We start from the raw sequence: 57,671 nt of genomic DNA, 5'->3' as shown, positions 1-57,671 counted from the left end.
CCAAAATATCGTCATTCAAGCCGTAGTGCGGGTTATGTAGCGCAGTTCCACCACACTCTCCAATACCATTACCAACGAGAATGTAACACCCTTGAATGACAAAGGGGCGCAAACGTGTTGACCATACCGGCAGAATGTCAGACAAGAACTACTGACGCGTTGACGGACAGAAATGAGTTAGAACCTCAATTTAATTCGATAATTATCGCATTGCCCTAAATATAGAAAACCAGCGATATCCCTTCAATTTCTTTCTTGTAAGACTATTCAGTATCACCTTTATTTCACAATATCTCTTGAAAACTTTAGTACATTGTACGTAAACTAGTACAGCGTACTAATATACGTACAATGTACGACTCTAGGGGGACGACTTGGTAAAAACAAACATTAGAAACTCACTCTCTCAGAAGCGCATACTTCAAGTTGCGGTGAAGTATGCCGACAAACACGGAATTGACAGTCTCAACATGCGTGAGTTGGCAAAGCTACTGAATACAGGGCCGATGTCTATCTATCACTATTTTTCGAACAAAGAAGAGTTACTCGATGAAATGGTGGAGTGGGTTGCAGCTAAGATACCTAAACCAAACCCTAGAGATCCCTGGAGGAAGGCTATCACTGACATTGCTATTGCAGCGCACCATATTTTGATGAAGCATGCGTGGGTGAATAGTATCTGGTCAACGCAAAAGCTAGGGCCAAATAAACTTATGTTCATGGAGTCGATCCTAAGGGTGCTCAGAGAAGGTGGCTTTTCAGTGCCTCTAGCGTGTGATGCCTATCATGCCATCGTCATTCATATTGAAGGCTTCACACTTCACGCTGTCGGGTTCCCAGTTAAAGCCAAAGATGCTCAGTCCGTTGCCTCTGCTTTTCTTGAATCTGTTGAAGAGCCTGAGTTGATTCCCTATTTTATTGAGCACGTACAGCACCATGTTGGTCAACAAAGCTGTGGCGATCAGTTTGGGGCGACACTCGATATGCTTCTTGATGGGTTTGAAGCGCGATTCAATCACTCATAGAACTCACTTTATCGCCAGTTCCACATCAAAGATTGATTAACAACTAACAATAAGTTCACTATATGAAAATACTACTATTGGGTGCGAATGGAAGAACAGGTCGGGAAATACTTGATCGTGCTTTGCTGGCTGGAGATTCAGTCACAGCGTTAGTTCGCTCCGAAGATAAACTGGCCGATATCGCCCATTCGCAGCTAAGTGTTCACGTGGGAGACGTTTGTGACTCAAATGATCTAAAAAAAATCATCGTAGGACATGACTTCGTTATTTCTACCTTAGGGCCACGACTCCCCACCAAAGCGGCCTGTACCGTCTACTCTGAGTCTGCTAAAGCTATAGTAGACGCTATGCAGGACTGCGGAGTGAATCGACTTTTAGTAACTTCTACTGCGTTGCTTTTTCCCACAAACAAATGGCTTGATCGAATCTTGCGCTTTGTTGCTAGGCATAATGTTCGGAATGCAAACCTTATGGAAGAGACGATCCGATCTTCTGGCCTTGAATGGACCATTGCACGAGTGGGTTTTCTAAATGACAAAGCCTCGATAGATTACCGACAAGCAGAAGGTTCATTACCTGAGGGAGGAAGAGCGATATCCCGAGCAGCATTGGCTAATTTTCTCTTATCTGAAGCAAAGCAATCTGTTCATGTTCATAACGTAGTCGGTATCTCTAATAAATAGATCAGGCAAGATAGTCCTTTCAGCGTGTCTATTCGCAGTACCATACATATTGCATAGGCCAAATGATGGTCTTAAAATCACAACGCACGCTTCTTCCTGAAAGCCCCAAAATGCCACCTCTGAAACGGTGGTATTTTATTTGGGATATAAAAAAGTATGGCAAGCTCAGTGACAAGATGTAACACCGAGTAATTACGTTGACACGCGAAGGAGCACAAACGTCATGTTGTAGAGGCAATTCGGATAACCTCAGCTACTGTAAGCCTCAAATCGCCGACAAAGTCATGGCGAATTGGATTCATCCAATACTTACAGAGCCTTAAATTTTTCGACCATACCCTTATCAATCTCCTTGATTAGATTAGGTGACAAGCCTAGGTGTTTGGCCTCATGACTAAACGAGCGTGTTGTTTCAAATATTTCCTCTGCCATCACCATGATCGCTTTCTTTGAAGACAACCCCGACTGAGCGGCTAGCTGGTCCATTGCGCTCTTTGGCGTCCGACCATTACCGCCAAATGCCGTCATATGCTCTTTGTAAGGGTTGGGGCTGTAAACGATGTCGTAGAACGGCGATAGCGTCCAATTATCGGCGTCACTGGCCAGAAAACTGAAGTTCTTACTGTGATCATCTTGGTTAACCGTTAGGTAGTTAAACATACAGCGCTTAATGAGCTTCTGAGACTCTGTGATGCTACACATGATGCGCGTAGCTTTAACTAAATCCACATAGTCCAAAGAAGGCTCTCGAAACGGCGCATCTAACAACCCACACGCAGAAATCATATGGATTCGCCCCCCCTGCTCTGTGCAATCAAATCGCTCCTGCTCTAGCCAAAACCGTCCATGACCCGCATCGATTAAATGGAAGTCAGGAACCTCTATGCCGACATTGCGGGCCATCTGCATGTAGCAATATTCGACGAGTGATTCAGAGTGCTTCAAGTCAAATTTTTCAGATGTCAGCTTTACGATAAGCTTTGTTCCCAGTGCGTCATCCAATGTTGAATATTGCCCATTCGCTAGACGCGTGACGTTCATTTTGGGTCTCGCGCCGCCCGACCCACCCGTATTCATCAAATGCTCAAGCAAAGCAGACTCTGTGCCTTCAAATTCTTCAATTGCGGCTCGCCCAAGGGTAATGATATCAATCGACTCCTTGGACTCATCCAATAAGTCCAATTCAGGCTCATAGCTCAACGCCCCCATGCATCTGTCACCGAGGTAAGCCAAACGCTCTAAGGCTGTCACTTCCTTTGGGTTATGACCGTTCTGTCTAAATACACGATCCATAAGATAAAGGCCCCAACCATCAGGGAGACTGTCCCCAAACACCCCATGAATGCCGTAATGCGGCTCTTTTGGTGCAACTTGCAGGCTTGTATCTGGCTTTAAGTTAAACGGAGCCAGAGAGGTGGAGTGCCCGCTTAAATACGCCTCATCAAATTGAAAGAAGCTTTGCTTACTGTTTTCAACAAGCTTGCCAACGAGTACCTTCTCACCTGTGCTAAGCGTTCGTTTTACGGTTAGGGCTGCCTTAAGCATGGCGAAGTACATCCTCAATTGATTTAAATTCCGGCTTAGACGACTTTGTCAGTTCTTTTACTTTTTTCAAGTCACCGACAGTCTCATACAGCATGAGGAACTGGCGCAATGAGATGTTGCCAGTTGACTCAAACTTTCTGATCGTCGCGTAAGGCACGCCAGAGAGGTCAGCCATTTTCTGAACACTGAGTTTATCGTTTTTCCGAGCAGACTTGATAAACTCTTTGAGTTCCATCTGCACATCATAAGCGGTATAAAGAGATAACATACACGCCTCTTAAATTGCTACTATAGTATTAATTTTATCACAAAAAACGGATTAATTGCTATTATTATGGCAATTTAAAGAGACGACCAATGGTTTCTTCATTGACACCTTTACAAGAATCGTCGCTGCGTCAGGCTAATATTGATACTATAGTAACAAATATATGAGAAATAGAGCCAGGTTTGTTATCATAGTAGCAGAAAATAAAACTGACGTTCTTCAGATATGGGCGTTCCCTGCACAAGAAGCAATCAATAACCAACCACAGACAAGATGATTGGGAGACGTCACGTTGGTCATCCGTCGGTGTGGCGCAGTTCAAGGGGCAAACAAGAGTGTGAATCAGTCACCGACTGCGACATAGAGCAGAGCTGTTGCAAATTCCTGCCGATTATCGAGGCGCCCTACCGAGCTCATGTTACTAGGGCTTCATGCATCTGCTCGTTGTTTCACCAGGGCATACCTTGCTTGACATTTTGGTCAACCAAAGAGCGGTAGTGGCATTAGATTGGATGGGGGAAAACAGGCTATCCATGCGCATCAAACGTCTACTCTAACGCCGCTTGGAACAAAAACGAGCTGGCGCAGAACTGGCACACGCATTCGGAGCGATTAGTTGTTCACAACGACTGCCAAAACGCTTTAACTATCAACCCCAAATTCGAAGTAGGTGCGCGATTTCTGGCTGACTCTAGCCATCGGGACAATATTTCTCCAAAAAAAACGGCGAGGCTTCGTGCCTCGCCGTTTGTGAATGCTGACCTTCTTTACGACAGTTTGAACGTTGCCACCTTGTCAGTCAGTTCTTGTGCTTGCCGTTTCAGCTTGATTGATTCTTGAGAGCTGTCTTGGGTATTAATAACAAGCTCATCAGCGACATCTTTGATAGAGACAATGTTTTGCGTGATCTCACCAGTGACGTGTGTCTGCTCTTCAGCTGCTGTCGCAATTTGCGTTGCCATATCACTGATCAACGAAACCGCTTCATGAATTTCGCCCAACGCCTTCGTTGCTTGGTCAGCATCTGAGACCGACGTGGTGGCCAAGTTAGAACTGCTATCCATTAAGCTTACCGCGCGCGTTGTAGTTTGTTGGAGCGTATCAATCGTTGCCTTGATCTCTTCGGTAGAGGCATGAGTGCGCTGTGATAGGACGCGAACTTCATCCGCCACCACGGCAAAACCGCGACCTTGCTCACCCGCACGTGCAGCTTCAATGGCCGCGTTGAGAGCCAGCAGGTTCGTTTGCTCTGCAATGCCTTGAATGGTTGAGAGGACCATTGAAATCTCTTGCGCGTGGCGATCCAACTCGCTAATAACGGAGCTCGCTTCTGAAAGCTCAGTGGCTAGGTTGTTAATGGATCCCTTAGTATGTTGAACTAAAGACTGTCCATCGTTCGTGCTCACCGTTGACCCCTGAGCTGCGTGGGCAGTTTGCTCTGCGTGAGAGGCGATTTCTCGCGTAGCACTTGCTAACTCCGTCACCGCGGTTGCGACCATCGTGATCTCTTGCTGTTGTTGATGGATCTCTGACACCGCGCTGTTCGAACGCTGCGTGTTGTTGTCGGACTGTTCATTGATGAGGTGCGCTTGCTCACGAATATGACCGATCAATTGTTGCAGGCTGCCCACAAAGATATTGAAATTGTGCGCCAAATGACCTACCTCGTCACCACTTTCCACTTCAATACGCTGAGTCAGGTCACCACTACCATTGGCTATCTGTTCTAATGCTTGAGACACGTTATTTAACGGTCTAAATAGGATGCTACACAATAGGTTGAACAGAAGAGTACACACCACCACAACAATAGCAGTTGCTAACACTTGCCCCCATACCGCATCAAACAAAGGCGCGACCAAGGAACCGTAGTTGATAATGGTCACTGTTGTGAGTGCTGTCCCATCAATTTGCTGAGCATACAGAACATACTCTTCCCCACCGATTAAAATCGACTCATCGTGACCACTACGTGCAGCGTTTTGAATCGTGTTAAAATCCAAACCTAGCTGACTAACGGATTGGTTGAGAAGCTTAGTATCCTTATGAGTAAAGATATTACCTTTCTCATTGGCAATGAACATGTAACCGTCACCCGGAAGGATCACTTTGTCCATGCTGTTTAGAATATCAGTGATCTCAACATCCGCCCCCAGTACCACTTGTTGACCATGTAGCGTGAGCGCCTTACCCAGTGAGACCACGTTGGCGCCAGTCGCGGCGGCAACGGTTGGGTTATCCATAAAGACTTTGCTAGGGTCTGCGACAGCATTGATGTACCAGCCCCACTGACGCGGATCATCATTCCCCGGTGGGAGCACAACACCATTCGCATTGTCTTGACTGCCATCTGGGTAGGCTAAGAATACATTGTCAAACGCCGCCGAGTGACGGACCTGTTGGAGATGCGTAACAATGGCGGCCTTATCGACATCTTGAGAAAGTGAAGTCAAGGCTCGCTCTTTTGATAGTAACCAGTCCGTTACGTATTGATTGTAAGAGGCTGTTGTACTCTCAAGGCGCTGTTCAACCTCTGCATCCATACGACTTAGGGAAGCGTTAAATGAAAGCGCTTCGACCAATAATCCCCCGATGATAATGGCCGCACTCGCTGATATCGCGAGTTTGTTTTTAAGTGATAGTTTCTTAAACATTGAAAACCTTATTATTGTGTCGTGTTCAGTTCTAAATGGAGCAAACGATAAAGTGGCGCAGATACAATTTCTCATCGTGAGTTAAATCATAATCGAAGTCTAGTTATTCAAAGTTGCAGAACTCAAATATTCACCACGACGTCACTAAATGCAGTCCAATTCATAGAATATATATGTTGTGCTATCGTAAAACCACCAATGGCCTTCACTCTACCTCCATGACAATTTTATCGATACGAGGCGTTGACTAAGTCTGCGCATGATCACTCATATGGTTAACCATTTTCATCCAGTTATATGCTCTGATACACGCAGCTGTATCTCCTTCTCGTTCTCAAATTTTTTCTTTAAAAATTATTTAATTAGCTAGCGAAACCCCTATCTGTGTATTTTACTTAAGAAAGTGCAACCAAGATTCACGGATGAAAAGATGGCTAACAAAAATAACGTCAAAATCAATAATAAAAATACACAAATAAAGAACAAGCAAAGTGATGAGAGAAAACAAAAGAAACTCAGACTGCATTCGCATCTCAAGGTTAACATTCCCCTTTTTCAATCTCTGATGTTGATCTTGCCATCACTGGCTAAGCGCGTAGACGCTTCTGAGGGTTCAGACAATCTTAGCGATGAAAAAGAACTAGCAACGACAAGCAGTATCACAAACAAAAACATCGTTGATCACCATGCAAAGACCACCTCTTTTGAGGCGACTCATCAAAGTAATCCAACAAATGAAAACCACACAAGCGCTCATTCAGATGTAAATCAGGCTCTCCATGAGACAAGCACTCATTTAGTCCCTTCCCATCACTTATCGACGCTTTCTCATCCACAAGTTCACTATATTCCGTCGGTCTCTATACCAACCATTTCAGCGGGAAGTAACGGTCAGCCAACTCATTCAAACACGCCCCCTACGCCAACTTTACCGGTTACCTTTATTCCAGAAGTAATAAAGGGGACATACGGAGAACTGCATGTCGATGTAAATGGACAATACACATTTGTATTAAACCCCAAATCGCCTCAATACATTCTGTTGAATCAGCACCAACAAGGGACTGATCATTTTGTGTTACATCTATCCAACGGCTCGAGCATCATTGTTCAAATACCGGTTACAGGTCAGCAAGACACGCCAAGTATTTCCGGAGACTTAACCGGCGTCGTCACCGAAGATCACAACATTGATTCACAAGGTTTGTTGCACGCAAATGGCAAAATTGATGTCATAGACCCAGATCAAGGCGAGAGTTCAGTGAAGCCTGATGTCATCCCTGGGACCTATGGGGTATTAACCATTGATGCTGACGGTCACTGGCAATATCAAGTTAATAACTCTCTTTCGAATGTTCAAGCGTTAACCGGGGCCACTTCACTGCATGAAAGTTTCACGATTTACACTAAAGACGGCACACCGCAAACAATCGATATGACGATCGGTGGCAACGATGACAATGCGGTCATTACCGGAGTAGACGCAGGCTCGGTCATAGAAGATCTAACAACACAAGTACAAGGCCAGCTTGCGGTAGCAGACCCAGACCTTGGAGAAGACCATTTTCAAGCTTCTCAGGTTAACAGCCATCTGGGCACATTTACCATCGCCAAAGACGGATCATGGACTTACGTTTTAGATAACACGAACCCAACCGTGCAAGCCTTGGGTAAAGGCTCGACGGCTACTGATACGATTGCCGTTCATTCGGCAGATGGTACGCCGCATCAAATCACAGTCACCATTAACGGCACCAATGACCGCCCTACTATCTCAGGTACCTCAAGTGGCGCAATCATCGAACAGGGCTTAAACACGGCAGGAAAACCAGATGCAACAGGCTCTCTAACAGCAACCGATTTAGATAAGTCCGACACCATTACGTGGGCAATCAACCAACCTCAAGGCCAATGGGGAACACTGTCTATCGATCCCCATGGTCATTGGCACTATCAGCTCGATAATTCAACCGGTAGTGCGGCGGATAAGCTCGCGGCTGGCGAGCATCAATCAGAATCCTTTTGGATCACCGCCACCGATTCAGCTGGAGCGACAGTCCCTCATAAAATTGTTATCGATGTGCAAGGTAGCAACGACAAACCAATCGTCAGTGCGTGGACTCAGCTCCCTGCGGGAATAGAAGATCAACCTGTAACCATAAAAGCTTCTGATTTACTAACGCACGCAAGCGATGTTGATAGTAGCGATGTGTTGCATGTGACGAATCTGCAAGCCACTCACGGACATCTGGTCGACAACAAAGACGGCACTTATACCTTCACGCCAGACAAAGATTTCAATGGTGAAATTCGACTCACCTATGATGTAGTTGACGGCCACGGTGGTAGCGTCAGTACTCAGGCTAAGTTCGATCTTACCGCCGCTCCCGATAACGCGATGATTACCGACGCACAAACCAATGCAGACTTAAGGGGAGTGACTGAAGATAGTGGGTATATAGACACCCACTATCAATTGCATTACGACGGCAAATTAAACATCCAAGATCCTGATGCGGGAGAGGCTCAGTTTGACCCGAATATTGGTCCGCAAACCTATCAAGGTATTGGCTACGACACCAAGCTCGGTGGGCACATACTGCTCATGCGCGACGGTCACTATACCTATACGCTCGACAACCGCAATATACAGAACTTAGCGCAAGGGGAAGTTAAACACGATTCAGCCGTTATACGCTCAGCAGATGGCACAACGCATACGATAGAGCTTACGGTTCATGGTACCAACGATGCCCCAACCATCAATGCACAGTCGCACTCTGTGACTGAAGGTGGAAGCGTGCTAAATGGACAAATGGTTGGCCACGATATTGATACAGGCGCAACACTCACGTATTCCATAGCTAACCCCGTTGATGGACTGACTTTTAATGTGGATGGTAGTTACAGTTTCGATCCATCGAATGCAAGCTATAACCACCTTCCTCAAGGTAAGTCTCATACTCTAACCATTCCTGTCACCGTTACGGATGAACATGGTGCAACCTCGACACAAAATCTAGAGATTGTCGTCACTGGCACCAATGACGCCGCCAAGGTATCAGGTGTCGATACGGGCAGCGTGCACGAAAACCAAGCTGGTCAGGATATGTCACCTGACTATGCGCAACCTGGTATGTCTAAAATCAGTCATGATGGACTTATGACAAGCGGTCAGTTATCCATTATCGACCCTGATTCTGGTGAAGCAGGATTTAATACTCAGGGCGGACTTTACTCTTATCATGGTCAGTATGGACACCTGTTACTTCGCGAGGACGGTCACTGGGACTATAAAGTTGCCGCAGGTCAGACTGACTGGCTAAGACAGGGCGCGAGCACCACCGTGGGAACAACCATAGACAAGTTAGGCGCGGGGGAAACGCTGACTGACACCATTACCATTCAAACCAAAGATGGCACCAGTCACGACATAATAATCACCATTCACGGTGACAACGATGCGCCTTATGTTTCTGGCGAAGTACAACTAAACTCTGGCAAAGAAGACCTGCCACAGATCATCACTCAGGCAGAGCTACTCGCTAACAGTATTGATGTTGATCACAACGATATCGGTCAATTAAATGTGGCTAACCTCTACGCAAATCATGGTTCTATTCTGGACAACAAAGACGGAACTTATACTTTCACCCCAGATAGAGACTACAACGGAAAAGTACACTTCACCTACGATGTGAAAGACGCGCATGGAGGTACCACCCACACTGGCGCAAGTACCACCCTCGTAGCGACCCCAGATAAAGCCATTATCTCTGAAGTAACCACAGGAAGTGTTATTGAGGATGGACCACATGCAACGCACAACAACGGCACCACGACTGAATTAGCTAACGGCCAACTTCAAGTCATCGACCCAGACAGCGGCGAAGATAAGTTCCAATACAGTCAATTTGGTGAGACTCGTCTTCACGATCCATTTGGTGGCATGCTTCGAATTGATAGCGCGGGTAATTGGGGATATAGCGTCGACAACGCGGCGCTTCAACATCTAGCGCAAGGGCAAGTTGAAACGGTTACCTATCGAGTACACAGCTTCGATGGTACTGCCTACGACTTAAATATTGATGTCGTCGGAACCAACGACACACCGACAGTTACCAAGGTAGTTCTAAGCAACGGCACGGAAGATACACACTATCAAATGCAGGCGAGTCAGTTCGGATTCACCGACGTCGATACAGGCGATACGCTGCACTCTATCGCGATCACTGATCTACCACCAGCGACTCAAGGTAAGTTTGTACTCGATGGACACGACATCACCGCAGGTCAGAGCATCACAGCCGCCGATATCACTAAGCTTCAGTTTGTCCCTACCCCAAACTTTAACGGTGATGTTCAATTCAAATTCACGGTGAATGATGGACATGTCGATTCACAAGAAGCAACCAACACTCTGCATATTGACGCCGTTAGCGATGCTGCGCAGTTCACTGGCCGCGATACGGGAGATGTTCATGAAGGACATACCTATACAGCGCCAGACGGTTCTATGTCTGGCGGCTACGTCGATGATCGTTCACCAGATCACATGCATGGAAACATCGGTAAAATATGGAACGATGAAATACACACTGATGGCCACTTGAACATCGTTGATCCAGACTCTGGTGAAAGCCATGCTCAAACGGGCACTTACCAAGGTACACACGGACATGTGATTCTCCAGAGTAACGGAGATTGGAGCTACTACGCTTCCATAGGTCAAGACGCGACGGGTAGAAAAATTGATCATCTGGGTCAAGGGGAATCAATAACAGATACCGTCACCATCAAATCGGCTGATGGTACCACTCACGACATTCATATCACCATTCATGGCGACAATGACCGCCCGTACTGCTCTTCAGAAGTTCAGCTCAACAGCGGAAAAGAAGATCTCGCACAAACCATCACCACAACTGAGTTGCTTGCAAATACTGTCGATGTGGATACTAACGATGCCGGGCACCTCTCTATCGCAAATCTGCATGCGGATCACGGCACTCTCGTCGACAACAAAGATGGTACATTTACCTTCACTCCAGACTATAATTTCAACGGTAAAGTGCATTTCACTTATGACGTCAAAGATGCTCATGGTGGCGTTACTCACACTGGCGCGTCTACCACGCTGTTACCGAGCAATGATGCTGCCACACTGCAGCCGACACTCGCCTCCAACTTTGTCACTGAAGAGCATCTAAAATCGGGGACAAGCACCAATGAGTTATGGTCAGGTTGGAAAAACCTCGATATTCAGGATATTGACTCGCCATCGGAAGCAAAAGTTACTCAAATAGAGGTCAATGGCGTTAAGCATACGGTACCAGCAAACTTCGCGATGAATCTTGCAGGTGTCCACGGTACCTTCAACTTCACTCATTCAACCGATGGCCACAACAAATGGAGCTACAGTGCGGATAATAGTCACGCTGAAGTTCAATCACTGAGTCATGGCGATTCACTGACTGATACGATCACTCTAATCACCGCAGATGGCACACGAATCCCGCTGACAGCCAAAATCTTAGGTACCGATGATCATGTGATCATCGATACGCCTGACGCATTAACGGCGGCATTAGGAACGGCCGTTGAGGACAAGGTAACCACTATTTCAGGCACCCTACTCGCGCACGATTCCGACAGTAAAGATTACGTCACCTTTACCGCAGGTAACTCTGTTGGCGCTTACGGTACGCTTCATGTGGATAGCAATGGGCAATGGCATTATGACCTAGACCACTCAAAGGCGAATACGCTACAACAAGGTGAGACCAAGGCAGAAGGTTTTGATATCACAGCGATATCGACTGACGGATCAACCGCAACTAAACATATTGAAGTGCTCGTTCAAGGGAGTAATGACAAAGCAACGATATCAGTCACCTCAAAACCTGATGTGTATGAAGATCGCTCTTCAACGCCTGTCGAGATCATATCAGGTAAACTGAGTGCCCTCGATCCTGACCACGACCAATCAGCCTTCTCAACGGATGTGGGCAAACGCCATGATCCATTTAACAGTGGCGTGCACGGTGGTCTTCACATTTCCAAAGATGGTTCTTGGACTTATACCGTTAACAACAGCCAAATTCAGCAATTGGCTGCTGGGCAAGAGGAGCATGTCCAATACAATGTGCATACTGTTGGCGGTGATTATCATGTCATCGATATTAAGATCGTAGGAACCAACGATATACCAACCGTATCGGCAACCACTCTTGTCCATGGCACGGAAGATACACACTATCAAATGCAGGTGAGTCAATTCGGTTTCACTGATGTCGACACTGGCGATACGCTGCACTCAATCGCGATCACTGACCTGCCGCCAGCGACTCAAGGTAAGTTTGTACTCGATGGAAACGATATCACTGCTGGTCAAAGTATCGCGACTGCCGATATCGCCAAACTCCAGTTTGTCCCAGCCACTGACTTTAATGGTGATGTTCAATTTAAATTCACGGTTAATGACGGACATGCTAGCTCTGCAGAAGCAACTAACACATTACATATCGACGCGGTTGGAGATGCTGCAACCATATCAGGTGTAGACACAGGTAGTGTCACCGAAGATAGAAATGTCCACCCTTCAGTACAAGGCAACTACTCTAATAAATTAGAAGCTCAGGGACACCTTACGGCCATCGACCCAGATGCGGGAGAATCAGGCTTTGATTACCACACGCTGATCAGCGCTCCCTCACACCCTAACTGGGCACCCTACCAGTCCGCACTTGGTGGTGAGTTAGAGATAGATCAACAAGGAAGATGGCACTATTACATCGACAACCGTAAGCCAGAAGTTCAAAGTCTAGGTGCAGGTGAAACGCTCACGGATACCGTCACTATCCAATCTAAAGATGGTACGCCACATGTGATTACTCTCACTATTAATGGCACCAATGATGACCCCGTTTTATCGGTAGCCCAAACCACTCCAACAACGGGCACGCTGACCGAAACTGATGTTGACGCGAACGACACTCATACCTTCTCTGTCGTCAATTCAACAGGTCAATTCGGTTCGCTATCGGTCGACCCAGATTCAGGCGCGTATGTGTATACAGCCAACGGTTCGGTTGCTGGGATGAGTTACAATGCGGCGACACACACATATCACGGCACCGATGTGTTTGAAGTCAAAGTGGCTGACAATCACGGTGGTGAGTCGTCAAAGTTCATCACCTTTGATGCCAACGGTCATGTTTCAGTTGTGCCAGGGCAATCACCGACGATTTCAACCTCTGTGCCTTCCAACCCACTGGTAACAAGCACGCAACCAAGTTTACCAGCAGGGACAAACACTCCGCCAAATAATGCAGTCACCGTCGATTTAGCGGCGTCTAGTGATACTGGTACTTCCGATACCGATAACCTCACGAAAGACAGCACACCGACAATCACCGGGCACACGGATATTCCTTACTCACAAGTCACCATCTATGATGGCTCTACACCTATTGGGCATGCGATGTCTGATGGCTCGGGACAATATAGTGTGGCGGTGAGCAGCTTATCGAATGGCGATCATAATCTTTCTGCCAAAGCCTTAGCGCCTTCTTCAGTTTTACCAGCAACATCATCCATTCTTTCATTGCATGTTGATACTGTAGTGGCACCGCTTCAAGTCTCATTAACCCACGATACAGGAAACAATTCATCTGATTTGATTACTAGCGATGGTTCATTGACTATCACTGGACAAGAGACAGGCGCAACCGTTGAATACTCGACCGACAACGGAAACACATGGACATCGAGTTTCACCCCGCAACAAGGCTCAAATACGGTTAGCGTGAGACAAACCGACGTTGCAGGAAATGTATCCGCGAGCAGTTCGTTAACCTTCACTCTAGATAATACCGCCACAGCACCAAGCGTTTCCCTTACCTCAGATTCAGGGCGTTCCTCTTCAGATAATATGACTAACGTTGGAGATCTGAGCATTGGCGGCATCGAGCAAGGCGCAACAGTAGAATATTCCACCGACAATGGTGTGCATTGGCGTACTCAGTTCACTCCAAATGAGGGTGTTAATAACGTTCAAGTGAGACAGACTGATGTGGCGGGTAACGTATCTCCTTCTACATCGCTCACCTACACCTTAGACACTCAAACCGACATACGAGTGAATTCCGCTCAGGTCGACCAACATGGTCAAGGCATGATGGTGCAAGTGTACTTACCTAAGGATTCAGAAGTCACGCTTCTCGAAATTACCAGTGACGGCGGTGGCGCGCCTCTGCTTGTCGACCTGAAAACGGTGCAGAGACAAGGGACGGGGACAAGTGTTAGTCACCCTGACCATCAATATCAAGAGTTTGTTGGCATAGACTTATCTTCGTTACCGGATGGTCATTTAACAATTCGAGTCGCAGGCACAGATGCTGCAGGCAATACCGTCACTGCTCAATCATCAGCAAGTTCGAATTATGTATTAGACACAGCCGCTAGCGTTAGCGATGATAGCAACACAGCCGTTGAAGACTCAACGACACCAGTCTCAGGCAACCTACTAAGCAACGATGCTGATGCGACTACTGTTACCACAACAGGTGACATTCAGGGTACTTACGGGACATTCCATTTAAGTTCAGACGGTCGTTACACTTACACCTTAAACAACCAACTGAGCGTAATTCAGCAGCTCGATTCTACCTCATCACCTCTCGTCGATAGTATCGCCTACACTGCGCGCGACAACCATGGCAACCAAGCGACAGCGCATCTTGCGATATCCATCCAAGGCACCGACGATAACCATGCTCCCGTCGTCACTGCCCATTCCGTTTCAACGGATGAGGATACAACTCATACTTTTTCTACCGCCGAATTTGGCTATACCGATCAAGATGGCGATGCCCTTCACTTCATCACCGTTGGCCAATTGCCTGCAAATGGTTTATTGCTTCTCAATGGCAAAGCGGTAACCACCAACCAGCAAATCAGTAAAGCTGACTTAGACGCCGGTCATTTGACCTTCACTCCAATCCACAACGAAAACGGTGCCAACTATGCGCACTTTACGTTTACTGCCAATGATGGCCAACAAGATTCAGCAAGTGCGACAATGACATTGAACGTCAATGCAGTGAATGACGCAGCTACATTTACAGGTGATGCAGGTAGTATTACCGAAGACACAAGCCTTCACCACAATGTGCATGTTACAGGAGCATCACCTATAACAAATGCCCTTGAATGTACTGGCCACCTAGTTGTATCTGATGTCGATGGTCAAGGGGAAGCGGCATTGGACCTCAATGGTCAACAATATCTAAATCATAATGGAAGCTATGGACATTTTATTGTTTCAAGCAATGGCACATGGGCTTATGTTGGAGACAATGACAATCAACAGGTCCAAGATCTCGATAATGGGCAGACACTCACAGACAGCGTTGAAGTAACCTCTAAGGATGGCACCAAACACTCTATTACAGTGACGATTAACGGTACGACCGATAAACCTGTATTACATAGCCTGAGTGATTCAGGCGTCCAACATAGTGGCCCAATTGAAGGCAATCTCCTATCTGGTATCGGCACTCATGAAGGCGCAAGTGGGGCAGCGACAGACACTGACTCCAATGCACACTTAGTGTTGCAAGATATCCAAGTCAAAGACCCTGTTTCAGGCTATGTAACGGTAACGCCTGGGCATCCACACACGATGGTGGGTATCGGGACATTGGCCATTGAAGCAAATGGTCACTATACCTTTACACCAGAGGCAGGGTTTACAGGGACGGTACCAAGCATGGTCTACCGTGTTGGAGATGATGGCGGCAACCCTAGAGGCGACTCTGCTCAAAACCGACTCACTATTGACGTGACACCACCAGCGCAACATGCCCCTACTGTGATTCCTCAATCCGTAAGCAGTGATGAGGATCAGGTTCATACCTTTACTACCGCAGAATTTGGCTACAGTGACGTAGACCAGGATGCTTTAGTTCATATCACTATCACCCAGTTACCCGCTCATGGCCTATTAATGTTGAATGGCGTAGTGGTGACCACTAATCAGCAAATATCGAAAGCAGATTTGGACGCTGGACATCTTACTTTCACGCCGGTTCATGATCAGAGTGGCATGAACTACGCCAATATTGAATTTACAGCAAATGACGGCCACCAAGATTCCGCAAGCGCGACAATGATTCTAAACGTCAATGCAGTGAATGACGATCCAACAGTGGGTTCCAACTTCAAGAGCTCTCCCGAAGATACGCCTTTGCGCTTCACTAAAGCCGATTTCAAATACTCCGATGTCGATGGTGATGCAATGAGTCATATCACCATCACTAATGTGGCACACGGAACCCTGAGTTTACATGGGCACAGCGTGAGTGTTGGCGATGACATCCCCGCTGCGGACATTTCTTCATTGGTCTTCACTCCAACACCAAACTACTCTAGCGCAGGTCTAAATGGATTAGGAGCCGTTCAGTTTACCGCCAACGATGGGCATGTAGACTCAAAAGAAGGCTCCATATTCATTAATGTCGCCCCTGTAAATGATCCTGCCACATTTAACGGTGATTCCACTGGTCAAGCTCTAGAAGATACGCATACCCAAATCACAGGCACATTAAATGTGACCGATCCTGATGGCACTCAAGGGTTTATTGAAGTCACCGGCGGAGCTGGGATTGTGGGAAGTAAAGGATACGGTCATGCCCACATCGACAGCAATGGGCACTGGACTTACAATCTCTACAACCACCACGCGCTTGTTCAGCAGTTAAAACAAGGACAAACTGAAACCGAGACGATCACTGTACAAGCCAAAGATGGTACAACTCACGATATTACTATCACAATTACCGGCACTAACGATGCTCCCACAGTATCAGAGCATTCCCCAGGTAGTAGCCACTCAGTAAGTGAAGACACTAACCCGAACGCTAGCGGACAGCTTGATATCAATGACGTTGATGGTGATGCTGTTAGTGTGACTGTAGACCCAAGCCATAATGCTCAATTTGGCCAGGTTCAATTGGATCCCCACACCAACACTTGGACCTATCACCTCAACAATAGCAACCCGAAAGTCGATGCTCTTAATGATGGAGAGACACTTCAAGACACCTTCACCTTGCTGGTTGATGATGGTCATGGTGGGCAGACAAGCCAACAAATCACGATGACGATAAATGGTCATACTGACCCTGTGCCTTATACACCACCAACCATTAGTGTCACTGTCGATACCAGAAATGCTCACCATGTGACGGCTGGTATTACCGCAAGCACCGTACAAGCTTATGCGCACTCTATTGGACAACATGCAACTATGGCTAGCGGTCATCATGAGATAAAGGGTCATGGACATAGCGATATCATCATCGTCCAAGGTCGACTCAACGAAGAGGCGGAACTGGAAGGCGGTAATGATATTCTTTATATCGGTGGAAGACTGACAGACAAAGAAATCGAGGGGGGGCATGGCAGCGACACCCTCATTTTAGGTGCCTACACCCGTAACAACGCGCCACGCTTACATGATCATGGAGAGAAGATAAGTGATGGACATGAAGAGATGGAATTGGAAGATATCGAAAACATCATTCTTGGAGATGGTACAGTACTGAAAGGTCACTTGCCACCGAACTTCCCTCTCGCCACCCACGATCACTATGAAGTGCCCGTAAATATCCAAGCCCATTTGTCTTCCAGTGATGAATCGGTTGCAGGTATTCGACTCACCCACCTACAACAAGGGCTAACCCTGCAAAGCAATGGGCATAACATTAACGTTAATGGGGATGGTAGTTACACTGTGCCAGCTAATGGGCATTTGGTTGTCATATCCGCACACCCCATCAGCAGCGGGCATCACTACTTCGAAACAGAGGTAACAACCCATAACTCAGTAACAGGTGTCACTGCCGTAACAACAGAGGATTTGCAGGGGCATATTCAGAGCCATGTCAACCCGCCACCACCACCACCGCCGCCTGTGCTGCACGATGAGCCAGATTTCTCACCGTTGGGCAACGTACAAGATTTGACGGTCACATTAGACGACTCGTTAGGTAAGGACGTCTCTTTAGATGCTCATACACCAGTGGGCGGTGAGCATCCTACCGGTTCTGCTGCCTACCTAGACGCACTGGGCATTACGCCTGCCCATACCAACACGGATTCCAATCAACAGGCTCCAGCTGACCTCGACATTGTGCTGGCACACGTCGATGATACCGTTAACTCAGTAACGAGTATCGAAGAAACGGATATCGATATGTCGGATGCGCATACTCACCACGTTCAACAGCAGGCGCATGACGATAAACACCTCCACAACGACATAGATGGACTGCCAGATCTCGACTCAAATAACTAGCCATTGATAGAAAAAAGGGAGCACGCAATGTGCTCCCTTTCTAGCGCTTGATACCCGTACTCATTTGAACAAAGCAACGTCTGTCATTCTTTGAGTTACCTTTCACCAAACGCGACGCTGATATTGGTATAGATCGGTTTCCATAGGTATTGGAACACCGACTTTTCGCCTGTTGTGATGTCGACCTCGCCCGTCATACCAGGCAAGATAGAGAAGCTCTCCGGATTATTCCTAAAGTATGGCGTTTCTACTGACACGACCACTTCATAGTAGATCTCGCCTCGTTCACTTTGACTTGTGGTCGGTGAGATACTTTCTACTTCCCCTTTCAAGGCCCCGAAGCGACTGTAATCAAACGCGTCAATCTTGATTCGAGTTGGCTGTCCCACATTCACGAAACCAATGTCTCTCGGCGAAAGTCGCGCTTTAAAATCCGCTTTACCGCCGACAGGGACAATCTCAACCACGGTCCCACCCGGCTGAATCACGCCCCCATTTTGGGTGCTCGGCAGACTTTGCACCAAGCCTTGTAAGGGAGAGACTAACGTCGTGTTGGTCAATTTCGCTTGGCTTGAACGCACTCTTGCGTTGAGCGCGGATAAGTCAGAGACCGCTTTAGAACGGTCATCGCTCACTGTCGCTTTGGCTTCAGCAAGCAGTTGCTCTATTTTTTGCTCATTGCTGTCTGCTTGCTTAATGAGAACCGATTTCTTGCCACGGGCTTCTTCTATTTTCTGTTCAATACTGGCCAGCTTTTGGCGCATTTCAAGCACACGTAAACGTGAGATGTTGCCTGCTTTATAGCCTTTCTCTAGGATAGTCAATTCTTGCTTAGTGGCATTCAGCTCTTTCTCATAGCTAGGCAAAGACTTATCGACGCTGCGAAGCTGCTCAGCGAGCTGCTCGCTGTCCTTTTCAAGCACGATGCGTTTTTGAAAGTACAGCCCTTTCTGAGCACTTAGCTGCGCCTTTTGCTGGCTCACGATCTGGGGATAATCGACCTCAAACTCCCCAAAATTCGGTTCTCGGTCATCAAGTAACGCATTCATACGCTCGATGCTAGCGAGCAGCGTCACTTGTTGAGATTTCAATTCTTCCAGCGCGGTACGCTGAAAAGTCGCGTCAAACTCAACCAGCGGTTGACCTTTCTCGACCAATTGACCTTCTTTAACGAGAATTTGCTTTAACTTGCCTCCAATGGCACTTTGTAAGACTTGTTTTTCGCCTTCAGGGATCACGGCGCCCTTTGCTTTAGCGATTTCGTCCACTTGAGTGAGCACAGACCAAGTGGCAAAAGCCACCACACACAAAGCCACCGACCACGTCGCCAGCGCCAATGTACGGGCCGTATTTTGTGATTCAACAAGCTCACCGTAGCGCTCGCCTGTATCGATAGGGTGTTTAGCCATTCGCGACTCCTTGCTTTGACGGGGGTTGGGCCTGCTGGGCGGCATGCGGTTGAACTGACGGTTCTTGTGTTGACGGCCGTTTCTCTTGAGCCAGTGGCGGTTCGTGACGCTCTTGAAGGCCGACAGGCGGCTGTGTGTCGAGTGGACCGGCATAAACGACACTCCCTTCGTTCAAAACCACGACCTTATCGGCCAGCTTAATGAGCTCAGGATCGTGGGAAGTGAAGATCACGGTGGCGTTTCCTTTTTTCGATTGCACGAACTCACTAAATATCCGTTTGGCATTGGGATGAGCATCGGGTACTGGGTTATCCATGAGGAACATTGGGTAGTCATAGACCAACGCTTTCGCGTCAATCAGGATCTGCGCGACAGTGCCTGACAGCAAGTCAAAAAGGCTGTCCGGTTGAATACGACTGATCGACGTATCCAGCCCATCTGGTAAGGTCTCGAGCCAGCGCTCCCCACCCACCATTTCAATGGCACCAATCATTTTCTGTTCTTCGACTTGATGCCCATCGGTTAACCACTCTCGAATACTCAGCGTGAGCAAATCAGGGTACGCTGCGCGGATGAAGCACCAGTGACGATAGAGCTGTGGGTCGTATTGGGCGAGGTTAACGCCTTCCAGCTCAACCATGCCATTTTGAATCGGTTGCAAACCTGACAACACTTCGATCAAGGTGGATTTACCACTCCCAGAGGGACCCGTGATGGCCACAATTTCACCGGCTTCGATGTCAAGACTGACCCCATTTAACGCTGGGCGACTTTGCTTGGGATACCTCAGTGTCACTTGCTCTAACTGCAAGCTCGGGGCGAGCGTAGGCAATGGATGATGTTGGTAGCTGAATTCTCGCTCAGACGGTTGAGACAGAATGCGATTGACCTGCAATTTAGACTGATTGAAGCTATTAAAGCGCATTGCACTGTTCGCCAAGATCTGAGCGGGTCCGGTCACTTTCGATATCAACATCATGGAAGCAATCAACCCCCCCGGGGTCATGACGTTTTCAAATATCAGCCCGATCCCGAGCCCCATCACCGCGAGTGTTGAGCCCACACTAATAAAATAGTACATCGAGGTATAGCGACTCTGAACAACCGATTGATGAAACGCCACGGTAGAGGCGAGAAGACTGGCCTTGTTGAAGCGTTGGATCCAATGTGCTGAAAACCCAGCGCTACGAATAAAAGCCAGCTTGGATGACAACTCATTGGTCATATTTTGACGATTGGTGCCCGCCACCGTCGATTGCATTGAGCGCTTGCTGCTCGAGCGTATCGAACGTTTTGCTAACACGTAGTAAAGGCTCAAAGCCACGATAGGCACCAGTACTAGCCAACCGCCCAGCACGCCTATAGCAACAACAAAGATCACAACGAACGGTAAATCAAACAGCGCATTTCCTAATGGCCCAGATAGCACCCCAGAAATACGTTCAGACAACATGACTTGATTTTGTTGACTTGACGACGCGGTTTGCTGGTTTTGCGCATAGCTGCTTCTAAGCAGGCGCTGAACGAGAGATTGCGCGATCTCACGACTGACACGATTCGACACCGAAGCAAACACTCGGCTGCGCAGTGTTCTGAGCCAACCCATCATCACAAACAATAAGGCCGCCCCAATGGCAATACCTTGTAGTTCATGTCCAGCATCGCCACCAATGACATGGTCATAGATCGACATCGTGATAAAGGGAATGGCCAGAGCAAACAAGTTGGTGATAAGACTGACTAACAGTAACTTAGGGATGATTGGGCGAAACACATGTAACCTTTCGCCAACCCAATCGGGAGACGCTTTCTCCAAGGGTGGGCCATCGATGACAATACAAAATTGAGGCGTATCGGTTATCTCTTCTTTGGTGTCATGAGCGATAAACTGCTTGGCATGTACATGACCAGAAACCAACGTCTGCTCCCCAAGAACCAGTATCACCAGTTTAGGGTCACCTACCGCATCTAAGTCAGCCACTAAACGATACGGCAATGCAAGCCTATCGAACAGAGCGAACATATCGTCGATGGACTCGACGCCATTTTCATCGATCCATTGATGCGCAAACAACTGGATGTTCGCGTTCACTTCCAGTTGCTTCAACACAGAGAGGCTTTCAGCTTCGAGCGCATTCATTGCCTCTTGGCGATCTTGCGAGTCAAGCGATTGATGACTTTTTAAACGATTCATGCGACGGCCTCCTGAGTGCGTTCCGTTTGCACGGCAATGGTTCGGCTGGCCAATTCACGAAGCCGAGAATGAGCGCTCACCATCAGTATCGCGCGTCCCGCCAACATCTCATCCCCCAGCACTTCAACCAGATGACTTAAAGCGTTAAGATCAAGCGAAGCGTCCGGCCTGTCTAACAGAACAACCGGCTTGTCACTGGCGAATTGAGCGGCAATATTGAGCATTTTCACATTGCCCATACTCAACAAAGCAGCACTCGTCTGGCCAACGTGTGTTTCCAATCCATCGGGTAAACGCGTAATTTCTTTGCTTAACCCTAGGCGACGAGCGTAGTCATTAGCGCGTTGGGTTTTGCTGGGATCAAAACCACACAAGTTGTCGAGAATCGTCCCCGACACCAATTGTCCTTTAACACCACAGTAAGCGATCATGTTGGCCATTGTGGCGAGTGACACCTCGTTGCCATTAACCAAGCACTCACCGGCCTTCAGTTCATCCACACCCGCTATTGACGACAATACATGACTGTTAGTGTGGCGATCTTCACTGTCTAACAAGACCAATTCCCCTTTTTTCAACCTCACATCCACCAGGGCGAGTTCACCATATCGCTCAATGGTCGCGTGTTGAATTTCGAGCACGTCAAAATCAACCTGCAGATCAGGTTCGGTCATTGCGGGGGACACTCGGTGGGAAACCGTTAAGTCACTCAACTTTTCTATTGCCTGATTCGCACTGTGTATTGAATTAAGCTTGATTCGGATCCCAATCAAAGCGCTCAAAGGCGCCACCGCTCTGCCTGATAAAATCGAACATGCCGCCAGTCCACCCGTGGTGAGCTGACCATCCAGCACCCACAGGCTGCCAGTGATCACGAGTAAAACCGACGTCGCCAAGGCCGCGAGCTGCAGACATTCTTGAATAAAGGCATTTTGTTCTTCTTCTTTTGCCTTAGATAAAGAGCGGACGTTGTTTAAGGACTTAAACTGATTAAAAATTCGAGACTCAACAGCCTGACGTTTGATCCCCTGTAGAGTTTGGCTCATTAGGATCAGGAAGGCTTTTCGCTCCTGCTCATCTTGCGCAGCTTTTTCACTTAAGCTTTTAACACGGAGAGAAGAAAGCCACACAATAGCGAGAGTCATCAACCAAACCGTCAACGGTATCACCACAAGTTCACCGCCAATGTAGGCCACCAGCCCCAGAAATATCATTGCAAACGGCAAATCAATAAAGCCTGCGATGACCCCACCAGAATACCAGTCTTTAACTTTGGAGACGGCGCCCAACCCTTCTTCCACTCCCCCGATACCGAGGTCACGAAGGTGACTTGATGACGCGGCAAGAGAAAGAAGATTGACGAGCAAAGAAGGCAGTAGGACTTTCCCTACTGCCCCTCTGTTTTTCATAGAATTTGAGAGCATACACCATCCTTATCGATGCTTATGCAATAAGATTGGTACACACTATAAGGTTATGCAAGGTAAGGGGCTGATTTAATTTAATTTTAAGACTATATTGAGGTTCCACTACTCATTCCACCTTACCATCCTATCTGCAAGGCTGGGCACCTCACGAATCCCCATGGATAGTGGAATAGCAGTGAGCGCGCTTGACGACGGATTGTCGAGAGGCAGCAAGCTATGCCGACCTTTCAATTGGACGCGATCGTCACCCACACAGGCAAATGATCGGAAATGGCGCGAGCCGCTTTCAGTGTCGGGTAGCGCTCAGAAAAATCCAAGATCCCGCTAGTACAGATCGACACGTGTTCAGAGAATACATTGTCGTATGGGTGCGTCAAATGCTCACCATCCTTTCGAGCCATTTTCAGGGCGGTTTTACCGCGAATATGGCTACGAAGTCCTACCCTTCTTATCGGCTCAAAGGCCTCGTCTTCATAACCGAGGTTAAAGTCCCCCATCACAAGCACTGGTGCATCCGAGGTCAAGGCAGGCAATTGCTTCAACTGAACAATTTCATGCGCAGGCTCTTTTTTGGTCGGAACCGCATGAAAATTGACTAATGTGGTGCGTTGCTGACCGATCCAAAAAGTCTGCACATACGGCTCCCTATCGACGCCATCACTGAGCTCGGTACTCAAACCACTCACTGGACTATCAACACGATCAACCCGTTCAGAGCGCCATAGATACGCATACCGCTCCGTCCCTTCACCGGAGGTTTTCTCACTGACTATCGCCATCCAGTCAGAAGACTGTTCACGTAATAACACCAATAAGCGCGCCACAGCCTCAGGGCCTCCTTTACCAGCAACCACTTCCTGTATCGCAACCACATCACTGTCAGCGACCAATGAAGCGATCACCTGCATTTCGTGTGTATCTTTACTTTGCCCCAGATCTTTAATATTCCACGACAACACTTTACGAGTATTGGTGCAATCATGGGCGATCGATGAGTCGGCAATGACCAACATTATTAGCCCTATCACCTTCACTAACGTCTTCATGCTCACTCCTCTCTTTCTTCACGGCAGTCTTAATCGGATGGTTATCGCTGCTAACCCTAGTCCACGTTAGAAAAAGTGCCAATGTGAGCCTGAATGTCTCTGCGATAGCTCACACTCGGAAAAGCACTGGGAAACACTATCCTCTGAACCTCCTTTAGCCAAGCTCATATCTTACGCAATGACATTACGTCAAACACTCAAACAGGAGAACACCATGATTCATGTTATTGGCACTAACATCAGCAATGAACAAGCTCAGGCTCATTTTGAGGCCGCCAAAGCCTATCTGATCCAATCAGATCTGGCTGAATTTTTGATCAACCAACTAGACGCTATTCCCGAAGTACTGACCATCAACGTCAGCAAAAGCACGGATACCACCCATCCCAATACGTGGGGAGAGGTCGACGGTACAGCTGGCACCATCAATTGGAACGTCCTACGTGTACTGAAAACACGCTCTTCTGCCTGCGAAATGAGCCCTCCTCTACTACTCATGCATGAGATGGGTCACGCATGCCAGTATATGTCAGGACAAAAAGGAGAAATGCTTGAGGGCTTGACCTTAGAGCGCCGCAACCTATTAGAAAATATCGATGTCAGCGCTATCGAAAACACCGTTGCCAATGAACTTCGCGAAAAAGGCTGCCCGGAGGGTGTGCGCGAGAATTATGATGATGCTCAACTTTAACCCAGAGTAACTTTCCCCGCTCAACGCGATTCGCGTATGAGCGACTTTTGAGGCCTTGGTTCTCTTTCCCACATCGAGTTCTGAGGCTTTTTTCATTGACCATCGACCTTGTTCACTCCCATCTCTGCGCCCAATTGGCTGAGTTTACGTTTGGAGACTCCGAAGTGAGTGCTCCACTTGGCTCAGCAAGCGAACCTTCCTTAGCTAGACTGGTCAAAACCGTTAAAGCTTGCTGGCAAACGGCGCGCAATCAGCTTCGCCGTACAACTCGAGCAAGAAACGGCCATTGTGGTAATAGAAAAGAGGACCGCGCAAGCGAACCGAGATACCGATGCAATCGAGGACATGAAACAAACGATTGTGAAATAGAAGGAAGCTTTAAAAAAGTAGCGGGGAAAGTCGTCAAATTTGTCGCGAGGTGACGACACTATTTAATTAAGTCAGCCATTTTCTAACATCTTTTGTTCATCAACGGCAATCTTATACTAATGTGTATACGTCAGTGCAATAAGGTAAAATAAAATGAAAATACGCTCTCTTATCATGCTGTTTACCGCGACGAACGTGGCAGCCGCAGATTGTATCGATCCAAACGACACCTACGTGGGTTATAACGACACCGTTAAAACCACCAGCATCAACGACATTGAATCCGATTACTACGTGCTGTCTTATTCCTGGGCGCCCGCTCATTGCCAAGGCAAAGAGGACACTAAACCAGGTCAGAAAAACTACCTGCAGTGCCATGACCCAGATAAGTTTGGTTATATCCTGCACGGCCTATGGCCTCAAGGAAAAGTCGACGACATCGGGAATTACCCGAGAGCCTGTGAGGGGGACTATCCCATCGAGATCAGCCGCGAAATTCTAAACCAATACTTATGTATGACGCCCAGTGTCTGGCTACTTCAGCATGAGTACGAGTACCATGGCACTTGCATGCACGATGAAACGCTGGAATCACCCGAACAGTATTTCGCCACCGCACTGAAGCTACATAATCAAATCAACTTACCCCGTAAGCGCTTACCAGATACTGAGCAAAGCCGTCAATGGTTTGTCGAACACAACCAGCACATCAATCTCAAAGTGGACTCCCTTCAATATTGGAGTGGCGGGCATGAATGGCAGATCTGCTTTGATAATGAGTTTGCGTTGATGCCCTGCCCGGTCAAGTCGAACGCCGATGTCGCGGTTGCAGGCGCAGACTGCCTCATCAAAGGCAATATTTCCCAGTCGAGTCAGCGCAAACTCTATTTCACGCCGGATCACCCCAACTATCCGGCCGTCAAAATCCATCCAGCGCAAGGCGAGCGCTGTTTCTCCACCGAACAAGCTGCCAAAAAGGCTGGCTGGACCAAGGCCTAAAGAGGCTAAGGTCGTTCAAAAACGCATGCTCTACTGCTCGTATCCTTAGACTCAGTTGGGGTGGAGGCTAATCCCGAGCCCTCAACTTGACCTCCGAATTGAGTTGTGGGAACGAAATACCGCAACCTCTCTACTGCGCCCAATCGCGGCGTGTTTCTCCTTGGCTACGCCCTCATGATTGCCTGTAGAGATGCTGGATGAACCATTTCCTTCTGATGGTCCCGCTAGATGCTCGTGATAATGGCCTCACTTCCATCCCAAAAAGGAGAAGATGATGAAGAAAAAAGTTCTCTCGGTCTGCTTATTCCTTACACCTTTTGCACAAGCGACCACCTCAAGCGATATCTATGCTGGCTTCGAACTGTTTGGCGGTCAACGCCACATCAACGAAGACGTCAATAATGCCTTTCTGACCGACAACCTCGATCGAATGAATGGGATCCGTCTGCATAGTGGCTACTACCTCAGCGAACAGCTACGTGCGTACGGCTACATTCAGCGCAACGTGACCATCAAGAACACGCTGCTCGACTCAACGGGTGGCCAAACGCTGAAGTACAGTGGCTATCAATTGGGAGCAGGCATGGATTACCGCTACTCATTGACAGCCAACCTCTACGGCTATCTTGGCGTAGAACTGGGGGTGCTGAGCAACAAAATCCGCTATACCGCGCTTAATAAGACTCACACGGATAGCCGCACCACGCTGGTTTTAGGCAGTAAAATAGGCCTTGGCTATCAGTTCACTGAAACTTGGACTGTAGAAGGCGGGCTAAAGATCGACCGTCCCTCAAGCGACACACTCCACGTGGACAATAAGTCAGTGCACATCCGCCATGGCAGCGCGATTTTTGCCACCATCAACTATCGCTTCTAAGCTCAACCTTTTCTCGGCGACGCTCAGGCATGCTGCTGTCGCAGCGTGCCCTGTGGGCTCTCATTGCCTCATTCACTATCGCTTGCCCTTCACCAACCCTTCAAGGAGGTTGTATGACCTATGCCGCGGATTTTTACATCACCGAAAACATCATCGGTTACATGGGCAACCCGAATGTCCTGCCTACCGTTTTTTTTCAGCAAGGGCTACGCTTTGGCCACATAAGCCAATCGGAAGCCAACCCCATCGAGTTGGGACGTAGCATAGTACAAACCTATTCAGATTATCGTTTGTACAACAACCGCGATGGCTTAGCAGAAGAGTTCTATAACGGCGCTATTCAGTCTACCTATGACTCCCCCCTGTTTCTGGTTACTTTCGAATCCCAGGACTGGCGCCCATTTCTGCTATCCACCGCGATCCTCAGTGAGCGGGGGCTAAAAAGTAAATACCTCCGCCGTTAACTGCTGCAACGCATTAATCAATGATCGACATAGTCACAAAGTCTTGTAAAAAGCTTTGAAAAGCAGGCCCAGAGAAATCATTGTGATTGGGGATCAGGGCCTCATCAACGGACACCACCAGATAAGGCATACGCGCAGGCAACTCAGCACGTCTCTTAAGGTCGGCACCGCGAAAATGTATGTTCGGTAGCCCCTGTTCCCATTGTTTCATCGAGTAGCGCGCCGACTGCAGTCGCGTCATCTGTGGCTGCCGTTCGACATCGACCGGCGTTAAGCGGTGAGTGCGATAGGGAGCAAAATGACCGATCGCGATCCGCCCGGCACTGCTCTGATTGACCAACACCGTTTCCTGCCCGATCTGCGTCCGCATATAACGTTTTGCTTCAAAACTTCGGGTCACGGCGTTGCCGAGAGGAAACGCATAGCGAGTGGCCCAGTCACTTTCGGAGGTAAACAAGGCCAAAATTGGCTTTTGCCCACCATAAAACTGATTGTAACGATCTTGCAAATCATGAAAGTGGGCATATTTGAGGGCATCAAATGCTGGGTTGATTAAGATGGTTAAGTCCCCAAGTCCTTTGGTTGAGGCGTCAAAATCACTGATACTGCTCGAGTCCACTAATTCCTGAGCCAAAAGTTTATTGATAGCAGAAAACACAATAGCGCCACCAAAACTGTGACCAAGCGTGATCACCCGAGTCTCGGTAATGCTTTGCTTTTTCAGCGTATTCAAATAGCTAAACACCTCAGTAATGCTGCCATCGGCGACGCGCTTCGCTGCACTTTGGCGATCCCAAAAGGTCGTGTGTTCAAGCAGAGGCCAAGCCACTGAACGTCCACGCCATCCGATGTAGACTCCCAACACCGACCAGTCTTGCTCTGGCAATTGCTGACTTAGATTAGCGAGATGGTGACGAAATTGCACCACATTACTGTCTTGCCCATCGGCGTTGTGCTGCCAACCATGGACATAGACATAGATGAGCGTATTTTGAGCTCGGGTGAGAGATTGCGCGTAGCCTTTGAGCTGTTCCAGTTGTTCACGGTCCCAGAACACGCCCTGGTCATCAATCTCGATAAAACCGAGCGCATACGGTTTCCCTGGTTCAGGCAGCTCAATCGACCCAGTTGAACAGGCCTGTTCTGGCGGACACTCCAGCAACGTGTATGTATCAACTGGGTGATGAATTTTCTGCTCCAAGCACCCTGTCAGTAAGCCTGTCATCAGGCTCAATCCGATTCGCCACATTGTCACGATCTCCTTGGTTTATTTCGGCATCCCATCGTAAAACTCAAAGTATCAAAGTGCTTTCAGGAAACGCTTCCCCCTGAACACGCCCCCTATGAACATACTCGCCGTCCTCCACTAGCCTAGGGCGCTTTCTTTCACTTCAAGGAATTCAGGTATGTATTACCCTCGTTATATCGCGCTCATCCCACTCAGCCTCATGCTTCTGTGGTCGACGTGGGTCCAAGGACAGTCAGAGGCCATGCTTGGTGACGTGCTATCTCACTTCCCTTTAGCACCCGCGGATACGCGCTCACCCTATGCGACACTGACCAGCTTTGAGCAGTTGACTCAGGCGACTCGCCAACAGTTGCAAACACTGGAAAACCTTCCACCAAACGCTACCCCCACCCTTTCAGCCAAGGCACAATACATCGACACGCTCATCGAACGCGCGCAATCGTGCTTTGAGCTGTCGGATTACCCACAAACAACCCGTAAGCGAATCGGTTTAGAGTCGGTATTGCTGCTCGGTGAAATATTACGGCGAACTCCCGCACCTGAGTTGAGCAGGGTTCCTGGGCACCCGCAGGCCAACGCACGCTCACTACCCGAGAGCTGGGTGTTCCCGGGCACAGAGCTGACGATCCGCCAATCCAGCGATGGGCACTACCGCTTTTCCGCTCGCACGGTGCAGCAGCTGCGCTACTATTACGAGCAAATCCAACACCTCCCGACGCATGATCCTGAGCAGCGCGATTGGTATCAATACTTTGAGTCCAGCCCAGGCGCCCTTATCCCTCCACGCTGGTTTCGGGCTTTGCACGGTATGCCTAAGGCACTGTTTACCCTTTATGCCGATCAGGCGCTGTGGCAATGGATAGCCCTAATCACACTTGGGGTCCTGTATGGATTGAGTTTACTGGCATTATATCGATACACACCTTTGATGCGCCGACGTGTGGTCGGCTCGAGTGTACTCGCGTTGAGCCTACAACTGGTACGATGGACACTTGAACACCACATCAATATTGGTGGGTCGCTAATGCGTGCTTTGGTGATGGTTTCCGAATTGCTGATCTGGCCATTAATCGCGATGGCAACCTATCAAGCACTTGCGAGTGGTTTGATGTCTTTGGCGCGCCAGCAAGTGCCGGACTCCTTGAAACTGAGCATGGTAAAAGTACTGAGCACTATTGTGAGTTCACTCGCTGCGCTCGTGGTCCTCAGCTATGGTGCAACACGCATTGGGATCCCCGTCTATGGCATCGTCACCAGTTTAAGTCTTGGAGGCATGGCGATCGCGCTAGCCATCAGGCCGACGATGGAAAACCTCATTGGTGGGGTGGTGCTGTATCTGGATAAGGCGATCCAGGTCGGCGACTATGGCGAATTCGAGGGGATTGCTGGGACCGTAGAAGCGATCGGGATCCGTTCAACCAAGATACGTGCATTGGATCGCACGCTGATCACCATTGCTAACGGCCACCTTGTGCGCATGAAACTGACCAATTATAGCCGACGTGACAAATTTCAGTTGCGTACCACCTTATCGGTGACGTACGCAACCACCATGACGCAGCTGTCAGAAGTCATTAATGCTCTTTCTGCCTATCTTGAACATCGCGAGGACATCGCTGCAGAGCCTATGCGCGTTCACTTTACACGTTTTTCAGGTTCCTCCCTCGATATCGACATTCACGCTTATGTTTACGCCAACGACCGTAGCCAGTTTCTCGCACTCCAGCAGTCTATTCTGATGGACATCAGTGTTCTCTTAGCCCGTCATGAAGTTAACTTTGCCTATCCCTCTCAAACTCTCTATTTGCATCCTTCGACGCGATGAACAAAGGGGCCGCTATCTGGCCCCATTATCCTCATGAAACTTTCGTCGATAATCTTGGTAGCGATCGAAGATCCGCTTGACATATTGCTTGGTTTCACTGCCCCGGCAATAGCCATAACGAATAAACGGCAAAGCGTAGTACTGAGGTTGCTCAAGCAGGACGATGTAGCGTTCCACACTGCCAAACCAAACGTTTGGATCTGCGTTATCACGTAAAGCCAAGCGTTGTGCATCCAGTACATGCCCGACTCCCGCATTGTAGGATGCAAAGGTAAATGCCAAGGCATTATCTGCGGTTAGATGACGCCAATAGGCGTGATAAAGCCGATGATTGTATTTGGATCCTCCACGAATGTTTTCCGCTGGATCCAACACGTTAAGCACTTGCATATCGACCGCCGTTTCGGGCATCAGTTGCATAATTCCTTGAGCACCCGCAGGGGACACCGCTTTCGGGTCAAAAGCCGACTCAGAGTATGCTTGGGCGGCTAGCCATAACCAACTAAACGGCGGTTCAGCGTACTTTTGAAAGTAGTGATCCCACGCACTGAGAGCCCGAGGTGAGCTTTCACTCTGATCTCGGTACTGCTCTTGATAAGCCCCAACAATCGCACGTGCCTGTTTCGATGTAAGCCATTGATTGAGATGGTGACGCAAAGTCGTACTGGATGGGGCCAACGCGAACGCGATACCACGCGGTTCACCGAAAACCAACGCCGGCGCTAAGGTGGAAAACTGGGCATTCGCACTGCGTGCAATGTGCTCGTCAACGATCGTATACGACCATTCCCCCTCTGCGACACCTCGAATGACGTCTAATGTCGAGCGGTGAGAAGGCAGCAGTTGCGAGTAAACATTGACTTCAGCGGCCAATTTTTCCACCTCCTGTTCATAAGTTGTTCCACGGCGGACAGTGATGGTTTTCCCGGCCAATTGAGACCACTCATGGATCTGATTGTCCCAGCGATGAATCAAGACTTCTCGCGTTTCCAATATAGGCTCACTGAAACGAACGTGATGTTCTCGGCTCACCGTTGGTGTCAGATCTGCGGCCACAATATCGACCTGCCCGCGCTCCACAGCCCGCAGTAACTCATCCAGTTTAGACCGATAAACGACCTGGATATGCACCCCCAAATGCTCAGCAAAGGCTTTAAGCACTTCACATTCAAGCCCTCTCAACTCACCTCGTTTATAAAAACACCCAATGCCATTCAAGCGGGTAGCGACACGCAATACACCTCGCCGCTTGACTTGTTCAAGCCCCATGCTCTTAGACGACTGCATATCCGAGTAGCGGATCACTTCCGGTTCAAACACAATCGGAAAAGCCACCCATAGACCTATACCTGCCACCCCTAGTAAGCCGATAAACCACCATTTCATCCTCATTCTTGCTGTCCTTTCTTGCTGCTGGTCAGGCTACTGTAACCAACAACATCCGTGACGGGATTGGGAAGTGTTTCCCGCTGCATTGTCATTTTGTTACTCAGTAAGGTGAACGCCACTTCAATCAACAAAGGGCTGATCATCATGGGTATTTTTAGCAAGAACAAACCCGTCTCACCGCAATATTTGGATGGTATCGTGCGGGGGCTGAACTACGTGGCTAATTGCGCCAGCGACATGAGCCTGTCGCACTACCAAAACCTCATCGAGCAGTACTTCGATTACGACGAAACTGCGTCCATCTTCACCCCCAAAGTGGTGCGACTCCAGCTTGATCCCGAACACGAAATCACGATGCCGCTGATCGCAGTAACAGATGCCAAGGGGTTGTACCTAGATGAGTTGGAAGTCGATTTTTCGGTACGTGTGACTGGCATTGATCCACGCAAGATGCAAGACGGATTACAACAGGACTGCCCGCAATTGGTGGTCGACATCGCGCCTAGACAACGAGATGCCAGCGCAGGACGAGATAAAGACGTGATTGATTTCAAGGTCAAGTTCAAATCCAGCGAAGCCCCTGAATGTGTGATGAAAGTCATTGACAAGTACAACACCCAGATCACCCCCCAGCAAATGTCCCCCCGCGAGGGAACCGCTCCGTCTTCGTCATCTGAGATGACACAACCCGAAGCCTAAAGGCTTCACCAAAAAAAGGAAACAACTATGGCTTTAGAAAGCATTAAGAACCATTTTAGTGGCCTCCCAATGGAGAGCCTGATTGGCAGTCCACTCAAAGCCGCGTGTGACGCACAAGTCATGCTGGCGCGTTCGACCGTTGACTTCATCAAGGACGTCGGTTTTGAAGGAGAAAAAACCCGTACGGCAGATTTTTCCTATACACGTCATGTGGTCACGGGCAAAGATGGTCTAGGTAATGACATCATCGAGCAAGAAGATGTCGGCCTGGAAGTGCCAGTCCTGGCGATCGTCAACATCCCTAACCTGATGGTTGATGAAGTGGACATTACGTTCGATATGGAAGTGAAGTCGTCCGAGACTTCATCCGAAACCAACGACAGCCAAGGCTCGTTCTCTGCCAATGCCAAGGTCGGCTGGGGCCCATTGAGCGTGACAGCCAAAGTGTCAGGCAGCGTTTCTAGTCACAAGGAGAATACTCGTTCAAGCGATAACTCTGCCAAGTATCACGTCAATGTTCACGCCTCTCAGGCAGGCACACCAGAAGGTTTATCGCGCGTATTGGACATCATCCAAGACTCCGTGGCACCGAAGTCGGTCGAAGGGCCAAACCAGAAATTGGTAGAAGACAAAAACATCAAGGGCGCCGCGGACAAAGTCGTGTTCTGCCGTAAACAGCTGGAGTCCGCGAAGTCTGAGTTGAAACTCGCCAACATGCAGTTCGAAGCCGAGAAGCAAAAGTCCCTTGCTGACAAGAGTGAAGGCAAAGACGCAGATCCTAACAAACTCAAAGGCGCTGAAAAGAGGTTGAGTGAGGCGAAACAAAAAGTGGCGGATAAAGAAATCGCTCTGCAAAGCGAGCTCAACGATCTAGAGGCGAAGATCAACAAGACCCCAACCACCGATACTACCGCACAAAATACCTCAACAGGTGGCTAACAGGAGTTAAGCAATGAAACACAATGGCACACATGACCCTTTAGATCTGTCCGACGTTCGTCATGTTGAGCGCATCGTCATCGGACGTTATAACCCCAATAACCCTGACGACGAGGGCCACATGCAGCGACAAATCGACAAGCTCAATCATTGCCTTTCTACCAGCCCGAAAGGCCTACTAATGGGCAAAGATACCGGATTCACCGTGATCAAACTGGGTGAAAATACCGTTGTGTCTCAGCAAGTGGCCTATCACATTGGCTTCCGGCGCAAACCCGCCGATCTTTAACTCACTGACCGTGAAAATAAACAAGGCTTGCGTACGCAGGCCTTGTTCTTTTCTCAATTCAACAGCAAAAATAAAGGTGCTGCCAATCCTGAGTTCGACACAATTCGTATCACACGGTAATAATTCGACCTGTCGTATATTGGCCTTCTAGGGGTAATGTTTCCCAATAGATATTTTTCATTCACCTGCGTTATATCTTAATCCGAATAAACAACGTCGGTAAACCTAAATGAATAATAAAATTACTATTAATGAAGTCAATAAAAAGATTGTATATATCGATATAAAAAAACTGCCAGAAAAAATACAGTTTTTTATCGAACTCATTGGTCTTTATGATACTTACTTGTTTGTTTCTTCCTGCAGTGGAAAGAAACTCTACATCCCCAAAAACCCCCAGCGTAGCAAGCTGAGCAAAGTGATTACTCCTGATGCTTTGGCAGTGATCAGTCACCATTATGGTGGGGAAATAATTGAAGTTCCTCAGGTGGAACATTTCCACCGCTTAGTGCGAAATTTGATCATTTTTGACTGGATAGAGCAAGGGCGAACGAACGGTGAGATTTCGCACGCATTTGAATTAAGTTACCGTCAAGTCGTAAATATAAAAAAAGAACATCATGAATATGCTGCGAACAAATTTATATAACCAATACGAAAGCGAAAAAATTGTTTTACTAAATTATCCTCGAATATAAATATTACTTAAAGGAGACAACGCCTGCTGCCCCTCGTTGTGAATTTATTTTTGTAAAAGCGTTGATGAAGAGCCTTTTATTTCACAACGAACGGTAGGCTCTAGAGGTAACGTGACCATTCGACCACTGCCGTCCACAGTGATCGATGAGGCTTGGTTGATGGGGCATTAGGCGCCACTGCGCTCCACTCTGAGCAAGATACAGGGAGTCGCTCTCATCCCTCCCTGTTGCCAACGACCATTACACAGTTGGATTGGTTTTCGCCTTGGCCACGTGGGCTTTAATGTAATCAGAAATCGTCGTCACATCGACCCCATCATCGCGGTTGGTGCCTTCAAGATGGGACTTACTGAAGGCCGTCGTCGTACCGGATGAATACAGTTCATCGAGCAACTTGACCATTTCTGGCTCTTCGTGCTTTCTTATCCACGCTTCGCCATTATTGCGGGGCCTTTGCGTATAAGGATCGCTCCCGCTATTTGCCCCTAAATAAGCATTGGTGCACTGAGCAAAGTACTCCTTTTCATCAAACGCCGCGTAGCAATCCTGAAGTTCATAGTGGCTGGTGTACATCAGATGACTCCCATCGGGGTTTGTGGCGTACGCGTGACGATTGGTTACCCACACCCAGTATTGTTTGGGGGTAGGTAAGCGGGTGAGGTTTCTTCTTGGGCCATCAACCCATTCTTGGCTAAATAAGACATCCAACGTGTGCTGCGCGGGCACAAACAGGGGATCATCGATGAGAATACGGGTATTCGCCGAATCGATTCGGACTTTCTTCTTATTGTCAAAGCTACGCGTGATCGCTTGTTTTTGAGCCAACGTAGTCGCATCACTCAAGTGAAGACTGTGCGCAAACTCATGCGAACTCGTTGAATATTGGCTCGCGTAACACCCACCGCCGATGGTTTTTAGTTTTGCATCCACATCGGTACCCAGTAGGTTTTCTTCGGTGATCGCGACATACATCTTCGCGCCGATCAGCAGCCCCCCAACCCCTCGTGTCGAATCCCAACCTCGGCTCACACTGCTGCTTTGCTGGGCAATTCCAACCCCTTTGAGGGAAGCAAATTCGGGTAAGTCGGTCATCGGCCTATCCGCGGGTACCACGACGACTTCGATCCCGGTCGATTCGAACCGTTTTGCCAGTTCACTATTTTTGCCTAACATCGCCGTTAAGATCCGGATGGCTTCAATATAGCAGGCTTTCTTTTTGCTCGGATCCAACACACTGTCTACCTTCAAGCACGACTTAGCGCTTAAAAAGCCTAACTGTTCAGTATTGAAAGCATTTTTATCGTGGCCTAACTTAATGGCTTGTTCGATGGTCTTATCGAGCATCTCTTGATGAAAAGCAGCCCTCGCTTTCAGTGTTCGGGGATCTTGACCACCAGGGGCAACGTTCAGTTGCGTGGTACTGCTTTCATACAAGTCGGTGATGGCTTTCCTTTGATTCAGCGCTGACGGGGGGATTTTGTACAGCTCAGCCCTTTTTTTGCTGATTTGCTCACGCAGTGCCTCAATGCCTTGACGGCGCGCTGACAGCTTTTTGCCTTTTTCTGGCTTTGATGCCGTCAAAGGATGCGCATCGAGCCAGGCTTGGCAAGCTTTGTCGATGGCATAGAGATGGGGCAACAAAGCTTCATCGTCACTACTGACATGCGCTTTTTCGAGTAACTTATCAATCTCTGTTAACAACCCTTTACGACGACCAAAAATGGATTTTGATCTCGAATTCGCCTTAAACGTACCGCTCGTCCATATTCCGTTTATCATCAATTTACCTTAACCGAAATAACCATCTCAGCGAATGGAGGAACCATTCACTCCCTAATCTGAACCTAGGTCTCTTAAAAAACACAAAGGGGAAACCTGACTATGCATGCGGCTCTCCAGCGGTCTGCGGATCGATGACGCCTGATGGACACCCAACCCTTTTTGGGCCTTCCCCAGCATCCTGTACCCTGAGTACAACTTGCCTCACGAAAGCGAACGCGTACTGCCCCAGCGTTGCATAACACGTCTATACAGAGAGGTGTACATTGGCAACGAACCGAGGCGTACGATCAATCCCCATCGCTGATCGCGCTTCGACCGAATCGTCACGCAACTGGGGTTGTGCTGTTTAGTCTGCTCGACCCTGCGACCACGCCTTCAAGCGCAGTAAGACGGGCAGTGTCATCAGGGTTGTCAGCGCAATATCCAGCCACGAATGGTAGCCCTGATATAGCATCAGTCCTCCATACATGAACAGAGAAAGCAGGATCCCTCTCTTGACCCAGTCATGACTCAATACGAGTGTCGTCACAAACACCAAAGCCAAAGCCGTATGCGTACTGTAATCCAGACCGACGGCGGCATAGGCCCCGGTGTAGTTATCAGCAAACATCAGAGCGTAAATATACCCAACGCCCAGTAACGTGCTGACCGCATCCCACTGCGCGGCTTTGAGCCGCCCACATACCGCTTGTATTAAGACCCAACTTAAGGTCAACACACCCAGGAGGGGGACATACGCATCGGCGATCGCATCCCACTGTTCATAACTTAAATTGATAACGCCTCCTTTCCGTAGGCCGGTTTGTCGACGATCCTACGCGCATACACGCTGAGATGGGTTCAACGCTCAAATTGGGTGGCGTGCCAGCCACATCGAGAGTGATTGGTTGACTAATTCCGGAGAAGATAACATAAACCAGTGTCCACCAGGCATCGCTTCGGCCCCACCTTTTTGCTTCTCGGTCACCTCATTTATCCAGGATTGAGAGTGAAACCAGACCTGTTTGTCTTGGCCATAGAGGAACAAAAACGCGGTCGCGTAGTCATCGACGGGCACCGGCTCGGGCTTCGTATTGAGTAAAATCGAACGCCATAGCTGCCAATAAGGGTAAGTCATACGAGCATCAAAGCGAAAGTCTGCTGAAGGTTTATTCGGATCGACATTAACCAAACCTAAAATCTCATTGGCGGTGTAAGCCACCAGCTTCTCTCCGAGAGGTTCGGGCAGAAGCCAAGCCAACGCCAAAGCTGCGGTATACTTCATATTGATCTCTGGATAGGCTTCGTTGCCAAAACTTCCGACGTCCAACAAGACCAGTCGGTCAACAAGGGGGTTAGACGCAAGGTATTGGGACGCGTACACGGCCCCCCAGTCGTGCGCGATCACCGTCACCTTATCTTTATTGAGGCTCTCAATATAGGCATCGATAATCCGACGCATTTGGACCAGAGTATACTGGGGTCTTGCCCCCGGGTCCTGAAGCTCAAAGCCAGGCAAAGTGATCCGGGCAACCGTGTGATCACGTTTAAAAAACGCCACTTGTTTGTCCCACATTTCTAAGCTGTCAGGATAGCCATGGATAAAGACCAACGTGTCGTCACCATCCCCCTCCACTTGAGCTTGTAAGCCGTTTACGATGACTGGCAATCTCGTTTCAAATTCGGCCTCAGACATCGGCCCGTTCGCCATACCTTGAACCAATAGGACGATCACAGGTGACAAGATAAGCAACGCGATCAGCATTATGATTTTTATGGTCTTACGCATGGATATCCTCTGTTTACTGTCAGGGGCGCACTGCCCTAACCCTGTCTCTTCTGACCACAAGCACGCAATGCAAAGGCCTAGCCTACCCCAGCTGTGCCGAGTCAACAAACCTGAGCACTCTTTGCCGGGTAAAAATGTCCTAAAAGCCCAGCAAATATCTCCCACACACCTACTAACAATTTAGTCAATAAAAAGACTATGATGACTCAGCCTGCATACTGCGGCCCAAAAAAGGATCCCTTATGAAATCGGCCATGATCGGATTGGTCCTGCTCGCTAGCTTGGTGACCAAGTCACTTCACGCCACGCCTCTACTCTCGAGCAACCTTGGTTCGGCATCGACTTGCGCGCTGCCGATCCACTTAAAGAGTGCGCACGTTCAAGCGACAAAGCTCACGCGATGCCAGCCGCGCCCAGTGACGTTGCAAGCGCTGCAGCGATGGCTGAAATTCGGTCAGGCGGCGCGAACCGTGATGGACCTGCTCCATCACGTCTTGATTTGGCATGTCTTGATGGAGCCAACACACACCGACCATGAGCGATGTTTGGCGGGACTGCATTGGGTGGGCAACCTAACGAATGCTTGGTCCACCGCAAGCTGGAAAGGCGTACTGACAAGCGGAACTGAGCGCGCATCTCACGATGAGACCATCGCTTGCCATCCCCTCCCATTCGCACCGACCCAACGACGCGATGGCCCGTTTAGGGAACATCTCACCCCTCTTCGCGGTTAATCAGATTGGCCTGACCAAAGGAGGCGCTTCTTACTCATAGGTCAACTCCGAGACAACGGCGTGGTGATCCGACAGATCCACACGAGACCCCGTTGAGGTCATCGGCACGACCCAGGAGAGCTGAGAGACCGGGTTTAACGCCCCTTTAAACGGTACGATAAAATCATACTGCTTCTGGACTGAACGTCCCTCTTCATCAAACACATAATAATTGCTGTGGCCATCGGCACTGTACCGAAGCGCACTTAAAAACGTCGTGAAGCCGAAATCTGCATTCAGCGTCGCCGCCGTACGGCTGATCTCGTGGCTTTCGACATTAAAATCCCCAGCAAACAGGATCGGTGCATCCGATGGGAGTGAATCCGCCATGCGGCGCATTGCTTGAAACTGCTGATGGCGCGCATTCTCGTTGGCTTGACCAGGCGCAGACTGAGTGTGGCTGCCGATGATGTAGTAGTCCTGCTGCTGATCCCCAACCGTTTTGGTAAACTTCACTTTTAAGTAGCCCTTATCCATGGTGCATTCACTGGCATCACACTCTCCGGCATCGGCACCAAACTCATAATGCACTTCATCGCTCGCAGGATATCGTTCAATAGGGTCCGACTTGCGCGCCTCTCGCTTGGTGCCAACCGACAAACTGTTTGGGTAACGACTCATCACAATCACTCCGCCGGTTTCCGACAACCCAAGCGGACCGTCGACCAACGGCGTTCCATTCAACAAGTGGGTCCGGTCTCGAAAAGGTTTGTCCGGACCACAACATAAGAATTCTTCCACGGCTAGCTGCTCTGCATCAGGGGTACAACTCGCCTGAGACGCCAACTCCGACAGCACCACCACATCGACATTTTGAAACAGACGGGCTTTGTTATCGCTGATGGCCTGTGTTCGCTGACAGTAATCTTGCTTACCAGCGATGCCAGGACCAATCAGCAGAAAGGTGTTCCAGGTCATAAGATTAATCTTTTTGGGATCCTCGCGGTGGTCGGCCAAACGGAGTCCACCCGGCCCAGACGAGGCATCGAGAACCGAGAACATCGCGTCCCATTTGGATCGCGAGGCATCGTATTCGTCGTCCACCCCCATGACATAGGGCGTGCCATTAAAATAAAGGGTTGCCGTATCGTGACCATCGACCCAAGGGCTGGGCGCTGACACACCGTATTCAAAATCATTGACGACCCCTGCTCGGATGTCGGCGCTGATATAAACGCCATACTGCCGCGCCCCGTCAATGTCTATCTCACCACGAAATTTGACGGTATCGTAATTGAAGACCCCCCATCCATCATCATCAATGCCCGCAACGATCTTCAACTCGCCGGGTTTAAGCGTGAGTACGCCCTGTGCCCAATCATGACTGAGCCAGTAATCATCATTGATATCGGCGCTATTGGCATACGGTTTCCAGCTCAACAACTTAATGGTCTGTTGCGTGTCGTTTTTCAACCACACACAAAAAGGTTTGTCTTCCCAGTCTTCGCTGAGGTAATCCGGACAGTCACTGCCCGCGGCCATCGACGGCATGGCCGTCACCATCAGCCACAACAGGACAATCCCGTTTAAAATCGTTCTGGTTAATTGCATTGTTTCCCCCTCGGTTAAGATATAAAAAACAGTACAACGCATTAATTACATGCCTATGTAAAATTAATGACACGAGTATTCACCATACTAAAAATTATCGTTATTGATATATTATTGAACTCAGAAAATGTGTATTTCCACTGAATTTAGTCACAAGATCACAGATCAATAAATTATCATTGTTCAGTTTATCAACAACATAAATAAAGGAAAAGAAAAATAATAATGAAGAAATCTAAACAATCTGACCCCAACTTTAATCACTCGTGATTAAAGATGGGGCAAAACGAATATTAACGCCGTCCTAAACACCCCACACACATGACCCAAAACCCAACAAACATCGAGAGTCATATAATTCAAGCCCCTTCCTTTGAAAGCAATAAAATATCACGACCACCCATCCACTATCTAGACGACACCGACGATATCGGGCGGGTTTCTCTCGTTGGATAAACTTGACGCTCACAAGGGCAATGACAGGTTGGAGGGTTACGTCCACGCACTTCCCCCAATGGGGCTCTCAGTTGCGACCAACGGAAACCGCCGTGCCCTAAGTCATGATCCATCCTGCGAACAGAATCAGGGATCTCTCTGAAAGATCGCTCACTCTCCCTTTAAAACTCGTCCAAAAAACCACCAAGACTGGTATTAAGGACTTATTTGTTGGTCATTAAGGACATGGGCTTTTTTTTATGAGATCTGTTCTACATTAAATATCTTTTAGAATTAATTTAACAATGCCTCGCAGGTATGTTTCATTATTATTAAAACAAAAACCCCAGACCAAACACGATTGTAACAATTTATACCCTCTTGGTTATAAGCTCACTATTTTATATTCAACAACACAGTAAGGCAGGTATTAATTTCTTATTATAAATAATCTAATTATATTTAATTTTATCAATTTAACCATGACACTTGATATACATTCAAGTCTCTCACTAACAACAAATCTATTGATATTTATTGTCACATGAACATTCTTTGAAATTATCACCCGTGCTTCATCATGAGTTGGCTAGGTTTTAATGTCGAGAATGAGTCTGTAATAGTCAAACGGATACGCTAAAGGAAAACAATGAAAAAACAGTTGATTGCCGTCCTCGTTTCATCGCTCATGGGTGGAGAAGCCCTAAGCGTGGCGCATGCCTCACCCGCCCCGGTTGTGACCATCAGCACGGCAGAGGCGATCGCCCAATTCACTTATTCACCACGCGAATTTTTAAACCAGTACACCGTGGATGTGATTGAGTTAATCAAAAATGGCGGCCTACCGACCCAAGGGCAAGTCCGGCTAGAAACCGCCCCACAAGGATTCAAACTTCGGTATGCGGATGCCCCTGCTGCGGATACGACATCAGCGTACTTCCTCGGTTTTAATGGCCGAACGAACCCTATCCCTGCTTATGTCGATGTCCCTAAACACGTGGCTGAAGGCACTTTGTTGCTGACCGGTTCGCTGACCGGCTGTTCTGTGATTGTCACGGATCTTAACGACACCCATTATCGCGTCTTCCATGATGGTCGGGTCGGCAGCTCCGTTTTGTATGACAATGTGGTCATGGCCGTTGACTACGCTGACTATCAAGGACAAGGCGTATCAGATGAAGTTGCCGGTGCCTACATGATATTCAAAGACGGCCAATGGCAATTGATGCTCCAACGTCAAGAGCAAATACCCCACCCTGACAATCCCTTGCTGACCACCTGGGTCAAGCGTAAAGGTGCGACAGGGGAAGTGCGGATTCAGCGCCCTAACGCCATCGATGACCAAGCCAGAGTAGAGGCTTTTCGTCAGGAAAGAACCCTGGCTCAGGGACGTTTACTTACAGACGCAAAGGCCTTAGGACTGTCTGTTGAACCCTTACCTCAAGATCAGGATTACCAAACCGGCAGTTCCTTAAAGGTCGATGAAAACCCGGCCTTAGCCCAATGGCAAGATCTCAGAAATGCGCTGAAACAAAAAACCGATGAAGAGCTTGCCCCTTTGCTTGAGCGTAAGTCCGTACTGTTCGCCAAGCTAAGAAAAGCGACCGGTGAACGAAAGCAACATCTACAAGCACAAATCGATGCCATTAATGCGACCAAAGCGTTTTATCAACAGAGCTATCTCGATGGCATTGATAAAAGCATAGACATGGATCGTTTGTGGCTATGGTTAGAGAAAAAAGACCGTGAAGGCGTCTCGTCCGTAATTGCGATCGATGCCCATCTCAAGGCCAGTCCGAATCAACGTTTGGTGGATCAATATAATACGCAAAAGCAAGCCCTAGAAAGCCTAAAAGGGCAACGAGGGGACGATTACCTGTTCGGTAAATCGAACAGCCAAGATATTGAAGTGCCAGGCTATCATCAGGGCATGAAAGCCCTCGATATGATTCGACTGATGTTTGATGACAGTCACCAGTTAACCTTTAAGCAAAAAGGCGCATTGGTGGCCCATATCAAGCAGCAGTTCCAACAGGAAACTATGCGTTTCGCGTTGGACAAAAGTGCCGAAGTCAGTCGCTACATGACCGCTCAAGGCGCGTTTGTTACCCAGCTTGTGCCACAAGACTTTGTTTTGCTCGGTCGGCCGGGACGCTGTTTGCCACTCTCCCGTGTGATGGCCACCGCGATCGCACAAAAAGGGGAGCTTGGTGCGAACCAGTTTGCCTCTGTATTGTTCGATGCCGCTGCCCACCCAGACTCCCAAATCGCGACCAATGTGTATACCACTGTCGGCCAATTGCACTCCAATACAGACGCGGGGCTTGCGGAGACAGACGCAGGGCGCCTGAGCATCAAGGGGATTGTCTCAAACTTGGAAAAGGAGTCCCTGACCAATGGCAGCAGCAAATTCATGCTGATGAATACTCACGCGCACAGCATGTTAGTGGGGAAAAGACAATTCGAGGGCAAGAGCCGTTACTTCTTCTACGATCCCAACTTTGCGGTATTCCGATTTGACAGCTCAAAAGCCTTACAAGCCTCTTTAAAAGAACACCTGATCAAAAACAAATTTGCGCGTTTTTATGATGCCTATGGCAATGTAAGCCAGCCAACCTTCGACATGCGGTCACTGGACACTGCCAAAATGGCCGAAGTACGTTTAAGCACCGGACTGAGCGTCCAAGATCTGGCGAGCCCAAGTGACCGAGTCGCGAACCTGGCAACGGCGGACCATGCCGCTCGTTTGGCGCAAGCCAGCGACAGCCTATCCACGGATTTGCAACTCAAATCCGCACTGAGTGTCTTACAGGGCGCCAATTTGGCTCAGGACTTCTTTGCGGCCGCGCAAGACGTATACCGCCGTCATCGCTTAGATCACGCTTGGGTACCCGTGTTTGAGAACATCGAAAAGACACCCAGCGGTCAGTATCGAATTCCGTTAATACATCGCGAAGACAACCGTGAAATCAGCGTGTTAACGTCAGACGAAAGAGTTTGGAAATTCAAACATTATTACGAAGATGCATTGGGTCGATTGAAAAAGAGCTACAACTTTAGCCACGGAGAGCTCACCCGTCATGCGAGCATTACGGATGTCGAGCATGTAGACGGCTTGAATGCCGCGTTTGCGGTCCAGGCGATTCTTTCTTGGTTTAATAACCACAGCCGCACGGCCGCAGCGGGTGACCCCCTGCCCCAAGGATTAAACACCGCGTTGCAGGTCCACACCTACATTAACTTAGCTCAAATCGCGCACGGCACCGTGATGGACGCCAGTAAGATTGTCGGTTTGTATCGTGCCGCTCTACAGGAAGGGCAAAGCGTGACAAGCTCGACGTTGTCTGCAGTAGGGCACGTTGCAAATGAAGGGATCGGTCTTGGACTAGGCTTTGCTTCCGTGGTGTTGGACTCCTATGAGTTGGCGCATGCACAAAATGAGGTACAAAAAGCGGTATTTGGTACTCAGTTGGCCTTTGACTCAGCGTCTTTTGTGACCACCTCAGCGGGCATCGGGGCAGGCCTTGCGGGTGCGGGCACCGCCAGTGCCGTACTGGGGGGCGCGGGCGTGATCCTGGGCGGACTCGCGGTTGGTTTTACCGCTCTGGCACAGGCGTTTGGTGAAGTCGCAGAGGATGCCAAAGCCGTCGGTCGTTACTTCGCCGCGGTCGACTCCGCGTATCACAGCGGGGGGTATGCGCTGGTGGATAAAACTCTCGATGATGGCAGCCGTTACCACGCGCTTGAGCCCAAAGATGGGGCAGTGATCAGCCAAATAGACCTTCAAACGGGTCAAGTGCATTTTGATAGTCAATACATCTACCGTACCCATCATGGCAGCACGGGATCGGGGGCGATTAACTACTTTTTCTGGGCCGGTGATTTCCCTAGGATGATCAGAGACAAATCCCAAGCGATCAATGTTAGAGCCGGCATTGGCTACAACGAGACGACAAACATTAACGCCAGTGATAGGGCTTTGATTTTGCCTGCCACACCAAAGTCGTACATTAGCTATCAATATCAGATCTTACCTGGGTCCACCACACGTCATGATTCCGGTTTTAGTGTGATTCGTCGTCTCGAAGAGGATCGTCGATTCGATTATGACTTTTACATTTTTCCTTCGGAATACACGATACGTAAGATCACACAAGAATATGTCCATACCAATATCAACGTGAATCTGGATGCGCAAAATCGCCAAATTCTGATGCGTAAATTGGGCAAAGAGCTGAGTGGTAAATTGCACTATGCCTTTAACGGCAAAGGGGGGGAATACCATATCAGTCTGCAATCGGGGGCCAGCCTTTCTTTGCAAGTGACGTCTCGTAGAGACCGAAGTACGCGCTGGATCCTTGATGCACGCCAGTTGTCATCCGATCACCTTGAAGTCACGCGTGATCACCTCAATATCGGTGGCGTCAGAGTCAACCTACCCGGATTGTCCTGGGGGAGCATTGCGGTGATCAACAAACATAACGAAGTGCTCGTTGTTGACCCAGAAAACAGCCGCTACCAAATCACGTCGGAAGATGCCTCTTCTTGGCAGAATGCTGAACAATTACACCAGCATATCCAGTCTGAAGTGGCCAAGCACCACCTCGACAGCGCTTTTGTGGCTGTTGAAAACTTTGTGCCTCAAGATCAGGACCACTCTGTTGGCCTGGCCTACTATCAAGTTGATCAGCAGCGGTTTATTTATACGCCGTCGCCCGCTCACAGTGACTTCCTAAGCGATGCCAAGCTCGTGGCTCAGACGGGGGATCTTGCGTGGTTTAACAAAGACAACCAAGTGTGGCTAGTGAACATCGCCGAGTCGCGTATTGTGGCTCAGTATCGCGCCTTCGGTTGGGACTACGCTCATGGCAAAGCGACCAGCCGGGTGTGGCAGGAAAATCAGCGCCTCTACTGGTCGATCGAGCAGCAAACCAACGCTGGTCATCCGGCTAAATGGACCTATGTACTGGACGAAAACAGCATGAAGTTGGTCGATGTGAACGGCGACCTTCAGTTGTTAGATAACCTCATGGCCGACACGGCGCCGAATCGAGTCACGACGAACTATTTCTTCCAGTCATTCCAAGCCGGTGTCGGGGGGGAAGTTGACCTGAGAGCAGATCGATGGATAGAGGCAAGCCTAAGCGACGTCATTTCCGTGTCAGCGAATAAGCAAGGGCAGAAACACAGGTACTGGGTCCTCGCAGAGCAGAGGGGCGACCTAGGCGTGATCCACGCCAATCTCAACACTCAGCCTGACGATCTGATCCTTGCTTTGGTGCAAAACAAGGGGGAAACCGATCAACGCTACTTCTTCTATTCCCACAGCCAACAGCGTTTGTATTACCAAGCAAGTAACCGATCCCAGGCTCGCTCGGTGTCTTTACCGGAATTCAGTGGCGGTTTACGTAACGTCTTAAATAACCAACACCAACTCTTTGCCATCGCCAACGATCAAACCTTATGGCTAGCAGACCAAACGCCAAGACTGGCTGGTGTGACGTCTCATTGGCTACAGAACCACCGTCAACAGGTCCTGCCACAATTGAAGGCCTTAAGTGAAAAAGCCTCTGCGAAACTTGCCCAACTGGTGCTGCTCGGTATGACAGATAGCCAAGGCGAAACGGTGAACCTGTGGTACGACAATCAGTCCGCGACGTTGATCAGAGCGGGCAGCAACCTCAATGGTCAGCACTTGAATTTTCTGGGGCTAACGTCAGATCAACAATGGGCTTGGTTGTACAATCACGACGATGCCAGCCTGTATCGTCAGGCCGTCGTAAACGATGATCTCATATTGGACGACAAGCTCGTGTTACAAGGTGAAGTGGCTGACGCGGAGCAATTTTCGACGCTGGCGGGGGAATTGACCCACGCGGCTTGGCAGGGGCAATCTCTGCAACTGTCCACCCGTGACGGCCTTGTGGTCGAGTTAAGCGCAAACGCGGGCCCTATGGACAAACCGATACTCAGAGCGGTCACTATGGAATGGCAAACTCATCACCAATATCGCCACCAAGCCATTGATGCGCTTGAAAGCGAGTATCAATTGCCTAAGCAGGTCCGTCTTCTAGGCTCAGTACCGAGCTGGTATTTGCATGAATCTGGACGTACCGTCACGGCGCCGGGGCTGGATGTCCATCATAACCTGACTTATTTAGGGCAAAGTGTTGACGGCGGCGACTATGTGTTTGATGTCGATGCACAGACGCTGTATCAGCAACATCTCACGGATCACTCCCCATTAGGGCACTTCTCGATGGCACTCACGGAAGGGGGAACCCATTTAGTCTTGCAAGGCAGCGAAGGCAGCAAGATCCAGACTCTGCCTAAAATCAAAGGGGTGCGTTCTTTGTTGTGGAGTGGCAATAGCCGCGACTATCACTATAGCTTGGACGAGAACGACCTTGCTCACTACCAGCAGGTGTTGATTCAAAGCCACAGAGTGGGTGAGACACTGAAATTAGCCCTAGAGAACCCCAATGCATTGTTGTTGCAACGACGAGGGGACGATCTGGCCCTATACGATCCAGGCTCTCAAACCAGTATTCTGATCCAACACGTTGATACGGCTGCACTGACCAATAAAATGAAGCTGAGTACGTCGTTGGGTGAGAAATACTTGTATAAAATCCTGTCGCAAGTGGACCGCCTTTCAGCCACACCGAGTGAGATCATCCCTTATGGACAGTTGAACTAAAGCGGCCATCTCGCGCCACCATTCTGGTGGGTTTAACGAGGCAGTCAGCCCTGCGGTTCGCTGCCTCAATTGAGCGCTCGTCATCGAGCGCTTTTTTTCTGCCGCTCACTCGTGGGCCTGCCTCGGCAAGACACCCCCCCCCTCGGCAAGACACCCCCCCCCCCCTCAGTCACACTTGTGTTCCCGATTTCCCAAGGTAGTATAAGTGACATCGTGCCCTCTGATAGTGGGCTTTCCTCACCGAAACGAAGAGACCTCCTTTGAGTGACCCATTGACTGTCGTCATCATTGAAGACGAACCCGCGATTGCAGACACCTTAATCCATGTCTTAGAAATGGACGGTTACCCGGTTCAGTGGTTTGCGACCGCTGAACAAGGTTTGGCGTATTTACGTCAACACCCTGTGGCGTTGCTCGTCTTAGACGTTGGGTTGCCCGATGGCAACGGATTTGAGCTGTGCAAAACCATCCGAGACTTTTCTGCGGTACCCATTATTTTCTTAACCGCGCGCAATGAGGAGATAGATCGCGTGGTCGGCTTAGAAATCGGGGCTGACGACTACGTAACCAAACCCTTCAGCCCACGAGAGATGCTGGCCAGAATCAAGCTCCGAATCAAAGCACGAACGGCCTTTCCTCAGTCCGAATCAACGCAATCTTCATCGGATCAGGCCCTCGTTGCGCAGCACTTTGACTACTGCGTGAATGCACAACCATTGGGGCTCACCGCGGTTGAATTTAAGATCTTGCGTCAACTCCTCTCCCACTCAGATCAGGTTTTCAGTCGCGAGCAATTGATGGTCGCCGCGGATATGACGCCGGACGCGGTGTATGAGCGCAACATTGATTCGCATATCAAGGCCATTCGTCACAAACTCAAACCGTATGCGATGGCAGAGCGGATCGTGACCAAACGGGGGTTTGGTTACTTCTACAACGGGCAAAGTGAATGATGCGACGCTGGCCAAGGATCCCGCTAGGGCTGAGACTGTTTGCGCTCTATTTCATTTTGGTCGGGATCACCGCGTACACCGTCAGCCAAACGGTGATCCAAGAACTCAAACCCACCGTCCGTCAAACCACCGAAGAGACGTTGGTGGATATGGCCAACTTGTTGGCGGTACTGGCGGAAGAGGACGTCGCCAATCACCAATTGTCACAAAGTCGATTTGCGGCTCTACTCCGCGCTTACGGTCAACGTGAACCTCAAGCTCGCATTTGGGAAATTGGTAAGAAAGCCATCAATCATCGTATCTACATTACCGATCAGCATGGCATCGTGATCGCTGACTCGTGGCAACAAGATATTGGTCAGGATTACTCGCAATGGAACGACGTTTACCTAACCTTGCGCGGCCAGTATGGCGCACGCAGTACCATCGAAGATCCCAATGACCCCTCTTCCACGGTCATGCACGTTGCCGCGCCAATCTATTCAGATGGCCAGATCATTGGCAGTGTCACCGTGGCTAAGTCCAATCGTTCGGTTCAGCCCTTCATCGACTTGTCCAAGCGCAATGTTTGGTTTTGGCTAGTGTGGATGAGTGGCCTTGTTTTGGTCGCAGGTGCGTTGTTCGCTTGGCGTATTCACACCGCTTTGCATAAACTCGAAGACTACGCGACCAAAATGGGCCAGGGGGACAAGATCCCGAAACCCACCTTTCGAGTCTTTTATGAATACGGCACGCTGAGTGATGCCTTGGAGACAATGCGCAATCAACTCGATGGCAAGCAGTACGTTGAAGACTATGTACAGACGCTGACTCACGAACTGAAAAGCCCGTTGTCGGCCATTAAGGGCGCCAGTGAGATCTTACAGACCTCGCTTGACGGTGACAGGGTCACCCGCTTTGCCCGCAACATTGAACGCGAAAGCGAACGAATGCAGTCCCTCATCGACAAGTTATTGGAGCTGGCTCGCCTTGAAAAGCAACCCGCGTTGGAGAGCGTCGAGTCAATCGCTTTGCGAGACATGGTGGTTAACGTCACGGCCTCCGCAGACGCTCGGTTAAGTCATCTTGCGGTTCGTTGCGACTGCCTCATCTCACCCGACGACACCTGTCTTGGTGATCCGTTTTTGCTTCAGCAAGCGCTGTTTAACTTGATGGACAACGCCCTCGACTTTGTTGCCCCACAGGGCGAGATTGTATGGCAAGCCCAGCGAAGCCCGGGACAGCTTGCGCTGTCTATTTTCAATAGTGGCCCACCTATCCCGGCTTACGCCCTGCCTCGCCTCACCGAACGCTTTTATTCACTCGCGCGCAGCAATGGGGTCAAAAGCACCGGATTGGGCCTGAATTTTGTCGAACAAGTGATGAAGCTCCATCAAGGAACGCTGACAATCAGCAATGTAGAGCACGGGGTCAAAGTCACTCTCACAATGCCAACTCCATAAAAACTCCACATTCGCTCCATTCTGTCTCCATATCCCTGAGGTAACGTGGTGTCTTCAGCTAAGGAGAAGATACGATGAAACACATCCTCAACCACCCGCTCGGCCTCAAATTCGCATTGGTGCTGTTGCTGTTCCTACTACTGCAAATCCCGCTGTCGATGGTCAGCGGCCTGATTTCCGAGCGTACCCTACGTCAAGACACCGTGCGCAGTGATATCGCCCGTAGCAGCAGCGGCCCGCAGCGTATTATTGGGCCTTTTATCCACATCACTTATACTGAGAGCCGTTTTCACAATGAGACTCTGCACGTCACCGAGCGCCAACACGTTTTATTGCCCGATACCTTTAATCTCGGCGCTGAGCTCGACAGTTTTGAGAAATACCGCGGTATCTATCGTGCGCGTCTGTATCATGCTCAGACCCGTTTGACCGGCCACTTTGACCTGTCGGAGCTTGACGCGTTGCGAGGCCATGATATCAACGACATTCGATTAGTGGTCGGTATAGAAGACAGTCGAGGCTTGATGACGCTGGGCGATATGCGTGTCGCCAACCATGCGATAGAGGTCTTCCCTGGGACTGGGCTCAGCGCCATCTCACAAGGCTTTCATCAGCCTCTGGATCTCGCACAGCTCGATACCCACCAACCCCTGACGTTCGACCTCCAGTTTCTGTTACAAGGAATGGGGAAACTTCAGGTCGCACCGATTGGTGACCAATCCCGTGTTGAGCTGCGTTCATCTTGGCCCCATCCCAGTTTCATTGGCGATTATCTGCCTGTCACCGCCCAAGTGGCAGAGTCGGGGTTTGAGGCTCAGTGGCAGAGCAATAATTTCTCAACCAACATGGCTCAATTGCTGCGCAACTGCCTTACCGGTGACCACCAATGTTACGAACTGGAGCAACGACAGATGGGCGTCGACTTGATCGATCCGGTCGACCACTACCTCAAATCTCACCGCGCGACGAACTATTCATTACTGGTGATCACGTTAGTCTTTGCCAGTTTCTTTCTGCTCGAGCTGTTTCAAGCTCGTCCCGTGCATCCGGTGCAATACGGCTTTGTCGGCCTCGCACTTGCGTTGTTCTACTTGCTGCTCATCTCGATGAGTGAGCACCTTGGCTTTAACTGGGCCTATGGGCTATCGGCGTTGGCCTCCACAAGCTTACTGAGTGTCTATGTCACGGGGATGTTGCAGCGCCGTGCGCATGGCGTGATATTCGGTGGGGGGTTATTGCTTTTGTATGGCCTGCTGTTTGGGCTGTTGCAAGCGGAAAGTTACGCGCTGCTGATGGGCACACTGCTGTGCTTTACCATCTTGAGTTTCGTCATGATCCTCACCCGTCATATTGACTGGTATCGTCGTCACCCTGCCCGCCCTCACTCGGACGTTGACCATGAGCGAAGCTAACTCAACGCCCCCGGTGGAGGTTGACTGGCGCCCTCTCTGGCGCTGGTCACCGCAATACGCCATCAGAAGTCTGGCGTGCTTGTTGCTTTTGTGGCTCATCGCATGGGGTCTGCGAGATCCAGTGATTCGCCCAACCGTTGGCGATGCACTTGTGGTGATCTGGCTCTACACCACATTGGCTGCCGTCTTGGCGCTCTCCCCTAAGAGACTTGCCCTGATCGCGGTAACGGTCGCTTATCTGGTGGAGTTGGGGCAGTGGTATCAGTTGGCCACATTACTCAATCTGGGATCGGCCTGGTCGTGGGTCATCGGAACCACATTCGATTGGCTTGATATTGTGGCGTACAGCATAGGAGGCGTGATCGCATGGCAGCAAGACGCGAGATAGGCATGAGACCCGATAAGATCAAAAAGCGCAGGCCCACCCGGCCCCGCTTTCTTGAAACGGTGTCCGCGTGGGCGAAGCGCCACCCCGAACTGTTGAAACCTTAGTTTCCACCGCAATATTTAGCATATGCCAATTACCCCTTTTATAGTGACCTTGTATAAAAGAACGCCGCGGGCGCACACGCGCCCGCGTATGAGGAACCTAACCAGAGGGATACTATGCACACTTTACGTCCAGCCGACCATCGGCGTTGCCAAGTCTGTCATCAGGCTTTTTTTTCTGATCGGCCTATCCAGTTTCACGCCGTGAATGATGACGCCGTTCAAGCCACGCTGATCCCAAACCATCAGGTCGAAGGCTACGATGGTCTCATGCAAGGAGGACTGATCAGTGCCTTGCATGACAGTGCGATGTTGCACTGCCTTTACCTGCGCCGCGTGCATGCCATGACTGTCCACTTAGCGACCCGTTTTCACCAGCCAATCCATTTGGGACAAGCGATAGACATCCAGGCTCGGTGGGTCAAGAGCCGCCGAAGCGTTCACTGGTTACACAGTCAGATCACTCAAGGCAACACCGTATGTTCGACAGCCAGTAGCCAATTTATGACCCTCCCCTCCTCTCACCATAGTGAGACCGCTTGTGGTACGAACAAAAAAAGGATAATAATGAATACATTATCAAACATGGATTGAATTTATGTTGCTCAACGATCTGCTTGTCGTGATAAAAGTCGCCGAGCTTCGCAGTATCACCGCCGCCGCCAATAGCCTAGACATGCAAGTCGCGACCGCGAGTGCCGCGCTCAAACGCGTAGAGAAAAACCTTGGCCTAGAGCTGTTTATCCGTTCGACCCGCCAATTGCGCCTGTCACCCGCAGGCGAACGCTACCTGCCTCAGTGCCAGCAAGCGCTGCAGTTACTCGATAGTGCGCGACTCAATATTCAGGCCGATTTGGCTGAGCTGGGGGGAGAAATGCGTATTGCGTTGTCTTCTGATCTGGGTCGAAACGTGGTCACCCCTTGGCTCGATGAGTTCCTTGGCCAACACCCCAATCTCACGCTGCGCAGCAATATCAGCGACAGCAACATCGATTTCTATCGCGATGCCATCGATATGGCGTTGCGCTACGGTTCACCGACCGAAAGCCATCTGTATGGTTTTAAAATCTGCGATGTGCCGCGTTTGCTCTGCGCGGCGCCCGCCTACCTCGACACGCATGGCACCCCTTCACACCCTCACCAGTTGGCGGCGCACAACGGCTTGTGCTATCAGCTCAACGATGTGGTCCAAGAGGAGTGGCAGTTTGTCCATGGCGAGCACACCATCAAGGCCAAACTGCAGGGGGATCGGATCTCAAATGACGGCGATCTGGTGCGACGTTGGTGTGTGTCGGGGTATGGTATGGCCATCAAATCGTGCCTCGATATGGCAGACGATTTACTCAGTCAACGCGTGATCAGTGTGATGCCCGACTATACGCCGACCCCAACAGAGTTGTGGTTGGTGTGCCCCAGCCGTCAATCCATCACGCCGACCGTCCGCCTGCTGCGCGATTATCTCAAAACCCGCACTCAGGCGTTACTTTCCGCGCTCGCCGCGCGCCAGCTTATCCCGAGCTAAGCGCGCCAAGTCGACCGGGCTAGAATGGGTGCGTATCCAGCCATGCGCGTGTCACGGCATCTAAGCATTGCCCCTCTCGTTGAACCTGGTGGTCGAGCTCGGCGATAATGGTGTTCGAGAAACGAAGCGCATCGAGTCGCGCCAATTGCTCTGGTGTAAACCGAACACGACGATCGTCACGCAGTAGCAGCACAGCGCGATCCACACCGCCCAGCAACCCTTTGGGATCGTCCAAGTCACGGATGCGATACTTATGGTGTAAAAATTGAGGTTGCCACAGCGGTACCACTACCCATTGTTGGTGTTCTACCGCCTGTTCAAAGGCTTCAAAGCACGCTTCCTCACTGCCGGTATGAAAGCGGTAACCCACTTCTTCAAGACCGTACGCCACCATCATATGGATTGAAAAACGCGTGATCCCTGCGCCTGGATTGATGCCTTGAATATCTCGGCTCATTTTTGCTCGCACGTCCGGCTTCAGCAAATCCTCGACACTGGCAACCTGATCAACTGGCACGTAATCGGGCACCCCCCACAGCGCATACGGTTCATAATGAAGGCCAAGCTCCAGTAGTGGCACCGTGGCTTCAACTTGACTTTTGTACACGCCATGGCTCGATGGCAGCCACGCCGAGCTCAACATGTCGATTGCCCCCGAGGCCAACTGGGCAAAATTTTCCTGATGCGGTGCGTACACGCGATCGACCTCAAACCCCATATCGACCAACACATGACGAACCAGTGAAGCCGTAACTCGGTGAAAAGAGAGATCCGTGACTCCCATTGTGATTGATTGTGGCATTCGTTTTCCTCTCTAGAGATACCCTTTTGGATCGTGGCGATGCCCGCACCGCCACAGCGAAGACGTACAATGCACATCACTCAAGTTTGAGGCGCACAATGCGATAAGGCTTGGTTGCTTCTTCCTCGCCCTCATTCATGACGGGATGCAGATGCAACGCATTTTGCGTGAGGTACAAATAACCTTTACCTAACGCAAAACCGTCCACCCAGTTGAGCAACTGATCATCTTGGGCGAGCAAGCGATAGCCAGATTCGTCGGCCACTCCGATGGCATTTTTCTCCAGATCCCCCACATAGATCCGCCCATTTTCCGCCATGACCATACCGTCGCTCGGTCGTTTTTCGCTATAAAACTCGATGGTTTGGGCAAGCTGATCGGGCGCCACTTTAGGGTCTGCCAAGGCGGCAGCAGGTAGGCGGTAGATCGCACTGCCGTTGACGGTCCCAAAGTAGACCCACTCATTGTTCGCATCGATCGTGATGGGGTTGAGGCCGAGATACACAGGTTGTGCTTGTCCATCTTGGCGCTTGGTCGCCAACGGTGAACCGTCAATGCTGACTTGGTGAAGCGGTGCCATCAACGCTTTATGCGATTCAAGCACACGCCGCGCCTGACCCGTGTTGAGGTCCACCACCACAAATGCTGGTGCCGCCTCCCCAACGATGTTGCCTAACGTGGTGTCAGCAATGTACATTCGATTGCGTTGGGTATCGAGGGCGAAATCCTGGAAGAATGAATTCTCCACCATCACGGAAGGACTGAGCGTAATGCGCTGAGCAAGCTCGTGATTCACACTGTCCCAAGCGACAATCTGAGCAGGCGCGCTGGCACTGCCCATGTCCAACATCCAAACCGTCCCGTCTTTGGTGCTGTCAATGCCAATGACTGACGACAGGCCGACTTCGCCAAGCTCAGGGCCATCGGCCCAGTCTTCGGTCGGAAAGGCGCGTGTTGTGCCGTCGTCGAGCAATTCCATTACCCGATATTTTGGGTTTTCCAGTGGGTGCATGGACATGATGACGCGTCCTTGTTCTGTGACGGTCAGGTTGCCAGGTCGTGTACCATTTAACTCCGCCACCACCTCTAACTCGCTCGCCTGAGTCGCATGGGCTCCCATCGCCGCCATTAGGGCAATCCCTATTTTCAGCCTGTTCATCTTGAACCTCTCTGTACGCCCGCACGCATCGTTTGGGCTCCTTGTGAATGTCTGCCGATCATACGTGTGGCGTTTGAGACTAAAAACAGGCTAATAATTGAATTTTTCTCAAATATTAATTGAATATCAGCTTCAACGAGCTGAGCGGCAGGCACGGTCAACGTGGGTCGCAATGACGTCAAACCGCTCACCCAGTACAAAGGTCAGATTCTTGGCTTGGTTTACGTCCCCGTACACGCAAGACACATTATAATGGTGGCGCGTCGCCGCAATCAGTAACTGGTGGATAGGCCCGTTCTGTAAGCCCGTGGTTGGATCACGTAAGTAGTGATAGAGCTGACGACTGGCGGGCTCGTCTTGGTAAAAATAGGTGGTGTCAAGATGGTCAGCATGCTGCCAGGTTGGTTTTGCCACACCCCAAGCGAATGTGTACCGATGGACCACATCGGCCGTTTGAATACCGGTCACCAACATCAACACCATCACAAGAAGCCCTTTCACGCCCCCCAAGCGGTGAGGCAGTTTCGTCTCCCTTTGCCCCACATCGGGGTGGGGTTTCGCCGCACCGAGATAGGCCGTGACAGGGGTGGACGCATGAGGACGCTCGACCAACTCGACCACATTCGCGAACAGCAGGTACCCCTGTTGAGGCACGGTCTTGATGTATTTTTGTTCCTTACCGCTGTCGCCAAACGCTAACCGTAATTGGGCGATACTCTGGGTTAAGCTGCCCTCGGAGACCACCCGGTTGGGCCACACTTTGGTCATCAATTCTTGCTTGGACACCACCTTTCCCTGATTGGCCAGCAAGACAGTCAGCAAGCGACACTCCGGACCGTTAAGTTTTTTCGTGTGTTGGGTGCGCGCGTGCGTCAGTTGCACTTTGTCGAGAGGCGTGAATCCCCATATCCCTTGCCCACTTGTGCTCATATTGTGCCCTCTACTCAACGAGTTTTATCGCGAAGAAGGCAAAGCATGAGGCCGTCGAACGCCTCCCCTTTACCACGCTCTCCATGCGATCAGAGGGTCATGTTACGACGCGTGACAACCAGGAAACACCCGTTCCAATTTGAATGGCTATCAATTGAGATTTGAAGAAGCCACAAGGCAGATTGTTACTTTCTTCGCACCACACATTTGACGCTGCCTTCCAATAGCTTCATGTAACACAGCACCGGACCTTGTTGATGGATGATCTGCAAAGTCTCACTGGTTAGCCGGCCTAACGCATGGGCTTCGACATCGACCACTTTTTGTACCCCAGGCAGCCCACTGTCCAATGAAAACTGAGAAAACTGAACCAGGTTGTGACTGTAAAACTCGGCTAGGTAGCTGAAATGAATGGCTTTGTCTTCACCCGCGATCATCCGGCTGGTGTAGGATTTATTGCGAAAAAACATCTGAGCATCAAGTGTATGAAAGTCTTCAATGTAATACACCTCGCCATTAGGTCGGTAGTTGGCACTGTTGCTGTAATACAGCTGACTGCTCTCTCCATCCATGAAGGCCGGGCGATCGCGAACTTTCAGAGTCACGTTTGCCAGGGTGGTGAGCAACGCCAGCAACAGGGACAATTTGAGCCCGTTATCGGCAGACATCATCGATCGTACCCCCAATGAATTGGAACCGCTCACCTAACGCGAAGGTGAGGTTTTTGGCATTTTGCATATCGGTATGGGCATCCGTGTACACACAGGCGACGTAGTAGTGGCGTACCCCTGTCGACACGAGCACACGACTGATCTGGTGATCGTTGGCAATCGCGCTGTTGGCACTCAAATAG

Annotated in this window: 38 protein-coding genes and 2 pseudogenes (2 of these 40 running past the window's edge); 20 read left to right on the top strand and 20 right to left on the bottom strand. The window is 49.6% G+C overall.

The annotated features are described in order from the left end of the window. Positions 1-97: pseudogene (locus LYZ37_RS24220) on the bottom strand (amidohydrolase); its annotated part reaches 41 nt to the left of the window's first position; the annotation flags it as partial. 277 nt (positions 98-374) lie between these two features. Between LYZ37_RS24220 and LYZ37_RS24215 the strand changes: the two are divergent. Both LYZ37_RS24215 and LYZ37_RS24210 read left to right on the top strand, forming a co-directional pair. Beyond that, a complete protein-coding gene (locus LYZ37_RS24215) occupies positions 375-1,025 on the top strand; it encodes a TetR/AcrR family transcriptional regulator (RefSeq protein ID WP_171802452.1) in 651 nt (216 codons plus the stop codon). A gap of 62 nt (positions 1,026-1,087) precedes the next feature. Beyond that, on the top strand, positions 1,088-1,708 hold the full coding sequence (locus tag LYZ37_RS24210) for an NAD(P)-dependent oxidoreductase (RefSeq protein WP_272788477.1): 621 nt from the start codon (positions 1,088-1,090) through the stop codon (positions 1,706-1,708). A 309-nt stretch (positions 1,709-2,017) separates the two neighbouring features. Here LYZ37_RS24210 and LYZ37_RS24205 read toward each other — a convergent pair whose 3' ends face one another. The 3 genes from LYZ37_RS24205 to LYZ37_RS24195 all read right to left on the bottom strand — a co-directional run bounded on the left by LYZ37_RS24205 (position 2,018) and on the right by LYZ37_RS24195 (position 6,175). Continuing rightward, positions 2,018-3,253: a type II toxin-antitoxin system HipA family toxin gene (locus LYZ37_RS24205; RefSeq protein WP_171321772.1), complete on the bottom strand. Its 1,236-nt coding sequence runs from the start codon at positions 3,251-3,253 to the stop codon at positions 2,018-2,020. Further along, positions 3,246-3,521, bottom strand: coding sequence for a helix-turn-helix domain-containing protein (locus LYZ37_RS24200; RefSeq protein WP_069669699.1), 276 nt, complete (start codon positions 3,519-3,521; stop codon positions 3,246-3,248). The genes LYZ37_RS24205 and LYZ37_RS24200 overlap by 8 nt, the downstream gene beginning before the upstream one ends. Positions 3,522-4,288: 767 nt before the next feature. Next, positions 4,289-6,175, bottom strand: a complete 1,887-nt coding sequence (locus LYZ37_RS24195) for a methyl-accepting chemotaxis protein (protein ID WP_272788476.1) — start codon at positions 6,173-6,175, stop codon at positions 4,289-4,291. Between the two features lie 430 nt (positions 6,176-6,605). Here LYZ37_RS24195 and LYZ37_RS24190 point away from each other — a divergent pair, with 430 nt between their 5' ends. Further along, complete coding sequence (locus LYZ37_RS24190; protein WP_272788475.1) at positions 6,606-18,536, top strand: VCBS domain-containing protein; 11,931 nt, start codon at positions 6,606-6,608, stop codon at positions 18,534-18,536. Positions 18,537-18,631: 95 nt separating this feature from the next. Here LYZ37_RS24190 and LYZ37_RS24185 read toward each other — a convergent pair whose 3' ends face one another. From LYZ37_RS24185 to LYZ37_RS24170, 4 genes are all read right to left on the bottom strand, one after another. Continuing rightward, entirely contained in the window at positions 18,632-19,945 is a 1,314-nt protein-coding gene (locus LYZ37_RS24185) for an HlyD family type I secretion periplasmic adaptor subunit (RefSeq protein ID WP_004744157.1), read from the bottom strand. Beyond that, on the bottom strand, positions 19,938-22,139 hold the full coding sequence (locus LYZ37_RS24180) for a peptidase domain-containing ABC transporter (protein ID WP_272788474.1): 2,202 nt from the start codon (positions 22,137-22,139) through the stop codon (positions 19,938-19,940). Before LYZ37_RS24180 ends, LYZ37_RS24185 begins: the two co-directional genes overlap by 8 nt. Beyond that, on the bottom strand, positions 22,136-23,563 hold the full coding sequence (locus LYZ37_RS24175) for an ABC transporter (RefSeq protein WP_272788473.1): 1,428 nt from the start codon (positions 23,561-23,563) through the stop codon (positions 22,136-22,138). Before LYZ37_RS24175 ends, LYZ37_RS24180 begins: the two co-directional genes overlap by 4 nt. A gap of 230 nt (positions 23,564-23,793) precedes the next feature. Then, a complete protein-coding gene (locus LYZ37_RS24170; protein WP_272253181.1) occupies positions 23,794-24,612 on the bottom strand; it encodes an endonuclease/exonuclease/phosphatase family protein in 819 nt (272 codons plus the stop codon). A 214-nt stretch (positions 24,613-24,826) separates the two neighbouring features. Here LYZ37_RS24170 and LYZ37_RS24165 point away from each other — a divergent pair, with 214 nt between their 5' ends. From LYZ37_RS24165 to LYZ37_RS24150, 4 genes are all read left to right on the top strand, one after another. Next, positions 24,827-25,303, top strand: a complete 477-nt coding sequence (locus LYZ37_RS24165) for a M91 family zinc metallopeptidase (protein ID WP_272788472.1) — start codon at positions 24,827-24,829, stop codon at positions 25,301-25,303. 522 nt (positions 25,304-25,825) lie between these two features. Beyond that, positions 25,826-26,671, top strand: a complete 846-nt coding sequence (locus LYZ37_RS24160; protein WP_272253184.1) for a ribonuclease T2 family protein — start codon at positions 25,826-25,828, stop codon at positions 26,669-26,671. 274 nt (positions 26,672-26,945) lie between these two features. Then, on the top strand, positions 26,946-27,548 hold the full coding sequence (locus LYZ37_RS24155; protein ID WP_272788471.1) for an outer membrane beta-barrel protein: 603 nt from the start codon (positions 26,946-26,948) through the stop codon (positions 27,546-27,548). 113 nt (positions 27,549-27,661) lie between these two features. Beyond that, positions 27,662-28,012: a hypothetical protein gene (locus LYZ37_RS24150; RefSeq protein ID WP_272240697.1), complete on the top strand. Its 351-nt coding sequence runs from the start codon at positions 27,662-27,664 to the stop codon at positions 28,010-28,012. A gap of 13 nt (positions 28,013-28,025) precedes the next feature. Here the strand turns inward: LYZ37_RS24150 and LYZ37_RS24145 are convergent, their stop codons facing one another. Continuing rightward, positions 28,026-29,261: a hypothetical protein gene (locus LYZ37_RS24145; protein ID WP_272242990.1), complete on the bottom strand. Its 1,236-nt coding sequence runs from the start codon at positions 29,259-29,261 to the stop codon at positions 28,026-28,028. A 157-nt stretch (positions 29,262-29,418) separates the two neighbouring features. Here LYZ37_RS24145 and LYZ37_RS24140 point away from each other — a divergent pair, with 157 nt between their 5' ends. After that, positions 29,419-31,086 carry a mechanosensitive ion channel family protein gene (locus tag LYZ37_RS24140; protein ID WP_272788470.1) on the top strand — a complete coding sequence of 556 codons (1,668 nt, stop codon included), beginning with the start codon at positions 29,419-29,421 and terminating at the stop codon, positions 31,084-31,086. A 12-nt stretch (positions 31,087-31,098) separates the two neighbouring features. On the opposite strand, the gene LYZ37_RS24135 is transcribed toward LYZ37_RS24140, so the two are convergent. Together LYZ37_RS24135 and LYZ37_RS24130 are read right to left on the bottom strand one after the other, a co-directional pair. After that, positions 31,099-32,478, bottom strand: a complete 1,380-nt coding sequence (locus LYZ37_RS24135; protein WP_272788469.1) for a transglycosylase SLT domain-containing protein — start codon at positions 32,476-32,478, stop codon at positions 31,099-31,101. Continuing rightward, positions 32,475-32,621, bottom strand: coding sequence for a hypothetical protein (locus tag LYZ37_RS24130; RefSeq protein ID WP_272240689.1), 147 nt, complete (start codon positions 32,619-32,621; stop codon positions 32,475-32,477). The genes LYZ37_RS24135 and LYZ37_RS24130 overlap by 4 nt, the downstream gene beginning before the upstream one ends. Between LYZ37_RS24130 and LYZ37_RS24125 the strand changes: the two genes are divergently transcribed. From LYZ37_RS24125 to LYZ37_RS24110, 4 genes and pseudogenes are all read left to right on the top strand, one after another. Then, entirely contained in the window at positions 32,620-33,174 is a 555-nt protein-coding gene (locus tag LYZ37_RS24125) for a DUF2589 domain-containing protein (protein ID WP_272788468.1), read from the top strand. The two genes, LYZ37_RS24130 and LYZ37_RS24125, sit on opposite strands and share 2 nt — an antisense overlap. A gap of 27 nt (positions 33,175-33,201) precedes the next feature. Next, a pseudogene (locus LYZ37_RS24345) lies at positions 33,202-33,783 on the top strand (DUF2589 domain-containing protein); the annotation flags it as partial. 343 nt (positions 33,784-34,126) lie between these two features. After that, complete coding sequence (locus LYZ37_RS24115; protein WP_272240685.1) at positions 34,127-34,402, top strand: hypothetical protein; 276 nt, start codon at positions 34,127-34,129, stop codon at positions 34,400-34,402. A 229-nt stretch (positions 34,403-34,631) separates the two neighbouring features. Continuing rightward, complete coding sequence (locus tag LYZ37_RS24110; RefSeq protein ID WP_272788467.1) at positions 34,632-35,051, top strand: hypothetical protein; 420 nt, start codon at positions 34,632-34,634, stop codon at positions 35,049-35,051. Positions 35,052-35,340: 289 nt separating this feature from the next. On the opposite strand, the gene LYZ37_RS24105 is transcribed toward LYZ37_RS24110, so the two are convergent. The 3 genes from LYZ37_RS24105 to LYZ37_RS24095 form a co-directional block, all read right to left on the bottom strand. Continuing rightward, positions 35,341-36,879: a peptidoglycan-binding protein gene (locus LYZ37_RS24105; protein ID WP_272788466.1), complete on the bottom strand. Its 1,539-nt coding sequence runs from the start codon at positions 36,877-36,879 to the stop codon at positions 35,341-35,343. Between the two features lie 349 nt (positions 36,880-37,228). Beyond that, positions 37,229-37,492 (bottom strand): hypothetical protein, encoded by a 264-nt coding sequence (locus LYZ37_RS24100; RefSeq protein ID WP_272788465.1) that lies wholly within the window; start codon positions 37,490-37,492, stop codon positions 37,229-37,231. A gap of 237 nt (positions 37,493-37,729) precedes the next feature. Beyond that, entirely contained in the window at positions 37,730-38,650 is a 921-nt protein-coding gene (locus tag LYZ37_RS24095) for an alpha/beta fold hydrolase (protein ID WP_272788464.1), read from the bottom strand. A 470-nt stretch (positions 38,651-39,120) separates the two neighbouring features. On the opposite strand from LYZ37_RS24095, the gene LYZ37_RS24090 reads away from it, so the two are divergent. After that, the gene (locus LYZ37_RS24090) at positions 39,121-39,384 is read left to right on the top strand and encodes a hypothetical protein (RefSeq protein WP_239827530.1); all 264 of its coding nucleotides are present in this window, start codon (positions 39,121-39,123) and stop codon (positions 39,382-39,384) included. Between the two features lie 30 nt (positions 39,385-39,414). On the opposite strand, the gene LYZ37_RS24085 is transcribed toward LYZ37_RS24090, so the two are convergent. Then, the gene (locus LYZ37_RS24085) at positions 39,415-40,974 is read right to left on the bottom strand and encodes an endonuclease/exonuclease/phosphatase family protein (protein ID WP_272788463.1); all 1,560 of its coding nucleotides are present in this window, start codon (positions 40,972-40,974) and stop codon (positions 39,415-39,417) included. 1,084 nt (positions 40,975-42,058) lie between these two features. On the opposite strand from LYZ37_RS24085, the gene LYZ37_RS24080 reads away from it, so the two are divergent. From LYZ37_RS24080 to LYZ37_RS24050, 7 genes are all read left to right on the top strand, one after another. Next, positions 42,059-48,109, top strand: coding sequence for a TcdA/TcdB pore-forming domain-containing protein (locus tag LYZ37_RS24080; protein ID WP_272788462.1), 6,051 nt, complete (start codon positions 42,059-42,061; stop codon positions 48,107-48,109). A gap of 260 nt (positions 48,110-48,369) precedes the next feature. Further along, entirely contained in the window at positions 48,370-49,062 is a 693-nt protein-coding gene (locus LYZ37_RS24075) for a response regulator (protein WP_272788461.1), read from the top strand. Further along, the gene (gene creC / locus LYZ37_RS24070; RefSeq protein WP_272788564.1) at positions 49,062-50,504 is read left to right on the top strand and encodes a two-component system sensor histidine kinase CreC; all 1,443 of its coding nucleotides are present in this window, start codon (positions 49,062-49,064) and stop codon (positions 50,502-50,504) included. The genes LYZ37_RS24075 and creC overlap by 1 nt, the downstream gene beginning before the upstream one ends. Positions 50,505-50,578: 74 nt before the next feature. Continuing rightward, positions 50,579-51,916, top strand: coding sequence for a cell envelope integrity protein CreD (gene creD, locus LYZ37_RS24065; RefSeq protein ID WP_272788460.1), 1,338 nt, complete (start codon positions 50,579-50,581; stop codon positions 51,914-51,916). Then, positions 51,903-52,304 carry a ribosomal maturation YjgA family protein gene (locus LYZ37_RS24060; protein ID WP_272250238.1) on the top strand — a complete coding sequence of 134 codons (402 nt, stop codon included), beginning with the start codon at positions 51,903-51,905 and terminating at the stop codon, positions 52,302-52,304. Before creD ends, LYZ37_RS24060 begins: the two co-directional genes overlap by 14 nt. 218 nt (positions 52,305-52,522) lie before the next feature. Then, positions 52,523-52,999: a PaaI family thioesterase gene (locus LYZ37_RS24055; RefSeq protein WP_272250240.1), complete on the top strand. Its 477-nt coding sequence runs from the start codon at positions 52,523-52,525 to the stop codon at positions 52,997-52,999. 4 nt (positions 53,000-53,003) lie between these two features. Next, entirely contained in the window at positions 53,004-53,927 is a 924-nt protein-coding gene (locus tag LYZ37_RS24050; RefSeq protein WP_272788459.1) for a LysR family transcriptional regulator, read from the top strand. A 19-nt stretch (positions 53,928-53,946) separates the two neighbouring features. On the opposite strand, the gene LYZ37_RS24045 is transcribed toward LYZ37_RS24050, so the two are convergent. The 5 genes from LYZ37_RS24045 to LYZ37_RS24025 form a co-directional block, all read right to left on the bottom strand. Beyond that, positions 53,947-54,729 (bottom strand): glycine betaine ABC transporter substrate-binding protein, encoded by a 783-nt coding sequence (locus tag LYZ37_RS24045; RefSeq protein WP_272788458.1) that lies wholly within the window; start codon positions 54,727-54,729, stop codon positions 53,947-53,949. A 76-nt stretch (positions 54,730-54,805) separates the two neighbouring features. Then, a complete protein-coding gene (locus tag LYZ37_RS24040; RefSeq protein ID WP_272788457.1) occupies positions 54,806-55,888 on the bottom strand; it encodes an L-dopachrome tautomerase-related protein in 1,083 nt (360 codons plus the stop codon). 132 nt (positions 55,889-56,020) lie between these two features. Beyond that, entirely contained in the window at positions 56,021-56,818 is a 798-nt protein-coding gene (locus LYZ37_RS24035) for a winged helix-turn-helix domain-containing protein (protein WP_272245845.1), read from the bottom strand. A 185-nt stretch (positions 56,819-57,003) separates the two neighbouring features. Continuing rightward, positions 57,004-57,489, bottom strand: coding sequence for a hypothetical protein (locus tag LYZ37_RS24030; protein WP_004747505.1), 486 nt, complete (start codon positions 57,487-57,489; stop codon positions 57,004-57,006). Then, a protein-coding gene (locus tag LYZ37_RS24025; protein ID WP_004747507.1) for a winged helix-turn-helix domain-containing protein crosses the window boundary here: on the bottom strand, positions 57,473-57,671 show its 3' portion. Its footprint extends 614 nt past the window's final position; only the last 199 of its 813 coding nucleotides appear in the window; its start codon lies off the right edge, out of view — the gene reads right to left on this strand; the stop codon is at positions 57,473-57,475. The genes LYZ37_RS24030 and LYZ37_RS24025 overlap by 17 nt, the downstream gene beginning before the upstream one ends.

This window comes from Vibrio tubiashii, from assembly GCF_028551255.1.
GTDB lineage: Bacteria > Pseudomonadota > Gammaproteobacteria > Enterobacterales > Vibrionaceae > Vibrio > Vibrio tubiashii_B.
The sequence above is the reverse complement of the archived record's forward strand: the minus strand, read 5'-3'. Positions and strand labels throughout refer to the sequence as shown.

What these genes read in the sequence shown, in the direction of transcription:
- LYZ37_RS24125 (WP_272788468.1), top strand. Translation starts at nt 32,620, where the DNA reads ATGGGTATTTTTAGCAAGAACAAACCCGTCTCACCGCAATATTTGGAT.
- LYZ37_RS24140 (WP_272788470.1), top strand. Translation starts at nt 29,419, where the DNA reads ATGTATTACCCTCGTTATATCGCGCTCATCCCACTCAGCCTCATGCTT.
- LYZ37_RS24060 (WP_272250238.1), top strand. Translation starts at nt 51,903, where the DNA reads ATGAGCGAAGCTAACTCAACGCCCCCGGTGGAGGTTGACTGGCGCCCT.
- creC (WP_272788564.1), top strand. Translation starts at nt 49,062, where the DNA reads ATGCGACGCTGGCCAAGGATCCCGCTAGGGCTGAGACTGTTTGCGCTC.
- LYZ37_RS24165 (WP_272788472.1), top strand. Translation starts at nt 24,827, where the DNA reads ATGATTCATGTTATTGGCACTAACATCAGCAATGAACAAGCTCAGGCT.
- LYZ37_RS24145 (WP_272242990.1), bottom strand. Translation starts at nt 29,261, where the DNA reads ATGTGGCGAATCGGATTGAGCCTGATGACAGGCTTACTGACAGGGTGC.
- LYZ37_RS24100 (WP_272788465.1), bottom strand. Translation starts at nt 37,492, where the DNA reads ATGTTTGCTGATAACTACACCGGGGCCTATGCCGCCGTCGGTCTGGAT.
- LYZ37_RS24105 (WP_272788466.1), bottom strand. Translation starts at nt 36,879, where the DNA reads ATGATAAACGGAATATGGACGAGCGGTACGTTTAAGGCGAATTCGAGA.
- LYZ37_RS24135 (WP_272788469.1), bottom strand. Translation starts at nt 32,478, where the DNA reads ATGAGGATGAAATGGTGGTTTATCGGCTTACTAGGGGTGGCAGGTATA.
- LYZ37_RS24035 (WP_272245845.1), bottom strand. Translation starts at nt 56,818, where the DNA reads ATGAGCACAAGTGGGCAAGGGATATGGGGATTCACGCCTCTCGACAAA.
- LYZ37_RS24130 (WP_272240689.1), bottom strand. Translation starts at nt 32,621, where the DNA reads ATGATGATCAGCCCTTTGTTGATTGAAGTGGCGTTCACCTTACTGAGT.
- LYZ37_RS24210 (WP_272788477.1), top strand. Translation starts at nt 1,088, where the DNA reads ATGAAAATACTACTATTGGGTGCGAATGGAAGAACAGGTCGGGAAATA.
- LYZ37_RS24040 (WP_272788457.1), bottom strand. Translation starts at nt 55,888, where the DNA reads ATGAACAGGCTGAAAATAGGGATTGCCCTAATGGCGGCGATGGGAGCC.
- LYZ37_RS24095 (WP_272788464.1), bottom strand. Translation starts at nt 38,650, where the DNA reads ATGCGTAAGACCATAAAAATCATAATGCTGATCGCGTTGCTTATCTTG.
- LYZ37_RS24150 (WP_272240697.1), top strand. Translation starts at nt 27,662, where the DNA reads ATGACCTATGCCGCGGATTTTTACATCACCGAAAACATCATCGGTTAC.
- LYZ37_RS24115 (WP_272240685.1), top strand. Translation starts at nt 34,127, where the DNA reads ATGAAACACAATGGCACACATGACCCTTTAGATCTGTCCGACGTTCGT.
- LYZ37_RS24170 (WP_272253181.1), bottom strand. Translation starts at nt 24,612, where the DNA reads ATGAAGACGTTAGTGAAGGTGATAGGGCTAATAATGTTGGTCATTGCC.
- LYZ37_RS24200 (WP_069669699.1), bottom strand. Translation starts at nt 3,521, where the DNA reads ATGTTATCTCTTTATACCGCTTATGATGTGCAGATGGAACTCAAAGAG.
- LYZ37_RS24155 (WP_272788471.1), top strand. Translation starts at nt 26,946, where the DNA reads ATGAAGAAAAAAGTTCTCTCGGTCTGCTTATTCCTTACACCTTTTGCA.
- LYZ37_RS24195 (WP_272788476.1), bottom strand. Translation starts at nt 6,175, where the DNA reads ATGTTTAAGAAACTATCACTTAAAAACAAACTCGCGATATCAGCGAGT.
- LYZ37_RS24030 (WP_004747505.1), bottom strand. Translation starts at nt 57,489, where the DNA reads ATGATGTCTGCCGATAACGGGCTCAAATTGTCCCTGTTGCTGGCGTTG.
- LYZ37_RS24055 (WP_272250240.1), top strand. Translation starts at nt 52,523, where the DNA reads ATGCACACTTTACGTCCAGCCGACCATCGGCGTTGCCAAGTCTGTCAT.
- creD (WP_272788460.1), top strand. Translation starts at nt 50,579, where the DNA reads ATGAAACACATCCTCAACCACCCGCTCGGCCTCAAATTCGCATTGGTG.
- LYZ37_RS24190 (WP_272788475.1), top strand. Translation starts at nt 6,606, where the DNA reads ATGGCTAACAAAAATAACGTCAAAATCAATAATAAAAATACACAAATA.
- LYZ37_RS24185 (WP_004744157.1), bottom strand. Translation starts at nt 19,945, where the DNA reads ATGGCTAAACACCCTATCGATACAGGCGAGCGCTACGGTGAGCTTGTT.
- LYZ37_RS24175 (WP_272788473.1), bottom strand. Translation starts at nt 23,563, where the DNA reads ATGCTCTCAAATTCTATGAAAAACAGAGGGGCAGTAGGGAAAGTCCTA.
- LYZ37_RS24085 (WP_272788463.1), bottom strand. Translation starts at nt 40,974, where the DNA reads ATGCAATTAACCAGAACGATTTTAAACGGGATTGTCCTGTTGTGGCTG.
- LYZ37_RS24160 (WP_272253184.1), top strand. Translation starts at nt 25,826, where the DNA reads ATGAAAATACGCTCTCTTATCATGCTGTTTACCGCGACGAACGTGGCA.
- LYZ37_RS24045 (WP_272788458.1), bottom strand. Translation starts at nt 54,729, where the DNA reads ATGCCACAATCAATCACAATGGGAGTCACGGATCTCTCTTTTCACCGA.
- LYZ37_RS24080 (WP_272788462.1), top strand. Translation starts at nt 42,059, where the DNA reads ATGAAAAAACAGTTGATTGCCGTCCTCGTTTCATCGCTCATGGGTGGA.
- LYZ37_RS24205 (WP_171321772.1), bottom strand. Translation starts at nt 3,253, where the DNA reads ATGCTTAAGGCAGCCCTAACCGTAAAACGAACGCTTAGCACAGGTGAG.
- LYZ37_RS24110 (WP_272788467.1), top strand. Translation starts at nt 34,632, where the DNA reads ATGAATAATAAAATTACTATTAATGAAGTCAATAAAAAGATTGTATAT.
- LYZ37_RS24050 (WP_272788459.1), top strand. Translation starts at nt 53,004, where the DNA reads ATGTTGCTCAACGATCTGCTTGTCGTGATAAAAGTCGCCGAGCTTCGC.
- LYZ37_RS24180 (WP_272788474.1), bottom strand. Translation starts at nt 22,139, where the DNA reads ATGAATCGTTTAAAAAGTCATCAATCGCTTGACTCGCAAGATCGCCAA.